General features: G+C 55.3%; 41 protein-coding genes (1 of these 41 cut by a window edge). 29 read left to right on the forward strand and 12 right to left on the reverse strand.

Annotation, left to right across the window (positions count from 1 at the left end; translation table 11 throughout):
• Positions 1-691: the 5' portion of a uroporphyrinogen-III synthase gene (locus tag G462_RS21880; protein ID WP_051326566.1), read on the reverse strand. The gene continues 38 nt to the left of window position 1, outside the view; the window shows 691 of its 729 coding nt (coding positions 1-691); its start codon is at positions 689-691; its stop codon lies beyond the left edge, outside the window.
• A complete protein-coding gene (hemC, locus tag G462_RS0106125; RefSeq protein ID WP_035476896.1) occupies positions 692-1,618 on the reverse strand; it encodes a hydroxymethylbilane synthase in 927 nt (308 codons plus the stop codon). It lies immediately after the preceding gene.
• 243 nt (positions 1,619-1,861) lie between these two features.
• Between hemC and G462_RS0106130 the strand changes: the two genes are divergently transcribed.
• On the forward strand, positions 1,862-4,354 hold the full coding sequence (locus G462_RS0106130) for a class I adenylate cyclase (protein WP_026958217.1): 2,493 nt from the start codon (positions 1,862-1,864) through the stop codon (positions 4,352-4,354).
• Positions 4,355-4,380: 26 nt separating this feature from the next.
• Here G462_RS0106130 and cyaY read toward each other — a convergent pair whose 3' ends face one another.
• The gene (cyaY, locus tag G462_RS0106135) at positions 4,381-4,707 is read right to left on the reverse strand and encodes an iron donor protein CyaY (RefSeq protein ID WP_342664364.1); all 327 of its coding nucleotides are present in this window, start codon (positions 4,705-4,707) and stop codon (positions 4,381-4,383) included.
• Between the two features lie 86 nt (positions 4,708-4,793).
• On the opposite strand from cyaY, the gene lptM reads away from it, so the two are divergent.
• The 6 genes from lptM to G462_RS0106165 are packed head-to-tail and all read left to right on the forward strand — an operon-like array spanning position 4,794 to position 9,359.
• Positions 4,794-4,922, forward strand: a complete 129-nt coding sequence (gene lptM / locus G462_RS24175; RefSeq protein WP_084404954.1) for an LPS translocon maturation chaperone LptM — start codon at positions 4,794-4,796, stop codon at positions 4,920-4,922.
• A 27-nt stretch (positions 4,923-4,949) separates the two neighbouring features.
• A complete protein-coding gene (lysA, locus tag G462_RS0106145) occupies positions 4,950-6,209 on the forward strand; it encodes a diaminopimelate decarboxylase (RefSeq protein ID WP_026958219.1) in 1,260 nt (419 codons plus the stop codon).
• A gap of 2 nt (positions 6,210-6,211) precedes the next feature.
• The gene (gene dapF, locus G462_RS0106150) at positions 6,212-7,042 is read left to right on the forward strand and encodes a diaminopimelate epimerase (RefSeq protein WP_026958220.1); all 831 of its coding nucleotides are present in this window, start codon (positions 6,212-6,214) and stop codon (positions 7,040-7,042) included.
• The gene (locus G462_RS0106155; protein WP_026958221.1) at positions 7,039-7,743 is read left to right on the forward strand and encodes a DUF484 family protein; all 705 of its coding nucleotides are present in this window, start codon (positions 7,039-7,041) and stop codon (positions 7,741-7,743) included. The genes dapF and G462_RS0106155 overlap by 4 nt, the downstream gene beginning before the upstream one ends.
• Complete coding sequence (gene xerC / locus G462_RS21885; RefSeq protein WP_035476899.1) at positions 7,740-8,651, forward strand: tyrosine recombinase XerC; 912 nt, start codon at positions 7,740-7,742, stop codon at positions 8,649-8,651. Before G462_RS0106155 ends, xerC begins: the two co-directional genes overlap by 4 nt.
• Positions 8,652-8,660: 9 nt before the next feature.
• Entirely contained in the window at positions 8,661-9,359 is a 699-nt protein-coding gene (locus G462_RS0106165; RefSeq protein ID WP_026958222.1) for an HAD-IA family hydrolase, read from the forward strand.
• 5 nt (positions 9,360-9,364) lie between these two features.
• Here G462_RS0106165 and G462_RS0106170 read toward each other — a convergent pair whose 3' ends face one another.
• Positions 9,365-10,135, reverse strand: coding sequence for a hypothetical protein (locus tag G462_RS0106170; RefSeq protein WP_026958223.1), 771 nt, complete (start codon positions 10,133-10,135; stop codon positions 9,365-9,367).
• A gap of 134 nt (positions 10,136-10,269) precedes the next feature.
• Complete coding sequence (locus G462_RS0106175) at positions 10,270-11,466, reverse strand: benzoate/H(+) symporter BenE family transporter (RefSeq protein ID WP_035476902.1); 1,197 nt, start codon at positions 11,464-11,466, stop codon at positions 10,270-10,272.
• Positions 11,467-11,644: 178 nt separating this feature from the next.
• Between G462_RS0106175 and G462_RS0106180 the strand changes: the two genes are divergently transcribed.
• Together G462_RS0106180 and G462_RS0106185 are read left to right on the forward strand one after the other, a co-directional pair.
• A complete protein-coding gene (locus tag G462_RS0106180; protein ID WP_026958225.1) occupies positions 11,645-12,187 on the forward strand; it encodes a helix-turn-helix domain-containing protein in 543 nt (180 codons plus the stop codon).
• Between the two features lie 173 nt (positions 12,188-12,360).
• Positions 12,361-12,651 carry a hypothetical protein gene (locus G462_RS0106185; RefSeq protein WP_026958226.1) on the forward strand — a complete coding sequence of 97 codons (291 nt, stop codon included), beginning with the start codon at positions 12,361-12,363 and terminating at the stop codon, positions 12,649-12,651.
• 49 nt (positions 12,652-12,700) lie between these two features.
• On the opposite strand, the gene G462_RS21890 is transcribed toward G462_RS0106185, so the two are convergent.
• Positions 12,701-14,386 carry a bifunctional metallophosphatase/5'-nucleotidase gene (locus G462_RS21890; protein ID WP_051326567.1) on the reverse strand — a complete coding sequence of 562 codons (1,686 nt, stop codon included), beginning with the start codon at positions 14,384-14,386 and terminating at the stop codon, positions 12,701-12,703.
• Positions 14,387-14,558: 172 nt separating this feature from the next.
• Between G462_RS21890 and uvrD the strand changes: the two genes are divergently transcribed.
• Positions 14,559-16,730, forward strand: a complete 2,172-nt coding sequence (uvrD, locus tag G462_RS0106195; RefSeq protein ID WP_026958227.1) for a DNA helicase II — start codon at positions 14,559-14,561, stop codon at positions 16,728-16,730.
• A 32-nt stretch (positions 16,731-16,762) separates the two neighbouring features.
• Here uvrD and rarD read toward each other — a convergent pair whose 3' ends face one another.
• Together rarD and G462_RS0106205 are read right to left on the reverse strand one after the other, a co-directional pair.
• Positions 16,763-17,644: an EamA family transporter RarD gene (gene rarD / locus G462_RS0106200; RefSeq protein ID WP_026958228.1), complete on the reverse strand. Its 882-nt coding sequence runs from the start codon at positions 17,642-17,644 to the stop codon at positions 16,763-16,765.
• An 86-nt stretch (positions 17,645-17,730) separates the two neighbouring features.
• Positions 17,731-18,306 carry an AbiTii domain-containing protein gene (locus tag G462_RS0106205; RefSeq protein ID WP_026958229.1) on the reverse strand — a complete coding sequence of 192 codons (576 nt, stop codon included), beginning with the start codon at positions 18,304-18,306 and terminating at the stop codon, positions 17,731-17,733.
• Between the two features lie 285 nt (positions 18,307-18,591).
• Between G462_RS0106205 and G462_RS0106210 the strand changes: the two genes are divergently transcribed.
• From G462_RS0106210 to polA, 6 genes are all read left to right on the forward strand, one after another.
• Positions 18,592-19,695, forward strand: coding sequence for an anhydro-N-acetylmuramic acid kinase (locus tag G462_RS0106210; RefSeq protein ID WP_026958230.1), 1,104 nt, complete (start codon positions 18,592-18,594; stop codon positions 19,693-19,695).
• Between the two features lie 15 nt (positions 19,696-19,710).
• A complete protein-coding gene (gene murQ / locus G462_RS0106215; protein WP_026958231.1) occupies positions 19,711-20,622 on the forward strand; it encodes an N-acetylmuramic acid 6-phosphate etherase in 912 nt (303 codons plus the stop codon).
• Between the two features lie 79 nt (positions 20,623-20,701).
• The gene (gene recQ / locus G462_RS0106220) at positions 20,702-22,534 is read left to right on the forward strand and encodes a DNA helicase RecQ (protein ID WP_051326568.1); all 1,833 of its coding nucleotides are present in this window, start codon (positions 20,702-20,704) and stop codon (positions 22,532-22,534) included.
• Between the two features lie 62 nt (positions 22,535-22,596).
• Positions 22,597-24,015: a protein adenylyltransferase SelO gene (locus G462_RS0106225; RefSeq protein WP_026958233.1), complete on the forward strand. Its 1,419-nt coding sequence runs from the start codon at positions 22,597-22,599 to the stop codon at positions 24,013-24,015.
• Positions 24,003-24,329 (forward strand): DUF3630 family protein, encoded by a 327-nt coding sequence (locus G462_RS0106230; RefSeq protein WP_026958234.1) that lies wholly within the window; start codon positions 24,003-24,005, stop codon positions 24,327-24,329. Before G462_RS0106225 ends, G462_RS0106230 begins: the two co-directional genes overlap by 13 nt.
• 345 nt (positions 24,330-24,674) lie before the next feature.
• A complete protein-coding gene (polA, locus tag G462_RS0106235; RefSeq protein WP_026958235.1) occupies positions 24,675-27,419 on the forward strand; it encodes a DNA polymerase I in 2,745 nt (914 codons plus the stop codon).
• 686 nt (positions 27,420-28,105) lie between these two features.
• On the opposite strand, the gene yihA is transcribed toward polA, so the two are convergent.
• Entirely contained in the window at positions 28,106-28,753 is a 648-nt protein-coding gene (gene yihA / locus G462_RS0106240; protein WP_026958236.1) for a ribosome biogenesis GTP-binding protein YihA/YsxC, read from the reverse strand.
• A gap of 138 nt (positions 28,754-28,891) precedes the next feature.
• Here yihA and G462_RS0106245 point away from each other — a divergent pair, with 138 nt between their 5' ends.
• From G462_RS0106245 to hemN, 6 genes are all read left to right on the forward strand, one after another.
• On the forward strand, positions 28,892-29,527 hold the full coding sequence (locus tag G462_RS0106245) for a c-type cytochrome (protein ID WP_035476906.1): 636 nt from the start codon (positions 28,892-28,894) through the stop codon (positions 29,525-29,527).
• A 275-nt stretch (positions 29,528-29,802) separates the two neighbouring features.
• A complete protein-coding gene (locus G462_RS0106250) occupies positions 29,803-30,300 on the forward strand; it encodes a carbohydrate binding domain-containing protein (RefSeq protein WP_026958238.1) in 498 nt (165 codons plus the stop codon).
• Positions 30,301-30,422: 122 nt separating this feature from the next.
• Positions 30,423-31,064, forward strand: coding sequence for a class I SAM-dependent methyltransferase (locus G462_RS0106255; RefSeq protein ID WP_051326569.1), 642 nt, complete (start codon positions 30,423-30,425; stop codon positions 31,062-31,064).
• A gap of 34 nt (positions 31,065-31,098) precedes the next feature.
• Positions 31,099-31,698 (forward strand): Der GTPase-activating protein YihI, encoded by a 600-nt coding sequence (gene yihI, locus G462_RS21895; RefSeq protein WP_051326570.1) that lies wholly within the window; start codon positions 31,099-31,101, stop codon positions 31,696-31,698.
• Entirely contained in the window at positions 31,698-32,156 is a 459-nt protein-coding gene (locus tag G462_RS0106265) for a DUF2489 domain-containing protein (RefSeq protein ID WP_026958240.1), read from the forward strand. The genes yihI and G462_RS0106265 overlap by 1 nt, the downstream gene beginning before the upstream one ends.
• On the forward strand, positions 32,156-33,529 hold the full coding sequence (hemN, locus tag G462_RS0106270; protein WP_026958241.1) for an oxygen-independent coproporphyrinogen III oxidase: 1,374 nt from the start codon (positions 32,156-32,158) through the stop codon (positions 33,527-33,529). Before G462_RS0106265 ends, hemN begins: the two co-directional genes overlap by 1 nt.
• 75 nt (positions 33,530-33,604) lie before the next feature.
• Here the strand turns inward: hemN and G462_RS0106275 are convergent, their stop codons facing one another.
• Positions 33,605-34,480, reverse strand: coding sequence for a zinc ABC transporter substrate-binding protein ZnuA (locus G462_RS0106275; RefSeq protein WP_026958242.1), 876 nt, complete (start codon positions 34,478-34,480; stop codon positions 33,605-33,607).
• A 103-nt stretch (positions 34,481-34,583) separates the two neighbouring features.
• On the opposite strand from G462_RS0106275, the gene znuC reads away from it, so the two are divergent.
• From znuC to aroE, 6 genes are all read left to right on the forward strand, one after another.
• The gene (gene znuC, locus G462_RS0106280) at positions 34,584-35,330 is read left to right on the forward strand and encodes a zinc ABC transporter ATP-binding protein ZnuC (protein WP_026958243.1); all 747 of its coding nucleotides are present in this window, start codon (positions 34,584-34,586) and stop codon (positions 35,328-35,330) included.
• Positions 35,323-36,114, forward strand: a complete 792-nt coding sequence (znuB, locus tag G462_RS0106285; RefSeq protein ID WP_035476911.1) for a zinc ABC transporter permease subunit ZnuB — start codon at positions 35,323-35,325, stop codon at positions 36,112-36,114. Before znuC ends, znuB begins: the two co-directional genes overlap by 8 nt.
• Positions 36,114-36,677, forward strand: a complete 564-nt coding sequence (gene tsaC / locus G462_RS0106290) for an L-threonylcarbamoyladenylate synthase type 1 TsaC (protein ID WP_051326571.1) — start codon at positions 36,114-36,116, stop codon at positions 36,675-36,677. The genes znuB and tsaC overlap by 1 nt, the downstream gene beginning before the upstream one ends.
• 22 nt (positions 36,678-36,699) lie before the next feature.
• Positions 36,700-37,635, forward strand: a complete 936-nt coding sequence (gene hemF / locus G462_RS0106295; RefSeq protein WP_026958246.1) for an oxygen-dependent coproporphyrinogen oxidase — start codon at positions 36,700-36,702, stop codon at positions 37,633-37,635.
• Between the two features lie 150 nt (positions 37,636-37,785).
• A complete protein-coding gene (locus G462_RS21900; RefSeq protein ID WP_035476914.1) occupies positions 37,786-38,166 on the forward strand; it encodes a MaoP family protein in 381 nt (126 codons plus the stop codon).
• Between the two features lie 91 nt (positions 38,167-38,257).
• Positions 38,258-39,076, forward strand: coding sequence for a shikimate dehydrogenase (aroE, locus tag G462_RS0106305; RefSeq protein ID WP_026958247.1), 819 nt, complete (start codon positions 38,258-38,260; stop codon positions 39,074-39,076).
• Between the two features lie 45 nt (positions 39,077-39,121).
• Here the strand turns inward: aroE and G462_RS0106310 are convergent, their stop codons facing one another.
• Complete coding sequence (locus tag G462_RS0106310) at positions 39,122-39,598, reverse strand: GNAT family N-acetyltransferase (protein ID WP_342664471.1); 477 nt, start codon at positions 39,596-39,598, stop codon at positions 39,122-39,124.
• Between the two features lie 120 nt (positions 39,599-39,718).
• On the opposite strand from G462_RS0106310, the gene G462_RS0106315 reads away from it, so the two are divergent.
• Positions 39,719-39,979 carry a DUF1488 family protein gene (locus G462_RS0106315; protein WP_026958249.1) on the forward strand — a complete coding sequence of 87 codons (261 nt, stop codon included), beginning with the start codon at positions 39,719-39,721 and terminating at the stop codon, positions 39,977-39,979.
• A 34-nt stretch (positions 39,980-40,013) separates the two neighbouring features.
• On the opposite strand, the gene G462_RS0106320 is transcribed toward G462_RS0106315, so the two are convergent.
• Positions 40,014-40,550: a gamma carbonic anhydrase family protein gene (locus G462_RS0106320; RefSeq protein WP_026958250.1), complete on the reverse strand. Its 537-nt coding sequence runs from the start codon at positions 40,548-40,550 to the stop codon at positions 40,014-40,016.
• Between the last annotated feature and the right edge of the window lie 641 nt (positions 40,551-41,191).

Below are 41,191 nucleotides of genomic sequence, written 5' to 3' on the forward strand. Positions count from 1 at the left end.
TGGAGGCGCCTTCACTGAGCACTAAATGATTAAAGCCCAATGACTTGGCGAAGTCTACTAGACGTTGGCTGGGTACCAGCAAGTGGCAGGCTCGCAACCAGCTTTGAAAATCGGCGTTGTCGGACTGTGCGACAAGTTGTTTTAACAGCTCGCCGCTACTGACCACCAAGGTATCGATGTTTTGTTGCCATTGTAGTCGCTGCGCTGGGGAGTAGCGTAGCCCTTGCCGCTGGTAGCATTCCACATAGCTCACTTGGGCGCCTTTGGCCCCTAGCTGCTCTGCCAGCCACTCGCGCCCGGTGTCGCCGCGTAAGATAATCGCCCGCTCAATCTGCTGGGTCGCCAGCAATGCCAACATCCCCTCGCTGTTTTGCTGTGCGGGATAAACGGCGTCCACCCCCCACGCTTTCCAACGCTGGGCACTGGCTTGGCCAACCGCTAAAAAGTTGAGGGCCTCGGGCCAGTCGAACTTAGCTTGCTCGCGCCACTGCTCCACCGCATCGACCGCATATTGGCTGACGGCTATTAACCAAGTGTTGCTAGAGGTGTCGATGCTATGTAGCTGGGGGAAGCTATCATGGGGATGGATCGCTTGCATTGGCGCAAAGGTCACCGCGTAGCCCAGCTCACGCAGCAGCGCACTGCACTGCTCGCCGTGGTGCTGAGGGCGGGTGACCAACACGCCGCGCATCTAGCCGTAGACCTCAGCCAAGATCTTATCGGCTCCCGCGCTAAGTAAGCGCTCGGCGAGGGTTACGCCCAGTTGCTCCGCCTGTTCGGTGGGGCCGTGGATCTCATCTTCAATCACCCTGGAACCGTCGACGGCGCCGACGAGGGCGCGCAGGCGAAGCTGGCTGCCATCGAGCTCGGCAAAGCAGGCAATCGGTACCTGACAGCCGCCTTGCAGGCGATGGTTTAAGGCGCGCTCAGCTTTAACTCGAATTGCGGTGTTGGCATCGTTTAGCGGCGCCAGCAATGCGTGAAGGCGCGCATCATCGCTGCGGCACTCAATCCCAACCGCGCCTTGGCCACCCGCGGGTAGTAAGGTGTCGGGCGAGAGGTAGTCGGCGATACGCTGTTGCATCTCTAAGCGCAGCAGGCCGGCACTGGCCAAGATAATGGCGTGATACTCGCCAGCATCAAGCTTGGCCAGGCGGGTGTTCACATTGCCGCGCAGATCTTTGATTTGTAGGTCAGGATGCAGCTTAAGCAGTTGGCACTGGCGGCGCAGGCTGCTGGTGCCGACGACCGCGCCTTGCGGTAGTGCATCGAGGCTGGCGTAGTCGTTGCTAACAAAGGCGTCGCGCGGGTCTTCGCGCTCGCAGATGCAGTACAGGCCCAAACCATCGGGAAACTCCATCGGCACATCTTTCATGGAGTGCACTGCAATGTCTGCTCGGCCATCGAGCATGGCGTTTTCCAACTCTTTGAGAAACAGGCCTTTACCGCCGATCTTGGCCAGTGGGGTGTCGAGGATCTTGTCGCCCTTGGTGCTCATCGGCAGCAGTTCGACGCTGAGACCGCTGTGTTCGGCTTCCAATCGGGCTTTAACAAACTCGGCCTGCCACATGGCCAAGGGGCTTTTACGGGTGGCAATACGCAGGGGGTTCACAAACACGCGTCTCCATTTAATGCATGTTTTACAATGCCTTCAGGGTATCACTGGCGAGCCGCTGGCCCAACCGTCTTACCCGGATTCCCGTGCAAAATTGGCGGCTGGCTTAGGCGATTTTTACTCGCCAGGCACAGCCCTGCTTGGAGTAGGGTTTTAGTTTACCGGTGATGCGTAGAAGTGTTAACATGCTCACATTTCATACGTTATATAGACTTGCCCAACACTCTGGGCGGGTTAAAGAGTACCTTGCAGGAAACCATAGCAGCCCTTCTAGATAAGGCACGTCGCACTCAACAACATCGCAAACAGCTGGCATTACAAACTATGTCGGCGGAGGTGCAGCAGGTGTTTGAGTTGCTGCCTTCGATGTTGCATTACCATCACCCGAGTATCCCGGGCTTTGTCGATGGTGAGGTGCCACAAGGTATTTGCCGTTTTGAACCGACCACTCGTCACTCCATCTTCCTGCAGCAGCACTTCTTGTGTACCCCCGAGCAGCCGCAAAGCCGCGAGATCTTGGGTATCTATTCCATGGGCAGTACCGCAACCATTGGCCAGTCGCAGACCAGCGACTTGGATATTTGGGTGTGTCACGACGCCGAGATGGACGCCGAACGGGTGGAGCTGCTGCGCAGCAAGTGTGACAAAATCTCGGTGTGGGCCGACCACCAAGGGGTTGAGCTTAACTTCTTTATGGTGGCGGAGAATCAGTTCAAAACCGGCGCGATCAGTGAGCTATCTAAAGACAACTGTGGTAGCGCCCAGCACTTGCTGTTACTCGATGAGTTCTACCGCACCGCTCTGCCTTTAGCGGGTAAGAAGCTGGTGTGGTACGCGGTGCCGGCTGAGCTAGACCAAAGCTACGACAGCTTTGTGGCCGAGCAGTTTGCCGCCGGCCACTTCAACCACGAACGCTGGCTCGACCTCGGTGGCCTGGATGTGATTCCTGCCGAGGAATACTTTGGCTCTGCCCTGTGGCAGCTCTATAAAGGTATCGACTCACCTTACAAAGCGGTGCTGAAAACCCTGCTGATGGAAGCCTACTCCTCGGAGTACCCCAACACCGCGCTGTTGGCGGTCGAGGCCAAGCGCATCGCTCAGGAAGGCCGTGAGTTTGAACTCACCCAAGATGCCTACTACCTGATGCTGGCCAAGGTAACCGACTATCTGGAGTCTATCGAAGACTACCCGCGTCTCGATTTAGTGCGCCGCTGTTTTTACCTGAAGAACTCCGATAACAACCCACTGCCCAGTGACCTGCTAGAGGTACGCGCGCTTAACTGGCAGCAGCGTTTTATGGCCAAGTTGGTCAAACAGTGGGGCTGGTCGCAGAAGAAGATTGAACATCTTAACCAGCGCAGTAGCTGGAAGGTTAAAGACGTTAAAGAGGCGCACGCCGAGCTACTCGACGCCTTGATGCTCAGCTATCGCAACCTGATCCGCTTCGCCCGTCGCAATAACATCAGCGAATCGATCAACCCGGAAGACATTGGCATCCTATCGCGTAAGCTCTACGCTGCCTTTGAAAGCCTTCCCGGTAAGGTGACCCAGATTAACCCGCAGATCTCACCGGATTTGTCGGAGCCCCACCTGAGCTTTATCCACTCACCGACAGGCAGCCAATGTGGCGAAGGCTGGTATTTGTACCGCGCCCCTCTCGATGGCCATGCCCTGCGCGGCCATGTGGCCTTGGAGCACTCCAGCTATCTGGCTAAACTGGTGTCGTGGGGCTACTTCAATGAGCTCAGCACCAACCAGACCCAGCTGCATGTCTATCAGCGCGAAGGGGCGATGTGCGAGCAAAAGGTGTTGGAGTTTGACCGTGACCTACGCCGCGCCTTTCCTGTACATATCGAGGCCGCCAGCAACCTGGCCTTAACCCGTCCCTGTGAGATCCGCCACTTGGGGGTGTTCATTAACCTCGAGCAAGATCCTACGGCGCGCTGGGCCGGCAAGGTGATCGAGTTCGATGGCAATGCCACCAATATCTTCTCTTTCGGCCGCAGCGAAACCTGTCTGGTTGCCTCGGTGGACCTGGTTTATCGCAACACCTGGAATGAAATTCGTACTCTGCATTTTTCTGGCGATACCGCCGTGGTGGATGCCCTGACCACCGTGCTGGGCAAGATGCACCGCGACGCCAAAAAGCCTGAACATATCGATGTGTTCTGCTATAGCGCCCACTTTCGAGAAGAGATCTGCAGTAACTTCCAGGCGCTACTGGAAGAGTGTATCGAGAGCCGCCTGAAAGCGCGTCAGCAAAAGGCGGTGAAAACCGTGCTGCTGGGCAAAGAGAAATACGGCTTGTTTATCGAAGACCGTGGCGTATCGGTGAAGAAGCTGGATAACAGCGTGCGTTTTTACAGCGAGCTGTCGAACAACAAGCTGGAGCGCATGCCGCTGCAGCTCAACACCGGTGACAAGAAAACCGTACCCAACGTGGTTGAAGCCCACGCCAGTGAAGGCTTAGTGCAGTACTTCTTCGAGAATCTGGCGGATGGCTTCAATATCTACATCGTCGATGAGACCAACCAGATCGAGATGTACCATGAGTTTGCGGGTAGTAAGGATGAGCTGGTGCAGGGGATCAACCGCTTCTATACCACCTCATCGCGCGAGCAAGTGGGCGGTAGTGGTAATAGCCAAGCGATTAACTTCAACCTCCCTCAGTTTTACGACATCGTGGTGCGTGAAGGCCACTGGCAGGTAGAGCCGTTCCGCAGTGGTGAAGGCCGCTAACCGTCGCGGCCAAATCAACAGGCAGATTAAGCGAAGCTTAGCTCTACGCCACTTTGATCTTTGATTGACTGGCTCAGGAAGGACCAGAACTCGTTGCCGCTGCGGTTACAGATCCACTGGCTGTCGTCGCGCCACTCGAAGTGATAACCACCAAACTTGGTGGCCAGCCATAGCTGATGTAGTGGTTCTTGCTTGTTGATCACGATCTGTGAGCCGTTCTCAAACTCCAGGGTGAGCACTCCACCATTCACGTCGCATTCGATATCGAAGTCGTCACTGTCAGTGGCCAGTTCGATTTTGGCAAATGCGTCATCAATAAGTTGGTGGTAGTAGCTATCGTTCATGGCTTGCATCCTTGGTTGATCTGTAGCGATTCTGTTGCAATTCGTTGGGCGAATGCGGATTATAAGGGCATTCTAGCAATATTCATGGTTTATTCATGACAAAACAACTGATTGTGGTGTTGGCTCTGTGTTGCGGCATTATCGCCTGCGGCCAGAAGGGACCACTCTATCATCCTCCGGCGGATCAGGAAGCCCCCACCGCGCCGGACGAGCAACAACAGTAATCGACGGATTAGATACAAGGACAGCACTTGGACTTTTTTAACTACCGCCAGCAGCAACTCATGGCCGAGGATTGCTCTGTTACCGAACTGGCCGAGCGTTTTGGAACGCCTCTTTTTGTATACTCGCGCGCGACTATTGAGCGTCACTGGCGCGCCTTTGACCTGGCGGCGGCTGATCGCGAACACTTGGTGTGCTATGCGGTGAAGGCCAACTCTAACTTGGCCGTATTGAACCTGATGGCACGCATGGGCAGCGGTTTTGACATCGTCTCCGGCGGTGAGCTAGCGCGGGTGCTGGAAGCTGGTGGCGATCCGGCGAAGGTGGTGTTCTCGGGCGTGGGTAAAACCTCGCAAGAGATCGAGTATGCCCTTGAGTCCGGTATCTATTGCTTCAATGTAGAGTCTGAGCCGGAGTTAGAGCGGATCTCTGCGGTGGCTGCGCGGGTAGGCAAAACCGCCCCAATTTCGCTGCGGATCAACCCAGACATCGATGCCGGTACCCACCCTTATATCTCCACCGGTCTGAAAGAGAACAAGTTCGGCATTCCCATCGAGCGTGCGCCCGAGGTGTATCGCTTTGCGGCGAGCTTGCCCAACCTGAAGATCACTGGCCTCGATTGCCACATTGGCTCACAGCTCACCGAGCTAGAGCCCTTTGTGGAAGCCATCGATAAGCTATTGGCCTTGATTGACCGTTTGGCCGAGCAAGGCATTGTAATCGAGCACTTAGACGTCGGTGGCGGTCTTGGCGTGAGCTATGATGACGAGCAACCGCCGCAGCCAGCCGAGTATGCACAGGCCTTGGCCGAGCGTTTGGGCGAGCGACCCCTCAAGCTTATCTTCGAGCCGGGCCGCGCGATTATGGCCAACGCTGGCATCATGCTGACTCAGGTAGAGTTCCTCAAGCCCACCGAAACCAAAAACTTCGCCATTGTTGATGCGGCGATGAACGATCTGATCCGTCCATCGCTGTATTCGGCCTGGCAGGCGATTGTGCCAGTGCTGCAGCGCCCGGAACTCACTAGCGCGGAGTACGATGTGGTGGGGCCGGTCTGTGAGACTGGTGACTTTTTAGGCAAACAGCGTGAATTGGCCATCGAGCAAGGCGATTATCTGGCAGTGCGCTCCGCTGGTGCCTATGGTTTTAGCATGAGCTCTAACTACAACTCGCGCCCACGCGCTGCCGAAGTCATGGTGGATGGCGACCAAGCCCATCTGATCCGAGCTCGGGAAAGCTTGCAGCAACTTTGGCAAGGAGAAGCCTGCTTACCTGAGGACCAAGGCTAACGATGCTGGTTAATTTTTCGAAAATGCACGGTTTAGGCAACGACTTTATGGTGATCGATAACGTCACCCAGAACCTGTTTTTCAACAACGATGCGATCGCCCGCTTGGCCGATCGCAACCGTGGTATCGGCTTTGACCAAATGCTAGTGGTCGAGCCGCCCTACGACCCGGATCTGGACTTTCACTACCGTATCTTCAATGCCGATGGCAGCGAGGTGGAACAGTGTGGCAACGGCGCCCGCTGTTTTGCTCGGTTTGTGCAACACCAAGGGCTGACCAACAAGAAACGCATCGCGGTTAGCACCAAGTCGGGCAACATCGTGCTGCATGTTGAGCAAGACGGTCAGGTGTCGGTCAATATGGGGATCCCCGAGTTTGAACCCTCGCGGGTACCGTTTAAGGCAAAAAAAGCCGAGGGCACCTATATCCTGCGCACCCAAGAGCAGACTGTGATGTGCGGAGTGGTGTCGATGGGGAATCCCCACTGCGTTATCGATGTCGACAATATCAAGCAAGCGCCGCTGGAGACGCTGGGTAAAACCCTGGAGAGCCACGAACGCTTCCCTAAGCGGGTGAACGTCGGCTTTATGCAGGTGTTGGATCGCCACAATATCAAGCTGCGGGTGTATGAGCGCGGCGTGGGGGAAACCCAGGCCTGCGGTACCGGTGCCTGTGCAGCCATGGTGATTGGCCGCCAACAAGGTAAACTGGCCGACAAAGTGACCGTTGAGCTGCCCGGTGGCAAGCTCAAGATCTTCTGGCAGGGTCCCGGCAAGCCGGTCAAGATGACCGGTCCCGCAGAGCACGTCTTCGATGGACAAGTGAAGTTATGAGCGATTTCGATCTCAGTCAGCCGCTGCTGACCAACGAAACCCTGATTGGCGAGTATCTCCAGGATAACCCGGACTTCTTTGCTCGCCATCCGCATCTGGTTAAACAGCTGCGGGTACCGCATAGCGAGCGCGGTGCGGTGTCGTTGGTGGAGCTGCAAGTTCAACAGCTGCGCAGCAAGGTAGCCAATCTCGAACAAGAGATTACCGATCTGATGACGGTAGCCAGCCACAACGAACGCATCTTTAAGGCCTATGTCGACTTATTGCCGCCGCTGCTGGCCTGCGATTCTTTCGCCGAGCTGCAGCATCGGCTGCGCCGGGCGATTGTTGATGGCTTGGGAGTTAGCCAAGTCAGTCTGAGATTGAATCAGGATTACTTCGATTTAAGTGAAAACGCTAGCGAATGCGCCCTCGACGAAGAGCGTCTGCAGCGCTTTCGGGTGACTCGTCTAGGCGAGGAACCGCACTACTTTGGCCGCCTTAGCAAAGGTGAGATCGAGCTAATGTTCGACTCTCACGACCAAGTCTCCTCCGTGGCGGTGGTGCCACTGGGCTCACAGGCTGAGCAGGGCTTTTTCCTGGCTGCCAGTAAAGATGCCGATCATTACGTGGAAGGGATGGACAGCCTGCTGCTGACCCAACTCTGCCAAGTGGTGAGCGGCTTGCTGCTGCGCCTGCTGCCATTGCGTGACGAGCTGTGAGCGAGGCCTTCGAGCTCCCACTAGAGCGCTATTTGCGCCACCTGGAAGTCGAGCGCCGCTATAGCCCGGCCACTCTCAACAACTATCATCGCGCCCTTCACCAACTCAAAGACTATCTTCTCGCTGCTGGCTACCAAGGCTGGACCGAGTTAGATACCGACGCCGTCCGGCTGCTATTGCTGCGGCTCAAGTCCCGTGGGCTAGCGCCGCGTTCAATGGGGCATCGCTTGTCTTGCCTGCGCAGTTTTTGCGAGTACATGGTGCTGCGTGGTGAGCTGGCCTATAACCCGGCTAAGGCAGTCGCCTCCCCCAAGCTGGATAAGCCGCTGCCGAAGAATTTGGATGTGGACTCGGTTACCCAGTTGGTCAATCACGAGGGCGATGAGCTGTTAACCAGTCGCGATCTGGCGATGATAGAGCTGTTCTATGCCAGCGGGCTGCGTTTGGCGGAGCTGGTGTCTTTGAATGTCAGTGATGTCGATTTCAGTCAAAGCATGCTCAAGGTAACGGGTAAGGGTAATAAGCAGCGATTGGTGCCTTTTGGCAGCAAGGCGGCACAGGCGCTGAAGAACTGGCTGGCGATGCGTAAGGCCTTGATCTTTGACGATAGCAGCGAGCCGGCGTTGTTTGTCAGCAAACGACAGCGGCGGATCAGCCCGCGCAATGTCCAACAACGTCTCAAGCGTTGGGCGCTGCAGCAGGGGCTGGGGCAGAACCTGCACCCGCATAAACTGCGTCACTCCTTTGCAACCCATATGCTGGAAAGCTCGGGCGATCTGCGAGCGGTACAAGAGCTGCTGGGTCATGCCGATCTCTCCACCACTCAGGTCTATACCCATCTGGATTTTGCTCACTTGGCCAAGATCTACGACAGCGCCCACCCTCGCGCTAAACGCAAACCCGATTAAGGTGAAGTTATGAGATTCTATCGCGCCTGGCAGCGCCCTCTGGCATTGTCGTTTGACCTGGACGACACGCTGTACGATAACGGGCCCTACATTGAGCGCGCCGAAGCATGGCTGATGGCGCAGCTCAAACAACGCCCTGAGACGGCCAACCTTACCGCTCATCATTGGCGCAGCTACAAGCAACGGGTGACCCGCGCCGAGCCGATCCTCAAACACGATGTCACCGCCTGTCGCGAAGCGTGGGTGAGTCTGGCGTTTGAAGAGCTGGGGGTGAGCAATCATGCCAGCGAAGCCAAGGCGCTGGTTGAGCGCTTTGTTGCAGTGCGCAGCGACTTTCAAGTGCCAGCAGAGAGCTTGGCATTACTACAGCAGCTGGCTGAGCGCTATCGGCTGGTGGCGATCACCAATGGCAATGTGGATCTGCAGCAAATAGGCCTTGGCGATATCTTCGAGTTCAGTCTGCGGGCGGGAGAAGGTGGCTACAAAGCCAAGCCGGCAGGCGATTTGTTCCAGTTGGCCGCTGAACGCTTAGCGCTGGCGCCCAATGAGATCGCCCATATTGGCGACCATCCGGTGAGTGACGTGAGTGGCGCGGTGCGGGCAGGCTTTAAAACCGTGTGGCTCAACCCACAGCCACACCAACCAGCGACTAGACACCTGCCAGATGTGGAAATCCACCATCTGCAGGCGCTAGCTGAGATTCTCTAACGAGATTACTTGCTGCGGCGTAGCTGGCGAGTGCGCAGTGCCAGTAGTAGCAACACCGAACCGAACAAGCCAAGGCGAAGTGGCTCATTGACGCTGTAGTAGACGTTGTCGATGGCCGCTGAGCCGCCAAACACAAAGTCCACTTGGGTCACCGAACCAAAGCCTGCAAGGTCGATGGGGGCGATGCGGTTCACCGAGTTATTACCGAACACGGCATTGTTGATGCCATCGCCGACCAGGCTGCCAAAGCCGATGCGGCCCAGCTCATTACCCACCTCATCGAACAGCAAGGCAACGTAGCCAGCATCGTCGTTGTACTCTTCCGGGCCTTCCACGTCGATAAGGTCGAAGCCAAGCTCGCTGATGGCATTATCGAAGCTGAAGCTCAGGATGCCTGCCGGGCGGGTGCCCTCGTCGTCTGGGCTAGAGCAGATGCCGCTGGCGCAATCGCGGTTGTTCTCTTGGATAATCAGCACGCCACCCATAAATAGCTCACTGGTGTCGCCTAGATTGCCAGCGCCCCAGTTAGGGCCGATCAGGTCCGGGTCTTCATTGCTTATGCCCGCAGCATCGCCGACCCGCGGTTGGGTATCGTAGACCACGGCATGGTCGTCGGCGTTGGGGTCATAGTTATCCGCCGAGATGGTGACACCGGCGTACTGGTCGGTGATTACCTGGCCATGGGCAAACTCGTCAAAAGTAAGCAGGTTGGCGGTTGCGGTGTAGCTGAGTCCGGCCATGCCGGCGGCAAGTAGTAGGCGTCGATATCCAAGCATATTTTTCATTAGGTCATTAGCTCTAAAAAGTCTCCACTGACTAAAGCAAAAGTCACGCCATTATAAAATGCCTTTATTATCAACATCTTAAATATGCAGTTATTCTTGGTTGTAAATTTATCTGACAAAAATACCTAGTTGGGGTCAGCTTGGACGGCTTTGATCTGCTGCAGTCGCAGGTTGAGCAAGCGGTCTACCAGCACACCTAGCAGTAGCCCCCAGAACGGAGCGCCGACTCCCCACCAGCCAAAGCCCGCCGCGGTCACTAAGAAGCAAACCAATGCCCCTTCCCGACCTTTCGGCTCAGCTAAGGCGCTGTGCAGGCTATTGGCAATGGTCGATAGTAAGCCAAATGCGGCCAGCGCGATGATCAAGGCCTGCGGGCAGATCGCCACCAATGCGATCAGCAGGCTGCCCATGAGTCCGGCGATGAGGTAGATCACCCCTGCCCAGATGGTGACCTGGTAGCGCTTATCCTTATTGGCCTCCACCTGCGGGTTCATGCAAATGGCGGCCGTGATGGAAGACAAGCCAAACGAAAAGCAGCCAAAGGGGGCGGTTAGCAAGTTAACCCAAGCGCAGTGGCCCAGTAAGCGCGACACCGGAGCCTTGAAGCCATGGGCCTGCATCACTGCCAGACCTGCAATGTTTTGAGAGCTGAGGGTGACTAAGAACAGTGGAAAGCCAACCCCGAGCAGCAAATCAAAAGAGAACTCCGGCGACTGCCAGTACAGCGTGGGCGCTGACCAGCTAAGCGGCTGGCTTTGGTACAAGTCGAGCTGAAAGCTAAGCAGCAGGCCACAGAGCAGCACCAAGGGCATGGTATAGGTAGCTAACCAGCGCTTGGCCACGATGTAGGTCACGAGCATCCCACCCAGTAGCAGCGGGGTTTGCTCCACATAGCCGGTTATCTTGATGGTAATGGATACCAGCACGCCGGCGAGCATGCCGGCGGCAATGTGCTTAGGGATCCAGCGTTGCACCTTGGCCATACCGCCACTAACCGCCAGCAACAGCGACAAGGCAGCAGCAAACAAGAAGCAGCCCACCGTTTGGGCAGGCGTTGCATCGCCAAGGCTGCTGGCTAGCAAGGCGGCACCGGGCGTCGACCACGCGGTAAGTACCGGCATCTTGTAGCGCCACGATAGGCCGATACTGGTCAGCCCCATCACCAAGCCCAGACTCACTAACCAGGAACCGAGCCACTGAGAGTCTGCGCCCGCAGCTTCGGCAGCCTGTATCACAATGGCAATCGCGCTGGCATAGCCGACCAAGGCGGCGATAAATCCGGTGCTCAGATGAGCGAGACGAAATCGTGGCAGACTGAACATAGTACTTCCTTGTTATCCGGCTATCGGCTAATGTGCGTTATAGCGCACGAATAAACACAGCTTAGCACCTGTGCGTTATAGCGCACAAGCCGAAGATGCAGTGAAAAAAGCAGCAGAGAGCAGCAGCAAAGTGCAAAGGCGCAACTAAGCGATGTAGAGCGAAACGGGTAGAGTAGTGATGCAAGAGTTTGATAGTCAGCTGGGTGAGAAGCTGCGGGCGATCCGCCGCGAGCTGGGTTGGAGTTTGGATACTGCCGCCAAGCACACCGGCGTGTCGAAGGCCATGCTGGGGCAGATCGAACGGGGCGAATCTAGCCCGACGGTGGCGCGAATGTGGAAGATTGCCACCGGCATGCAGCGCCCGCTCACCGCGTTTCTGGATATGTCGGCCACCTTGCCAGAAGACCCGGCATTGCTTAGTCAGGACGTGCGCCCCGGCGATCTGAGCTACCAGGTTCTGCTGCCCTTCGACCCGACGTTTGGCTTTGAGTTGTTTGCTATTGGTATGACCCCCGGGCAGCAACACTTGTCCGAAGCCCACGACCACGGTGTGACCGAACACGTGACCGTGATCCAAGGAGAACTGGAGATCTTGATTGATCAACAGTGGCTTACTTTAAAGCAAGGGGAGGTGTACCGTTTTGCTGCCAACCGCCCCCATGGCTATCGAAACACAAGTGAGAATTCGTTGCTGTTTCATAACCTTATTCACTATCAATAAAAAACTGTATAAGTGGCGTGACAGCCTAAACAAAATAAGAGAGATAAAATAAATTTGCTCTCAGTTAGCCCTATTGAGTCTTTCCTATAATTGTCCGGAAGGTCTCTCGACCTCGCTAAACGGTAATCGGTCTACATGGCCGGGTGACAACTTTAATTAGCTAGGAGGGCAATATGTTAGTCACATACAAGCACTACACCTTGCCGCAAGATCATGTACATGCACACGTGGCATTTACCCCGCTGGGCGAGCTGGATGTGTTGCTGGAAGAGCAGCAGCAAGTGCTACACGCCGAATTTGAGCTGCTTACCTTTACCAGCGACGCCAAGCTGCAATGCTTTGATTCAACCCAGCATCAGCATGTTGAGTGGCAGGTGCAACTCAACCCCAATGATGCCAAAGAACTGATGTTCGCGATTCAGGATGCTCAAGAGGAGTTTGAAATACTAATGCGTGATCTTTAGTACCACCAAAACCCAGCCCATACCCCCAGAACCAACCCATCAGCCACCGTTATGCGGTGGCTGATTGATTACCAAAGATCTCAAAGGCGAACTCAGCGAAGGCATCGCTCATGGTATAACCCAGCTCGTGGTGCTGCCCACTGCGTGTCAGCATGGAGTAGCCTTCTTTGCCTGCCAGGGTATAAGCCGATGAAACGCCGCGATATTGACTGTCGCTGCAAACCGCTTGCCACTCTCCATCGCGATAGAGCTGAAGCCTTTGGACCCGCTCACCTGCGAGATTATCTGGCTCATAGTGAAAACGCAGGCGATAGCAGTAAGGGTAGCTACCATCGCCGCTGCCAATGACGCCGTTATTAAAGGCGTTGTTGAGCGCGCCTTCCAAGGCCTGGCGCAAGTCCTTGCCTTTGATGTTGTAGGCCACAATTGGGATCTGGAAGGGCAGCAAACGCCCATGAACTTCGGCCAGAGTCAGCGGTCCGGCTTTCAGCGATACCCGAACACCCCCTGCGTTATGCAGGGCGAAGTCGATCTCACCTTGGGTCTGGGCCGCCAGATAGAACGCTTTGCACACCAGCGGGGCGATCTCACTGCCCGCTGGGAACTGTTCATTGGGCAGGCGGGTGTGGATCAGCGGCCAAGGCAGCTCGGCGATCTGCTGGCTGTGCATCGCTTCGATGGCTGGGCGATATTCCCGGGCAATCAGGGTTTCCATGGCCGCTTGCCGTGGCACGCGCAGCAGCTGTGGGTGGTCGACGATGGCTTGCTTAAGCTGGCTACGCTCTACGCCACTGATAGTTGCGGGAACGCCGAGGTTATCGCTATCGACCAGAAATTTTACCCCGCCCTCAAGCTGTTGAACCTGACCGTCTTGGTCAAAACGCAGCTGGAACAGCCCAATGGATTCGGCGTGCTGGCCGGCATGTAGGATCAAGCTGCCGTTGGGGCGATGGTTGATATCTTCGGCCTTGGCCACGTTCAGGCCTGCAAAGTCGCCGCTGATGCTATGGGTATGCCCACCAACAATGAGGCTGATGCCGGGGACGGCTTCGGCCAGTGCAACATCGCCGGCGTAGCCCAAATGACTCAACACGATAATGCGGTGTATGCCCTGCTGTTTAAGGTGCTTGACCGTGGTGCGAGTGGTCTCGATGGCATCGACGAACAGGCAGTCCGGATCCGGGCTGCCAATGCTGGGCATGCTATCCAGGGTGATACCGAAGATCGCCAATGGTGCCTCACCCATGGACTTAAGCAGGTATTGGGCGATGCCCTTCTCGCTGTTGTAGCTGTAGAGATTCTCCAGCGGGCGCATCGGGTGAGATTTACTTTGGTTCTCTTGGCTGAGATCCATATTGCCTGCCAGCAAGGGAAAATCGGCTTCGGCGATAAACTCCTGCAGAGGATCGTTGCCCAGATCAAACTCGTGATTGCCAATGGTCATGGCATCTGGGCGCAGCATATTCAGCAGGCGCGAGTTAGCGCGCCCTTTGTAGCAGCTAAAATAGAGACTCCCCTGAAAGCTGTCGCCAGCATGCAATAGCAGATGTGGGCTGTGCTGCTCGGCGGCATTCTCGCGGTGCTCGGCTACCGCGCTGGCGATCTGCGCATAGCCACCACAATCGATGGTGTAAGGCTTGCTTTGCTGGTCAATATCGAAACTCAGGTTTACCGGGCTGGGATCAAAGTGCGAATGGGTGTCATTGATGTGGGCCAGATGAAGGGTATCGCTCATAGATTCTCCGAAAAGCGCTTAACGCCAACATATTATAGTGAGATTGATCACATAGAGCTGCAAGTTTTGCTCGTGAGCCAGTAACAGAGGGTGTAGAAACTTTGCCCGTGACCCCATCGGGTACCTGTTATAATATACAGTCTTTTCCTGAACACCTGCCGAAGAGACTTTGATGGATATTTCACTGCTGTTAGATGGGCTGAACGATAAGCAGCGCGAAGCTGTTGCAGCTCCGCCTTCCAACATACTGGTACTGGCCGGTGCCGGCAGTGGTAAGACTCGGGTGTTAGTTCATCGAATCGCCTGGTTGATGCAGGTTGAGCACAACTCGCCCCTTTCGGTACTGGCGGTAACCTTTACCAACAAGGCCGCGGCCGAGATGCGCTCGCGGGTCGAGCGTTTGTTAGGTGGGCGCTTTCAGGGCATGTGGCTGGGCACCTTCCACTCCTTGGCGCACCGTTTGCTGCGTGCCCACCACCGTGATGCAGGCTTGCCAGAGGATTTTCAGATCCTCGACTCCGACGATCAATACCGCTTGCTACGCCGCATCATCAAGGCGATGAATCTTGATGAAAAGCAGTGGCCACCCAAGCAGATCCAGTGGTACATCAATGCCCGCAAAGACGAAGGACTGCGCCCGGATCATGTGGATTACAGCCATAACCCGGTAGAGCGCACCTATGTGGAAGTGTATAAGGCCTATCAGGAAGCCTGCGACCGGGCTGGGCTGGTGGATTTTGCCGAGCTGTTGCTGCGCGCCCACGAGCTGTGGCTAAAGCAGCCGCATATCCTGCAGCACTACCAGCGTCGCTTCCGCCATATCTTGGTGGACGAATTCCAGGATACCAATACCATCCAATACGCTTGGCTTCGGATGCTGGTCACCGATGAAAACAACATCATGATCGTGGGCGACGACGACCAGAGTATCTACGGCTGGCGTGGGGCTAAGATCGAGAACATTCAACGCTTTGAAGAAGATGTACCCAAGGTGAGCACCATCCGCTTGGAGCAGAACTACCGCTCCAGCGCGACCATCCTTAAGGCCTCCAACCAGTTAATCGAGAATAACCAAGGGCGCATGGGCAAGAGCCTGTGGACTGAAGGGCAAGAGGGCGAGAAGATCTCGGTCTACACCGCCTTCAACGATATTGACGAGGCGCGCTTTGTGGTGGCGCGGATCCAGCAGCGTCTCGAGCAAGGCACTGGGCTGTCGGATTGCGCCATTCTGTATCGGAACAACGCCCAGTCGCGGGTCTTGGAAGAAGCTTTAATGCAAGAGCGCATGGCCTATCGCATCTACGGTGGCCTGCGCTTCTTCGAGCGCCAAGAGATTAAAGATGCGCTGGCCTATATGCGTCTGGTCAGCAATGCCCACGACGACACCTCGTTTGAGCGGGTGGTCAACACCCCGGCGCGGGGCATTGGTCAGCGCACCATCGAGCTGTTGCGCCAAAGTGCGCGCGAGATGCAGCTGAGTATGTGGCAGGCGGCCCATCACTGTGTCGAGCACAAGATTCTGCCCGGGCGCGCGGCGAACGCGGTGGGGCTGTTCCTCCAGCTTATCCATAACCTGGCGGAGTCGACCCGCGATCTCGACTTGCATGAGCTGTGCGACCAAGTGATTAAAGGCTCTGGCCTACTGGCCATGTACCAAGCCGAAAAGGGCGAGAAGGCGCAGGCGCGGGTGGAGAACCTCGAGGAGCTGGTCAATGCGACGCAGCAGTTCTCGCCGTCGGAAGAAGACGAAGATATGTCGCCACTGCTGGCATTCTTGTCGCACGCTGCGCTGGAGGCAGGCGACAATCAAGCCGAGGCCGATCAGGATGCGGTGCAACTGATGACCCTGCACAGTGCCAAAGGTCTGGAGTTCCCGGTGGTGTTTATGGTCGGTCTGGAAGAGGGCATGTTCCCCAGCCAGCAGTCCAGCGAAGAGAGTGGCCGCCTCGAGGAAGAACGCCGCTTATGCTACGTGGGCATGACCCGGGCGATGGAGAAGCTGTTCCTCTGTCATGCCGAGAGTCGCCGTTTATACGGCAAAGAGGCGCTGCATCCGCCGTCGCGTTTCCTGCGCGAACTGCCGGCCGATTGCCTGGATGAAATCCGCCTCAATACCAATATCAGCCGTCCGATGCAGCAAGGGCGCTTTTCGCCGCAGCTGCAGCAAGCCGCCTTCGCCGATAGTGGCTTTAGCTTGGGTCAGCGGGTGATGCATCCGAAATTTGGTGAGGGGATCGTGCTTAACTTTGAAGGCAGCGGTGCCCAAAGTCGGGTACAGGTGCAGTTTGAGCAGGCGGGCAGTAAGTGGCTGGTGGTCGCTTATGCCCGGCTGGAGGCGCTTTAGCGCCCCTCTTTTCTCGCTAAGCGCCTGCTTAGTTATGCCTTGCGTTGGTGTTGGTAGGCATCCCAGCTAAACACCACCAAGGCGCACCAGATAAAGCCGAAGGTAATCATCTTACTCAGCACCAGTGGCTCGTCGTAGATCCCAACCGCCAAGGCGAACATCATCGATGGGCCGATGTACTGGAAGAAGCCGATAGTCGACAGCCTTAGGCGGGTTGCTGCGGCGGCAAAGGCCAGCAGCGGCAAGGTAGTCACCACCCCAGCGCTCAGCAGCAAGCCGTTCAGCTGCCAAGGGTTGTTGCTAAGTGTGGTACTGGGGCTATCGCTCATCAGCAGGAAACCCACCGCGACCGGAAATAACCACAAGGTCTCTATAAACAGACCGGGCAGCGCCCCCAGATTCACCTTCTTACGTAGCAGACCATACAAGCCAAAGCTGCTGGCCAGTGATAGCGCAATCCAAGGCAGTGAGCCAAAGGCGATGATCTGAATCGCCACGCCAGCCCCTGCCAAGCCAATCGCCAGCCACTGACGGCGGCGGAAGCGCTCGCCCAAGAACAGCATCCCCAGCACGATGTTAAACAGCGGATTGATGTAATAGCCGAGGCTGGCGTCGAGCATCCGATTATTGGCCACCGACCAGATAAATATCAGCCAGTTACAGGCAACTAGCAGTGAAGTCGCTATCAGAATAAGCCGCTGCTTGGGGTGCTTGAGTACCGCCACCACCGCATGCCACTGGCGACTGATAAACAGCAATACCACCAATAACACGCAGGACCAGAGCACCCGATGCGCCAAGATCTCCAGCGGCGGAACCACGGAGACAGACTTAAAATAGATCGGGGCGATACCCCAAATGATGTAGGCCGCCAGGGCGTACAACACCCCTTGGCGAGTGGCATTTTCAGGCATGGGAATAGGTCTTGGTCAACAAGGCCTTAGTTTATCAGTCTGTGAGCTGGCTCACTAGATGATCACCACTGGGTTAGGCAATAAACTCAGTGATTATGGCTTTGGTGGTGCCAAGCATCGATAAGATAGGGCAGCGGTTTGGCGCGCAGATCCAGTAAGCGTTCCATCTTGTCACAAAACTCGTGGTGCCCTCGGGCCAAGTGCCACAGATGGCCTAAGGCGCCGTCGACCAAACGCTTGCCTATCGGTGCTTGATGGCTTTGCCACGCTTGAATACAGCGATAGCCGGGGATCAGCTCGCGTGAGTAGCTGGCCAGTATTGAAGTGGGCCAGTTGCGTTTGATCTCGCGGGGTTTCTCCAGATAGTAGGCCATGGGGCGGCGCAGGTAGAGGTGGCATAGCCGTCCGCGGTCCCGTTCGCTCAGGCAGTCGCTGTGGATCTCTTCGAAATGCTGCTGATCACTGCCGTCTTTGAGGAAGATGCCGAACAGCTGGCAATCCAGCAGGCGGTAGTCAGGGTAGTCTGCAAAATCGCCGTAGCCGCCGAGTTCATGTTTAAGCCAGCTAGCGATATCGTCTAGTTGATACTGCTCCGCCAGATGAATAGCTTGGCTGAGGATAGGTTCGACATGGCGAGGGGCCAACTCCATGGTCTGATTCACGGTATCCTTCCTTGCGGGTAAGCGGATAGTAATTATACGCCCTAAATTGAATAAATATTAGTCAGGATTTCGATTAAGTGAACTCGCTAAGCTATTGATGATATTGGGAAGATTAAATTCCACCCAAGAAATAAATCTTCCATGTATTCAGTGTAAACCCTCGGTAAAATGGTTTATTCACCGCCTGATTTTGCCTAAGCTAGCCCAGCAGCCTGCTCGGACTGCGTCCTTCACGTTGCCTGGCGAGCGGCAGGCAATCGGAAGACTAACAACGAGGAGTTACGCGTGGAGCACTATATCGGCTTAATGTCTGGCACCAGTATGGATGGCGTGGATGCGGTGTTGGTCGCCATCGACGCCCAGCACTGTCAGCTGCTGCAGCAACGCGCCCACCCTATGCCACCCTCCTTGAAAGCCGATCTACTGGCGGTGAATCAGGGCCAGCCCACCAGTTTAAAAGCGATTGGCGAACTGGATCATCGGCTCGGTCTGCTGTTTGCCGAGGCCGTTAACGCTCTGCTCGATGAATCAGCCATAGCCGCCAAGGATGTCCGCGCCATTGGCAGCCATGGGCAAACGGTGTTTCACCAGCCCACCGGCGAGTACCCGTTCACCCTGCAACTGGGCGATGCCAACCTGATTGCAGCGCACACCGGGGTGGCCACGGTGGCCGATTTTCGGCGCTTGGATATGGCCTTTGGTGGTCAAGGCGCGCCGCTGGTTCCCGCCTTCCATCAACAGATGTTTCCGGTAAGTAGTTCAACGCGGGTGATCGTCAACCTTGGCGGCATTGCCAACATCACGGTGCTGCAAGCCGATGGTAGCTGTATTGGCTACGATACCGGCCCGGCCAATATGCTGCTGGATGCGTGGATCGCTGAGCAGCGAGGTCTTCGCTTTGATCGCGATGGCGCATGGGCAGCACAAGGCCAAGCGCTGCCGGAGTTACTGGCCAAGATGCTGGCCGAACCCTACTTTAAACAGCCTGCGCCCAAAAGTACCGGGCGAGAGCTGTTCAACCTATCGTGGCTAGCATCGCTAATCGGCGATGCGCACCATGCCCCCGAAGATGTACAAGCAACACTGCTGGAACTGACGGTTACCAGCTTGGCCGAGCAACTACGCATGCACGGCCAAGGAGAGCAGCCTGAGCTGGTGGTCTGCGGCGGCGGCGCGCAAAACGCGTATCTGCAGCAGCAGCTCGGCCAAGCGCTGCCTGACTGGCAGCTTCGCAGCAGCGCCGATTATGGTATCGACCCCGATAACCTGGAGGCGATTGCATTTGCCTGGCTGGCTTATCGGCGCATTCATAATCTACCCAGCAACCTACCGGCGGTGACCGGCGCGAGCCGAACAGTCAGCTTGGGTGCCATCTACCCTGCCCCTTAATCTGGATATCAAGCAATGAGTGAACTACTAAACCAACTGGCCAGCCTGGTCTCGGAAGGCCGCAACCCAGAGACCATGGATATCGACCAGCTTGATAGCTTGGCCTTGGTGAGCAAACTGAATCAGCAGGATCGCGGCGTGGCCGATGCGGTGGCCCAGTGCCTGCCAGCCATCGCTGAGGCGGTGGATAAAATCACCGAGGCTTTTCGCTGTGGTGGTCGCCTGATCTATATCGGCGCGGGAACCTCGGGGCGGCTGGGGGTGTTGGATGCATCAGAATGTCCGCCTACTTTTGGGGTGGATGAAAACACCGTGATTGGCCTGATAGCCGGTGGCGAACAGGCGATGTTTCGTGCTCAGGAAGGGGCCGAAGATAGCCTAACTTTGGCACAGTCCGATCTGCAGGCTATCGCTTTGACTGGCGATGACGTGCTTGTGGGGATCGCCGCCAGCGGGCGTACTCCCTATGTGTTGGGCGGTCTGGCCTACGCTGAATCACTCGGCGCCACCACCGTGGCACTGAGCTGTAACCCTGACTCGGCGATTGCCGATGCGGCCGCTATCAGTATTGCGCCAGTGGTCGGCCCCGAGGCGCTCACCGGCTCTACCCGCCTAAAAGCTGGCACCGCCCAAAAGCTGGTTCTGAACATGTTGAGCACCGCCAGCATGATCCGCTGGGGCAAGAGCTATCAAAACCTGATGGTCGATCTCAAGGCCACCAACGAGAAGCTGCAAGCGCGCGCCCAGCGCATTGTGATGCAGGCGTGCCAGTGCCCCGAGGGGCAAGCTTACGTGCTGCTTGAGCAAGCACAGTTTGATACCAAGCTGGCAATTATGATTGGTCTCAGTGGCTTAGCGCCGAGTGAAGCGAAAGTACTACTGGCGAACAATCACGGCGTGATCCGTCAGGCGCTGAGATCGAACTAAGCGGGGCCAAAACCGCCTAAATAAAAATTATTCCACATCGCCCCAGCGCGCCTAGGCAAGCGGCTGGGCAGTGGGTAAAATGGCCCACCTTTTGAGTGATGTCCGAGATAACCTGACCGTGAGTTCCCCCGCTGCTGCCTTGCAAATCCTGCGCGAAGTGTTCGGCTACGAACAGTTTCGTCGTGGTCAGGAGGCAGTGATCAGCGCCATCCTGCAAGGCCAAGACTCACTGGTGATTATGCCCACCGGTGGTGGCAAGTCGCTGTGTTATCAGGTGCCGGCATTACTACAACCTGGGCTGACCGTAGTCGTCTCACCACTGATATCGCTGATGAAGGATCAGGTCGATAGCATGCTCGCCAACGGCGTTAGTGCCGCCTACCTAAACTCCAGCCTCACCCGCGAGCAGCAAAGTGCGGTGTATAGCCAGCTCTATCATGGCCAGCTCAAGCTGCTGTATATCTCGCCAGAGCGGCTGCTAGGTGGTGACTTTCTTGAGTACCTAAGCAGCTGGCAGCCAAGCCTGTTTGCCATCGATGAAGCCCACTGTATCTCCCAATGGGGCCACGATTTTCGCCCTGAATATGCCGATTTGGGTGGGCTGAAACAGCGCTTCCCCAATGTGCCGGTGGTCGCCTTGACCGCCACCGCTGATGAAGCGACGCGCCAAGACATCCTGCAGCGTTTGCAGCTAAATCAACCGTTTATCCAGCTATCCAGCTTTGACCGGCCGAATATTCGTTACACCCTGCAAGAGAAGTATCGCCCCTGGCAGCAGCTGCTTGGCTATGTACGCTGTCAGGAAGAAAACGCCGGCATCGTCTATTGCGGCAGCCGTAAACGGGTGGAAGAGCTGGCAGAAAAGCTACAGCAAGAGGGCTTTCGCGCCGCCGCCTACCATGCCGGGCTGCCGCTAGAGCTGCGCCGCTCGGTGCAAGAGCAGTTTCAGGCCGATGAGCTGCAGCTGGTGGTGGCCACGGTTGCCTTTGGTATGGGCATCGACAAGCCTAATGTACGCTATGTCTTTCACTACGACCTGCCGCGCAATATCGAAGCCTACTATCAGGAAACCGGCCGCGCCGGTCGTGACGGCTTAGAGGCCGAAGCTGTGTTGCTGTATGGCTCCGACAGCACCGGCTGGGTGCGCCGGATGATCGACGAGCAGGAAAACGAGCAACAGCGGCAAGTCGAGAGCCACAAGTTTAACGCCATGGTGGCCTTTGCTGAGGCACTTACCTGTCGCCGCCAGGTGTTGCTCAACTACTTTGACGAGTACCACTCCAAGCCCTGTGGAAACTGCGATGTCTGCCTCGACCCACCCAAGCGCTACGACGGATTGGAAGATGCGCAAAAGGCGCTGTCCTGTGTTTATCGCCTTGGCCAGCGCTTTGGCATTGGTTATGTGGTCGAGGTGCTGCGCGGCAGCCAAGGTCAGCGGGTACTAGAGCAGGGCCACCACAAGCTGAGCACTCACGGCATTGGCAAGGATAAGAGTCATGACCATTGGGTGAGTGTATTGCGCCAGCTTATTCACCTTGGCCTGCTCAATCAGAATATTGTGCAAAGCTCAACCTTGCAGCTCACCGAGGCGGCGCGGCCAATCCTCAAGGCCGAAGACGCCCTCGAGCTGGCGGTGCCGCGTTTGAACATCACCAGCAAACGCAGCTCACCAGCGCTGTCGATGAACTACGATAAACGTTTGATGGCGATGCTGCGTAACCTCAGAAAGCGCTTGGCCGAAGAAGAAGAGCTCAAGCCGTTTATGGTGTTCAATGACAAGAGCTTGATAGAGATGGCCGAGCTACAGCCGCAAACCCGCCATGAGTTCTTGGCCATCAGCGGTGTCGGCCTGAAAAAGCTAGAGCGCTATGGCGATGAATTTATGGCGCTGATTAGCCGTTACAACCAATAACCGAATGATTGGCTAAGCCCGTTACGCGCTAGCCCATCCTTCGGCCAGCTTAAGGATAAGCGATGCCCTATACCAACCGATATGCTCAAGCCTTTCCCCAGTTGTGTCATGCACAGCAGGCGACTCCGCTAAGCGATCCGCGCTTGGTGATCGCCAGTGAGTCGGCAGCCAAGCTGGTGGACTTGTCCCTGCCTGAGCTTGACCAAGCGCCGTGGCAGCAGGTACTGGCGGGGCAGGCCACTATCGATGGTATGCAACCAGTTGCCACGGTATATGCCGGTCATCAGTTTGGCGGCTACAGCCCACAACTTGGCGATGGGCGCGCGCTGATGCTGGGGGAATACCGAAACCAGCTAGGTGAGCATTGGGAGCTGCAACTCAAAGGCTCTGGCCTCACCCCCTTCTCCCGCCACGGCGATGGCAAGGCGGTGCTGCGTTCGACGATCCGCGAGTTTCTCGCCAGTGAAGCAATGGCAGCATTGGGGATCCCCACCACCCGCGCTCTGGCTATGACCATGGGCAGCGGCGCGGTGCAGCGCGAGCGCCCAGAGCCGGAAGCCATGTTATTGCGAATGGCCCCCTCGCATATCCGTTTCGGTCACTTTGAGTACCTGTTTCATCAGCAGCGTAAAGATGACCTGAGAACCTTGGTGGACTTTTGTTTAGAGCATTACTTCCCCGAGCAGGCCAACGCAGAAGATCCGGTGTTGGCGATGCTCGAAGAGGTCACCATCCGCACCGCCTATATGATTGCCCACTGGTTAGCGGTGGGCTTCTGTCATGGGGTGATGAATACCGACAATATGTCGCTGCTCGGCTTAACCATCGACTATGGCCCCTATGGCTTTCTCGATGACTACGACCCTCGGCATATCTGCAATCATAGCGACAGCTACGGGCGCTATGCCTTCGACCAACAAGCCGGTGTCGGGCTATGGAATCTGCAGTGCCTGGCCTATGCCCTGTCTGACTTGGTGAGCAGCGAGCAATGCGACGCGCTGTGGGAGCGCTATAAAACCCACATCAATGCTCGTTATCTATGGCATTGGCAGCGCAAGTTGGGGCTGAGCCAGTGGCAGGCAAACGATGAGGCTCTGCTAGGTGGCTTGCTAGAGCTGTTGCAGACTGAGCGGCTCGACCTCACTGTGAGCTTGCGTCAACTTAGCGAGGGGGAACCATCGCTACTTACACAAAGCAGCGCAGGCAAGCGTTGGCTGGGCGAGTATCGCGCACGACTTGCTGATGACGACCAAACCGAGCAACAGCGACTGGCCAGTCAACAGCAGCACAATCCTTGCTATATACTGCGCAACTATTTGGCGCAGCAGGCCATCGATCACGCCGAGCAAGGCGACTTTCGGACAGTACGGAAGTTACATAAGGTGCTCAACACGCCTTATCAGCAGCAAGCCGGTTGTGAAGAGTATGCCCAAGCCGCGCCCGACTGGGGTAAGCATTTGGAGATTTCATGCAGCAGTTGATCCCTGCTATTACCGTTGATCATCAGCATCAATGCCTGCAGATCCAGCATCAGTTTAGCGAGTCGCAGATTGATGCTCTGTTTGCACGTTGCGTCACCGAACTGCAATGCCAGCCGACTAGTCTTGAACAAGGTGCTGATTGGTTGGCGCTGAGCTTTTACTACCAAGAGGAGCTGTGCTGGCTGCGCTACGAGGCACTGGCTGGCAGCTTGTGGGCAGAGTGTGCAAATTCTGCGCATTTTCAAGCACTTTGCGAAAAGTTGAAGAAGGATCTCGGTTTGATCATTTTCCAAGGACAGGAAAACAAAATGTGATCTAGCTCAAAGTTATACCTAGTCGATTGGCATATAGTTCTTCACCCCGTCAAAGCGAAAGGCGATTTTTTGCTCAATAACGGCGGTGTTCGGTTACAAGGACAAGTAAATATCCACATTTTGGAAAACTCGCAGTCACTCCTGTCGTAGCCCCTTCAGTAAGTTGTAAATTGCTGTTTTAAAAGGAATATTCTTCTTTTGCTTATCTTGTGCATAACTAATGTTCGAGAGGCTTTGCCACATCTGTAAACAGACTTATCCACAGATTTTGAGCGTTGTACCCAGCTGGAGGATCCCGGCTGCATGTGGCATCATCTGCGCAAACTAATCGTTGATGGAAAGCCCATGTCTCGCCTGCCTGAGAACCCACTGATCCTAGTCGATGGATCCTCTTATTTATACCGTGCCTACTACGCGCCACCGCATCTGACCAACTCCAAAGGAGAAGCCACAGGGGCTGTTTACGGGGTGGTGAATATGTTGCGCAGTTTGCTGCGTCAGTTCTCGCCAGAGCGCATCGTGGTGGTATTCGATGCCAAGGGTCCAACCTTCCGCGATGAGATCTACCCAGAGTACAAGGCAAACCGTCCGTCCATGCCTGACGACTTGCGCTCGCAGATCGCGCCCTTGCATGCGGTGATTGAAGCCATGGGGCTGCCCATGATCGCATTGCCCGGCGTGGAAGCCGATGATGTGATCGGTACCCTGGCAGTAGAGGCCTCCAAGCGCGGCGAGAAAGTGTTGATTAGTACTGGCGATAAAGATATGGCCCAGCTGGTGGATGACAATATCACCCTGATTAACACCATGACCGACACCGTGATGGACCGCGAAGGGGTGGTGGATAAGTTTGGCATTCCACCGGAGCTTATCATCGACTATCTGGCACTGATGGGCGACAAGGTGGATAACATCCCGGGCCTGCCTGGCGTGGGTGAGAAGACTGCACTGGCTCTTCTACAAGGCATTGGCGGCGTAGAAAAGCTACTGGCCGACCCTGATGCCACTGTCGAGCTGGGCTTCCGTGGCTCTAAGTCGATGCCCAAGAAGCTGCGAGAGCACGCCGAAGAGGCGCGCTTGTCCTACGAGCTGGCGACCATCAAATTGGATGTGGAGCACCAGATCAGCGAAGACGATCTTAAGCTCAAGACACAGGATCGTGACGGCCTGATCAAGCTGTTTGGCGAGCTTGAGTTTAAGCGTTGGTTGAGCGAGGCGATGGACAGCAGCACTGCGGCTAGTGGTAGTTCAGCCTCCGAGAGCGTAGCGCCAGCGGTTAAAGGCGAGTATGAGTGCATTCTCGATCAAGCAAGCTTTGATGCATGGCTGGAAAAACTCCAACAGGCAGAGCTGATCGCCTTTGATACCGAAACCACCTCACTTAACTATATGCAGGCAGAAGTGGTGGGTGTGAGCTTCGCGGTGGAGGCCGGCATAGCGGCTTACTTGCCGTTTGGTCACGATTATCTGGATGCGCCCGCGCAACTCGAGCGCGATGCGGTGCTGGCTCAGCTTAAGCCTCTGCTGGAAGATGCTAACAAAGCCAAGGTGGGCCAAAACCTTAAGTACGATGCCAGCGTATTGGCACGTCATGGCATTGAGCTGCGTGGTATTGCCTTCGACACCATGCTTGAGTCGTACGTGCTAAACAGCACCCTGACTCGCCACGATATGGACTCACTGTCGCTGCAATACCTTCAGCACAAAACCATCAAGTTTGAAGAGATCGCCGGTAAAGGTGCCAAGCAGCTCACCTTTAACCAGATCCCGCTGGAGCAGGCGGCGCCTTACGCGGCCGAAGACGCCGATATCACCCTGCGATTGCATCAGTGCCTATGGCCAAAGCTGGAAGCCGAGCCGGGACTAAAGCAGCTGTTTGAAAAGGTCGAGCTGCCCTTGGTGAGCATCCTCTCCAAGGTCGAACGCACCGGCGTGCGCATCGACAGCTCACTGCTGTCGGCCCATAGCCTCTCTTTAAGTGAGCGGATTAGCGAGTTGGAAAAGCAAGCCCATGAGGTGGCTGGCGAAGCGTTTAACCTAAGCTCCACCAAGCAGCTCCAGCAGATCCTGTTCGAGCAGATGGAGCTGCCGGTTATCAAGAAAACGCCGAAAGGTGCGCCATCGACCGCTGAAGAAGTGCTACAAGAGCTGGCTCTGGATTACCCATTGCCGAAGCTGATTTTGGAGCACCGTGGCTTGGTGAGACTGAAATCCACCTATACCGACAAGCTTCCCAAGCTGGTGGAGCCGAGTACTGGGCGGGTGCATACCTCCTATCATCAGGCGGGCGCCGCAACCGGGCGGTTCTCCTCAACCGATCCCAACCTGCAGAACATTCCGATCCGTAATGAGGAAGGGCGCAAGGTGCGTCAGGCCTTCGTGCCGGAAGAGGGCTATAAGTTGGTGGCCATCGACTACTCGCAGATCGAGCTGCGTATTATGGCCCACCTAAGCGGTGACAAAGGCCTGCTAACCGCCTTTGCCGTAGGCGAAGATATCCACCGCGCTACCGCCTCCGAGGTGTTCGACCAGCCTTTGGATCAGGTGAGTAGCGAGCAACGCCGTAGCGCTAAGGCGATCAACTTCGGCCTTATCTATGGCATGAGCGCCTTTGGCTTGGCCAAGCAGCTGCATATTGGTCGTCAAGACGCCCAGCAGTATATGGATCGCTACTTCGAGCGTTACCCGGGTGTTCTTGATTATATGGAGCGCACCCGCGAGTTCGCGCAAGCACACGGCTATGTCGAGACCCTGTTTGGCCGACGCCTGCACTTGGCTGATATCAACTCACGTAACGGCATGCGCAAGAAGGCCGCTGAGCGCGCCGCGGTGAATGCGCCAATGCAGGGGACTGCCGCCGATATCATCAAGAAAGCAATGATTGCGGTGGCTGAGTGGATCGATCAACGAGACAACGATGATGTGCGTATGTTGATGCAGGTACACGATGAATTGGTGTTTGAGATCAAGCAAGAGCAAGTTGATGCCTTGGTACCAAAACTAGTGGAACTGATGGAATCAGCGGTCACCTTGGACCTGCCATTGGTCGCTGAAGCTGGGGTCGGAGATAACTGGGACCAAGCTCACTAAAATTAACAAAGTATTTACTAAAAAGCCGACAGTGGTCGGCTTTTTTTGTGCCTCCCGCCTAATTCTGTATGTTTTTTAATCGCGAAACGCTGACTTTTTGTAATTTTTGAAAAGCTTTTCTTGTAACTTTAGATTCATAAATTGGCTAAAAATGAAATTAATATACATTTTAGGGTTTATTTTTCGTCCACTATGTACTATCTTTAATCGCGTAGGGTACAGAGGTAAGATGTTCTATCTTTCAGACCTTTATTTCACGTAGTTGAAACAGCTATGTAACCGCCTCCGCACTAATGTGCTGAGGCGTTTTTTTTGCCCTAAGCCCATCTAACCTTACAGCTTATTGAAAGTTTTCTCAGTAATTACTGATTAAGTTGAGCGTCCGCGTCATTTTTTATCTTATACGTAATTTAGCTACAGCTTTGTTGCCAAATTTCTATGTGGCCAGTGCGGGCGTAGAAAGGGGTTTTGATAAAAAAGTTGAAACTAATGTGAACTAAGCCAAAAGCAGGCGGTCCTATATTATGCAATTGGAATAGTGCTTTCAGTTTTTTAGAGTTTAGTTCTCGAGCCCCGCTTTTTAGTGGGGCTTTTTTTGAGCGCTTCGCAGAGACTCGATGGAGAGGCGGAGCAACCGGAGCCGCAGGGCGACTCTGGTTGATGCGAACACTTGCTCGCAGGGTTTACTACTCGGGGGCTTGCTCGGAGTCTTCGTCGATATCGTCGTCAGCCGCGTCGCCATCGAACCAGCCGGACAGCTTGATAACTAGCTTGTCCAAACCTTGGCGTTTCAGTGAAGAGAAGGTCTCTACTTGCACCAACTCGCCAAACTCCTCGGCCAGCTTACGCCCTTCCAGCAAGGCTTTTTTACGGGCACCTTGCTTGAGCTTATCGGCCTTGGTCAACAGCGCCAGTACCGGCAGCTCGCAATCCACCGCCCACTGAATCAGATGTTGGTCTAATTCTTTAAAGGGGTGGCGAATGTCCATCAGTACAACTAATCCCTGCAAGCTCTCGCGTTTCTGCAGGTACTCAGACAGCGATTTCTGCCACTCGATCTTCATAGCTTCCGGGACCTGAGCAAAGCCATAGCCTGGCAAATCGATCAGGCGGTAACCCGGTTGCACTTCAAACACGTTGATTAGCTGGGTGCGGCCCGGCGTTTTACTGGTTCGGGCTAAACTTTTTTGCTGGGTCAGGGTATTCAGCGCACTGGACTTTCCTGCGTTGGAGCGGCCGGCGAACGCAATCTCGATGCCCTCGTCGTCAGGCATGGCCCGGATGTTCGGCGCGCTGGTGATAAAATGAGTTTGTTGAAATGGATAGCGAGACATGGTGCTGAATACTCCCACAGGGAAAGAGTGATTACGTTTGTTGCGAATTTGTGTAGAATATTTGTTGCTGGGTTGCTAAGTGTATCACGGAGCGTGCCAGCGTGTGGATTGGAATAATACTAATAATGGACTGTTAAGATGAAACTAAGCCTAGTTTTCACGATTTTGGCGGGGATCGCCACTCCGGTTCTCGCGGCAAGCCCAACAGAAACCGCCGTTGGCGACATCGAAGCGGGTAAGCTAAAAGCAGCCTCCTGCGCCGCTTGTCACAATGAGCAAGGCGAAGCCGGTGGTTTCCCAAAACTCGAGGGGCAGCACGCCTCCTACCTGTACAAACAACTGCAAGACTTTAAGTTAGGCATGACCAGTGGTGGTTCAGAAGGCCGCGCCAATGCCGTGATGGGCGGTATGGCGATGCCGCTGAGCGATCAGGACATGCTAGACCTTTCTGCCTACTATGCATCGCTGACCATGAGCCCTAACACTACTCCGGAAGAAGTGGTCGAGCGAGGCCAAGCGCTCTATATGGGCGGTGACATCGAGCGCGGCATCGCTGCCTGTACTGCCTGTCACGGGCCGCGTGGTGTCGGGCAGAGCCTGGCTAAGTTCCCACGTGTCTCCTCGCAGTATGCGGGCTACATCGATAGCCAGCTGCGCGCGTTTCGCAGTGGCGAACGGGCCAACGACCCGAACGGCATGATGCGCGATGTCGCCATGAAGCTCAGCGATGAGGATATCGAGATCCTATCCAAGTACCTGGGTGGCCTGCACTAGTTCCTCTCTTGCTTACTGACTAAAACGGAGCCACTTGGCTCCGTTTTTTGTTGTGTCAGATTGATTTTTCTGACTAAAAAATGCACACGCATTACGTTTTTTGGTTAATCACGGATTTGCTGTGAGATGGCTCTCGTGGTTTCACCAGTTGCGTGGGCGATTGTTAACTTCCGCACCGATGACGTGCCTTCTGGCTTCTAGATTAGTCAGGCAGTGGATAAGCAAAAGGGATATCCCGCTTACCTGTAACTGTTCACATCGCTAAGGAGAGTATTATGAATCGGATCTATAAAGGTGCTATCAGCGCCGCTATCACGCTGTTGCTAAGCTGGAATGTTGCTGCACTGGAGGTAACTCTGGGGAGCGCCTGGCAAGGCGTCAGTGCCGGTAAAGATGGCTGGGGAAATGGCGAGGCCAGCTTTGCTATTTCATCCAGTGAGGCGACCGTTCGTATTGACAAGGCCGGTACCGAAAACTACCACATTCAGCTCAAGCGCCCCTCGCTTAAGCTTAAGAAGTCCCAAGAATATTTGGTTGAGTTTACGATTTCTGCTAATCAACCCACCACTGCGTTGGTGATCGTTCAGAAAGACTACGACGACTATGCGCCGTTCTTCATCGAAGAGTTTGAGGTGGGCATCGAGCCACAAAGCTTCAGCTACCGATTCAAGATGCCCAAGAAGGACAACAACAGCGCCTATTCACTGCTGCTGGGCGATGCCAAACCGGGGACCGAATTTACCGTTAGCGCGATCCGCTTGAGCGACCAGTAACGCTCGCTGCGCTGCGAGTTTCTGTGTAAACATCTCAAGGGGACGATTTGTCCCCTTGTTACTCCTTATTACCCACGTCCTGTGGTAAGCTTGCGCCTCTTTTTTGACCGTCTGTTGATATCGTGATTTGTAGCCTCTGCGCGAGCCCCGACTGCCAGCATTTTTTTCAAGACCGCCGCCGCGATTATTACCGCTGTGGTCTTTGTGATCTGGTATTTGTGCCTGCTGAGCAACACCTGTCATCGCGCGATGAGTTGGCTGAATATCAGCTCCACGAAAACGACCCAGACGATCAAGGCTACCTGCGCTTCCTAAACCGCTTGGCGGAGCCGATGCTGCAACGGCTCAGTGCCGACTCCCAAGGGCTGGACTTTGGCTGTGGCCCAGGCCCCGCCATGTCGTTGCTGTTTGGCGAAGCCGGGATCGCCATGGCTAACTACGATCCGCTATTTGCCAAACAGCCTGAGCTGTTAACGCAGCAGTATGATTGTGTCAGCTGCAGCGAGGTGGCCGAGCACTTTAACCAGCCAAGCCAGAGTTGGCCGCTCCTGTTGAGCTTGCTAAAGCCCGGTGGACTGCTGGGCGTGATGACTAAACGTCATCTCGGTTTGACGCGTTTTAAACAGTGGCACTATAAGAACGATCTCACCCATGTGGCGTTCTACAGCGATCAAACGATGGAATGGTTGGCGCACAACTTTCAGTTAGACTTGGAACTAGTGAGCGCAGATGTCGCGCTGTTCCGGTCACGACCAGCTTGTTAGTCAACAAGCGTTGATAATTTAAGAGAGTACAACGATGTCTAGAAAAAAGAGCCGCAAAGGCGGCTTGATCGGCATACGTAAGGACGCCGATTTTAAAAAGAACCGGGTTCTTCCAGACCAAACTGCCAACAAAGGCAAAGGTAAAGGCTCGGGCAGCCGCCAACAAGAGCATGTGGTAGCGGCCAAGAAGGCTTCCTGCACCGCAGGCAAGGCCGACCCGCGCCTGGGCAGCAAAAAGCCGATTGCTTTGGTTGCGGCGGCGAGTGCGGCGGCGAGTGCAGCGGCGAGTGCAGCGGCGAGCGCTGCGCCGGTGGTCGCCAAACCTAAACCTGAGAAAGTTGCCAAGCCGAAGGTGGAAGCGCTAAGCCCAGAGCAAGCTCTTAGCCCAGAACAAGAGCTGGAGCGTTTGGAGAATGATACTCGCTTGACCACACTGATCGATCGGGTCGATGAAGGCGAAACCTTGCAAGCGGCCGATCAGCAGTGGCTCGACACCCAGTTGGCACGCCACCGCGAACTGCTAGCAGAGCTTGGCCTGCTGGAAGAAGACGACGATCTCGATGGCGAACGCTCCGATGACGATCTGTGGGACTCGCTCGACGCTTCATCTCTGGACGATTTTAAGGATTCGTGATGCCAACGGTGATTTTGCTGATCGCAGCGTTGATTATCCTCGGGCTGGCCGCTTACGCTGCAGTATTAGTTGGGCGCTTAATTGCCCAGCGCCGGATGATTCAACAGGCGGTCGCCAAACGCAATCAGCGTTTGACCGATGATATTCGCTATATTGCCAAGGCTATCTTAGATGAGCGTTGCGGCCTGTCGGAAGGGGTTATCCGTTTGTGTAACCTGCTTCCGGTTATGCAGAGCCAGCAGGTGATAGACTGGCGTGGTCACTACCCTTCTCTGTTCGCGCTGTACGATAAGGTGAAAGACTTGCCGACCCATGAAGCGCGCAATGCCCTGCCGCTTAAACAGCGTCGCCAGCAAGACTTTAAGCGCTGGCAAGATGAGCAGGACATGGAACAAGGCATACTGGATGAAGCCAAACGCTTGCTGGACTTCGAACTGAGCCACTACCTGGAGAAATAATGGACAAGTTGGGGATTGCCTGGGATCAGGCCTTAATTGAGAAGTACAACTATTCTGGCCCGCGTTACACCTCGTACCCAACGGCGCTGGAGTTTAAAGACGGCTTCTCCGAGGGCGATCTGGCCAACGCGCTAGGCGCCTACCCCGAGCGACCCCTTTCTCTTTATGTGCATATCCCGTTCTGCCACAAGCTTTGCTATTACTGTGGCTGTAACAAGGTGATCACCCGCCATCAGCACAAGGCGGATATCTATCTGGATTACCTAGAGCGGGAAATTGCCCAACATGCCCAGCTAACTCGCAATCGTCAGGTTAGCCAGATGCACTGGGGCGGCGGTACCCCAACCTTCCTTGAACCCGCTCAGCTTACTCGCTTGTTTAGCAGCTTAACCGAGCAGTTTAACTTCGCAGAAGATGCCGAGATCAGCATCGAAGTGGACCCGCGCGAGATTGAGCTTGATACCATCGACCTGCTGGCCAAGTTAGGCTTTAACCGACTCAGCTTAGGGGTGCAAGATTTCAACCCTGAGGTGCAAGCCGCGGTCAACCGCACCCAAGACGAAGCGTTTATCTTTGCCCTGGTGGAGCGGGCGCGCAAGGTAGGCTTTAAGTCGGTAAATATCGACCTTATCTACGGCCTGCCCAAGCAAACCCAAGCCAGCTTTTTAACTACTCTTGAGCGGGTGCTAGACCTCGACCCGGATCGCCTGTCGGTGTTTAACTATGCCCACCTGCCCAGTCGGTTTGCTGCCCAGCGCAAGATCAAAGAGCAAGACATGCCATCGGCTAACGAACGTTTGGCGATACTGCGCTCCAGCATTGAGTTCTTGTGTGAGGCGGGCTACCAGTTCATCGGGATGGATCACTTTGCCAAGCCTGAGGATGAGCTGGCCAAGGCTCAGCGTGAGGGCGTGCTGCATCGTAACTTCCAGGGTTACACCACCCAAGGGGATGCCGATCTTCTCGGCATGGGCGTCAGCTCCATCTCCATGTTGGGTGACAGCTACTGCCAAAACCAGCGTGAGCTGAAAGACTACTACCAACAGATCGACGAGCAAGGCCACGCACTCACCAAGGGCCTCACCCTGAGCGATGACGACAAGCTGCGTCGCGAGGTGATCAAATCGCTCATCTGTAACTTTGAGCTGGAGTTTGCGGCCATTGAGCAGCCCTATGGACTTAGCTTTAGTGTGTACTTCAGTGAAGATCTGAAGCTGTTGCAGAGCTTTGCTGATGACCAGCTGGTGGAGCTGCTACCCCACGCTATCCGGGTGACCAACAAAGGGCGGCTGCTGATCCGCAACATTTGCATGTGCTTTGATGTGTATTTCCGTGATCAGGCACGTCGCCAGCAGTTCTCGCGGGTTATCTGATTAGCGATTGAGTGTTCGCCCGACTAGCTCTCTTTTGCCCTAGCCTTTTGCCCTCGCAGTGTGAGGGCGTGCTTGCTAGTTGAGCGCCAGGCAGGCCAGGTAGTCGTCCGCCATTGCTTCAAGAAAGGCGAAATAGCCATCGGCGTTGGCCTCAATCGCCAGGCCCATCGGGTCGAGCATGCCGATCTGAGCGCCTGTTTCTTCACTCACCCCTCGCAATATCGCCCCATCAAACTGAGGCTCGGCAAAGATACAGTGTGCCTGCTGCTGGCTGAGCTGCTGGCGGATCCGGCTCAAGGTGCGCGCCCCGGGGCGTTGCTGCGGGTTAATGGTAAATTCCCCTAAGCGGTTCATGCCAAAGTGGCTTTCGAAATAGCCATAGGCATCGTGGAACACAAAGTAGCCCTTCTCTTGATGCGGGCTGAGCTGTTGCTGTAGTCGCTGTTCGGTAGTGGCCAGGCGATCGGAGAACTCGGCCAGTTGGGCGCGACGTAGCTCGGCGTTCTCTGGCTCCAGCTGTATCACTTTCTCGGTGAGGCGCTCAGCTAAACGCTGCATTATCTCGATATCCAGCCATACATGCGGGTCAAGCTCGTGGTTATGCCCATCATCGTATTGCTGAGCGGCCGCCCGCAGCGTGATGTCGGAGAGTGCCATCACCTCCAATTGCGGGGTGGGAAAATGATCGAGCGGTTTACCGAGGTAGGGCTCTAACTCTTCACCCACCCAAATAATCAGATCGGCCCGGCGTAGCTTGCGAATATCGGAAGGACGCAAGGCGTAATCGTGGGGCGAGAAGCGTGGGTCCACCAGATAATCTGTGCTGACTTGCTCCTGATAAAGGCTTGTGACCAGTAACTGCAGTGGTTTTATCGAGGTCAAGATGACCGGTTCAGCACTGGATTGACAAGCAAAAGCGACCAGAAAACAAGTGAATAGCCGTTTTATCATGATGGTGGGGGCTTCCTCTGGGGTTAAATTTCGCGCTAGTGTAACATTTGATATAGAATAACGCGCTTTTTTGTAAACCATTCTCATTTAGAAAGGACCGGGATTGGCAACCTTACTCTCACTCTCTGAGGTCAGCCTCAGCTTTGATCAGCGGCGGGTGTTGGACAACATCTCGCTGGAACTGAATCAGGGCGAAATCACTACCTTAATTGGCCCTAATGGCGCAGGCAAGAGCACCTTGGTGAAGGTGATCTTAGGCTTACTGAACGCCGATTCTGGTGTGATTACCCGCGCGCCCAAGCTAAAGATAGGCTATGTCCCGCAGAAGATCGCATGGGACGAAGGCATGCCGTTAACTGCCGAGCGCTTCCTGCGACTGGCTAACAATGGCGCCAAAGCCAAGCTGCGCGAGGTGGTTAACCTACTGGCCATCGATGGCCTACTCAAGCGCCAGATGGCGCGGCTATCCGGCGGTGAGATGCAGCGGGTTCTGTTGGCGCGGGCACTGCTGCGCGAGCCGCAGCTCCTAGTGTTGGATGAGCCGGTTCAAGGGGTTGATATCAGTGGCCAGGTGGAGCTCTATCAGCTGATTACCGAGCTCACCGCCAAGATGAATTTTGCGGTACTGCTGGTTTCCCATGACTTGCACTTAGTGATGGCCGGTACCGACCAAGTGATCTGTTTGAATCATCATATCTGTTGTAAAGGCGCGCCAGAGAGTGTCGCCAAGCACCCCGAGTTCGCTCGCCTGTTCGCCCAAAATGAGCAGCAGCAGTTGGCGGTATACACCCATCACCATCAGTGCGATGACCACGATCATCGGGTAGACCAAGGCGAAGATGATGATTGATAGCTTTTTGATCAATGCACTGTTGGCCGGGCTTGGTATTGCGGTGGTCGCTGGCCCGCTGGGTTCATTTGTGGTGTGGCGCCGCTTGGCCTATTTTGGCGATACCTTGGCCCACGCCTCACTGCTCGGCATTGCCCTTGGCCTGTGGTGGCAGATTAACCTGACCTTGGCGGTGGTTCTCAGTGGCGCCTTGCTCTCCTTGGTGTTGCTGAGCCTGCAGCGCCACAAACAGCTGGCCAGTGATACCTTGCTGGGGATTATGGCCCACTCGGCCCTCTCCTTTGGCTTGGTGGTAGTGGCGCTGATGGACAACGTTCGGGTCGACCTGATGGCCTACCTGTTTGGCGATCTGTTATCGGTGACCCATGCCGATCTGTGGTGGATCTGGGGCGGCGGCGCGGTGGTGCTCGCCATCTTGGCCAGTCAATGGAACAACTTGTTATCGGCGACGGTGAACGAGCAGTTAGCGGCAGCCGAAGGGGTTAAGGTCGAGGCCTTGCGCGCCTTGCTGTTGTTGCTATTGGCGCTGGTGATTGCCATCGCCATGAAGATTGTGGGCGTGTTGATTATCAGCTCGCTGTTGTTGATTCCCGCAGCTACCGCTCGCCGCTTGGCCCACTCGCCCGAGCAGATGGCCGGTTTGGCAGTACTGTTTGGCGGTTTTGCTGTGTTACTTGGCTTAAGCCTGTCTTGGTACCAAGACACGCCGGCCGGGCCGTCGGTTGTGGTTGCCGCTGCGACACAATTCATCTTGGTGCACACACTTATCAGAGGGAAAGCATAGTGGTAGCAAAAGTAACTCAAGACCTAAGCGCGATTGCTGCTGCCGTTGAGCAGGGCGAAGTTATCGCCTATCCCACCGAGGCGGTATTCGGCCTTGGCTGCGACCCGCGCGATCAGCAAGCAGTGGAGACCATCCTCGCCATCAAATCTCGCCCGGTGGAAAAAGGCATGATCCTGATTGCCGGTAACACCAAGCAGCTAGAAGGCTTGGTGGATTTCTCTAAGCTTGATGCCCAAGCGATGCGCCGTTTGACCAGTAAACCGGAGCAACCCACCACCTGGGTGGTGCCGGCAGGGCCTGAGCTACCTAAATGGATCTGTGGCCAGTTTGATACGGTGGCGGTGCGTCTGACTCGCCATCCCGGGGTTTGCCAGTTGTGTGGCATCTTGGAGACGGCCATTGTTTCGACATCGGCTAACTACAGCGGTGAAGAGCCCGCCAGAACCGCCAGCGAAGCGGCCTGTTTGGATGGGGTGCACTGGGTATGGGATGCGCCACTGGGAGGCGCCAACCAACCTAGCCAGATCAAAGATATCTTCTCCGGGAAACTTTTTCGGGCCTAAGCGTTAACAGGATTTGATACACATGGAACACGTCGACAAACATCAGGTAAAACAGTACCTGCTTGCCCTGCAACAACAGATCTGTGAGGCCTTGGAACAAGCCGACGGCCAGCAGCGCTTTTTTCATGATGATTGGTTGCGCGACCCTGCAGAGCATCGCGGTTTGAGCGGCGAAGGGCATACCCGTGTGCTAACCGGTGGTGCGGTGTTTGAGCAGGCCGGAGTCAACTTCTCCCATGTAACCGGCGAGCAGATGCCCGCCTCTGCCACCGCCCAGCGCCCTGAATTGGCCGGGCGCAGCTTTGAGGCGATGGGGGTATCGCTGGTCATTCATCCGAACAACCCTTATGTACCAACCTCCCACGCTAACGTACGCTTCTTTATCGCCGAGAAGCCCGGTGAAGAGGCTATCTGGTGGTTTGGTGGCGGCTTCGACCTTACCCCTTACTACCCCTTCGAAGAAGATTGCGTGCACTGGCACCAAGTCGCTGCCGATCTATGCCAGCCCTTTGGCGAGCAACGCTATGCGGAGTTCAAGCGCTGGTGCGATGATTACTTCTATCTCAAGCACCGCAACGAAACGCGCGGGGTGGGCGGGCTATTCTTTGACGACCTGAACCAAGATGGCTTTGCGCAGTGCTTTGCGTTTACCCAGGCTGTGGGGAATGGCTTTCTGCCAGCCTACTTGCCCATTGTCGAGCGGCGCAAAGCACTGAGTTATGGCGAGCGCGAGCGTGATTTTCAGCTCTACCGTCGCGGGCGCTATGTGGAATTTAACTTGGTGTACGACCGTGGCACCTTGTTTGGCCTGCAATCGGGTGGGCGCACCGAGTCGATTCTGATGTCGATGCCGCCGCTGGTGAAGTGGCGCTACGACTGGAACCCAGAGCCCAACTCGCCCGAGGCCCGGCTTTACAGCGATTACTTACGCCCGCGTGATTGGCTCACTATTGACTAGCTCACTGAATTGTAACAAAAAATTCTAAAAACAACGGCTTGGATACTGGCCAAAGATTTTTTAAGTTATCAACTTGCCGAGTGGCAATCTTTGGATTAAATATTTACTAGTCACTGGCTAGCCCTGTATTCAACCGTTGAGCTAAACACTATGAGCACATCGTTTATTGCTAAGCGCCGTTTCTATGATGATAAGCATTTTCGTCGTGGGTTCTCCCGCAGCGGTGCCTTTACCATCAAAGAAGCCGATATCTTGGAACGTAGCGGATATGCCTTCAAAGAGCTGGATGAAGCCCAGCGCGATCCCATCGATGAGATTGAGCAGATCTTTATTAGCGTCTGTCGTGGCGAGCGAGAGCCTAGTTCTACCGAAGAAAAGGTTTGGCTGAAGTATAAAAAGCTAACCGGCAGGAAAAGCTTCCATGGCCTGGTGTCCACGCCGAAGAATGCGCCCGCGGCCGACGACACCAGCACCAGCGACGATAGTGCGGACGATGTCGACAGCAACGATCTGGTGGTTGACGACGACTAGCTACCTACATGGGTAGGCTTTCGATAACGTAGCAGCGCTGCCCGTGGCTTGGTAAGCTAGGGGCCCTTTTAAACGTGTCATTAGGTTTGTGATGGATCGCTACGCTGTTTTCGGAAATCCGGTTACCCACTCAAAATCCCCATTTATTCATACCCTGTTTGCTCGGCAAACGCAGCAGCAGCTGGAGTACAGCGCGATTGAAGCGCCAGTAGATGGCTTTGAGCAGGCACTCAGCGAGTTCTTAGAAAACGGTGGTAAAGGCTGCAATATCACCGCCCCATTTAAAGAAGACGCTTACCGTATGGCGCAGCAACATAGCGAGCGCGCCAAACTCGCCGGGGCCGTGAACACCCTAAAGCTGACCGATGACGGTGTGTTGTTTGGAGATACCACCGATGGCGCGGGCTTGGTCAGTGACCTGCAATCGCAGTTTGGGTGTCTTGAAGGCAAGCGTCTTTTGTTGCTAGGAGCAGGTGGCGCGGCACGTGGTGCGATCCAATCGCTGTTGGAGTGTGGCCCAGAGAGCCTGACCATTGCTAATCGCACCGTGTCCAAGGCTGAGCAACTGGCGGAGATCTTTGCCCCGTTCGGCGCAGTCAAGGCCTGCGGCTTCGCTGAGGCACAAGACGATTACCAGCTGATCATTAACTCAACCTCGGCTGGCTTTAGTGGCCAGTTACCAGCCATCTCCCCTGAGTTAATAAAAGCCGACACTTGGGTATACGACATGATGTATGCCAACCAAACCACCCCGTTTAATGCCTGGGCCAAACAGCAAGGTGCTAATCAGGTCGTTGATGGTTTGGGGATGCTGGTGGGTCAGGCTGCCGAGAGCTTTGCCATCTGGCGCGGGATCCGCCCCGGTGCCCGTCAGGTTCTGCGCGAGTTGCGTCGTAACCTTAGCGCTTAGGATTGATACCCGAACAAGCATCTTGAGGTTGTTTGGGTAGATCGCTCAGGCACCACTTGCCGGGCGTCGCATCCCGTGGTGAGGGATACCGTCTTCCAGGTAGCCTTCCCCAAAGGCGACAAAGCCAAAGCGCTGGTAGAAGCCTTGTAGGTGCGACTGGGCTGAGATGACGATGGCGCTATCTGGCCATTGCTGATCGCAGTAATCCACCGCCTGTTGCATCAGTTGGCTACCCAAGCGCAAGCGGCGCTGGCTACTATCGGTTACCACCCGGCCTATCTTTACCGCGCCCTGCTGCTCCCCATTTTGGGAGGGGGCGAAGATCCGCGCATAGGCGAGCAGCTGTTGCTGTTGCCAGCCGCTAAGGTGAATGGCGTGTAGGTCCTGTCCATCGGCATCTTGGTAGGGGCAGTCCTGCTCGACCACAAACACCGCCTCCCTGAGCATCATTATCTGATACAGCTCATGGGTAGAGAGTTCATCAAAACCTTGTTGTTGCCACTCAATCTGTTGCTGGTCCACTTGCACTCCTTATTAAAGCCGCACACAATTTGCCTGTACCTGAGTGGATAACTCAGGGTTTTTCTCAGCCTCATGTTAGAGGCCGCGCAGTTCAGTTCAAGTAAAAAGGCGGAAGCGAGTATGAATCAAGGGATTATCATCAGCGATGACCAACATTGGCAGCCAGTTGAACAGCGAATTGAATTCAGCGCGCAGGTGGGCGGAGCCAAGGTCCAATGTGCTGTGCGCAAGGCAACCCTGGAACATATGGTTGGCCTACCGCTTAATGATGAGGCAACCCTGCTCGAGGCATACCACAGTGTACAGTTCGATATTGAGGACTTGATCGAGCAGCGTATCGACGCCGAAGATTACGATACCTCCGGCGCGGTGGTGCTGTAGGCTAAGCACCAACAGTCACGCTTAGCGCGGCAGGTTAACCGTGCTCTTGTTTATACTCATTCTTGTGTTTTACGTAGTTGGCGGCAGATGCGGGTAGAAAGGCGCGCTCTTTATCACTGAGTGGGCGCGCGGCCTTTACCGGGCTACCTATATAGAGAAAGCCTGATTGCAGAACCTTGTTGGGCGGCACTAAGCTACCAGCGCCAATGATCACATCGTCTTCAACGACCGCGCCATCGAGAATGATGGCACCCATACCGACTAATACCCGATTGCCGATCTGGCAGCCATGCAGCATCGCCTTATGACCCACGGTGACGTCTTCACCAATAATAAGCGGATAACCCTCGGGGTTGCCTTCGCTGGTACGGGTGACGTGCAGCACTGAACCGTCTTGGATATTAGTGCGGGCACCGATACGGATACGGTTTACATCACCGCGCGCGGCAACTAATGGCCAAATGCTAACGTCGTCGGCTAGTTTAACGTCGCCGTAGAGTACGGCGCTGTCATCGGCCCACGCGCTGTCGGCCAGTTCGGGTAAGATTCCTTGATAAGTCTTGATGCTCATGCATGCTCCCTGATTACTATGAGGCATAGCTGTAATAGCTAGAGTCTCTATTTATCGCACAACTAGATTGTCGCTCAATTATTGCGCGGCTGGGCGGAAAAGTATATTGAGCGCGACCAAAGTCGCATGATAAATAGCCACTTTTAGGGTGTTTCGCCTGAATAGTGTACGAACGGATTCTTTTTTCATATTTTCTTCAAAAAAGCCTTGCGCAAAATCCTCGGCTCCCTATAATGCGCCACCACTGACACGGCACGGCGCAACAGGGTTTGCGGTGGAAGCGGGTCAGGGTTGAGAGGCTGGAAACAGCGCTCGCAACCACCGGTCAAAAACTTCAAAAAAGGGCTTGACTGGGAATGAGGAAAGCGTAGAATGCGCACCTCGCTTCGGTAACGAAGCAACGTTCTTTAACAAGTTATCAAGCAATCTGTGTGGGCACTCACGAGATGTGAAGCGACAAAAAATTCGCTTCAAATTGTCCTGAGTGAACACTACGTTAATTCAGTGATTTATTTGAGCAAACAACTTTTATTTGAAGAGTTTGATCATGGCTCAGATTGAACGCTGGCGGCAGGCTTAACACATGCAAGTCGAGCGGAAACGACAGTAACAATCCTTCGGGTGCGTTATTGGGCGTCGAG

It is taken from the genome of Aliagarivorans taiwanensis DSM 22990, assembly GCF_000429505.1.
Lineage (GTDB): Bacteria > Pseudomonadota > Gammaproteobacteria > Enterobacterales > Celerinatantimonadaceae > Aliagarivorans > Aliagarivorans taiwanensis.

Coding starts and splice junctions, on each gene's coding strand:
- cyaY (WP_342664364.1), bottom strand. CDS start 4,707: ATGCAAGCCATGAACGATAGCTACTACCACCAACTTATTGATGACGCA.
- lptM (WP_084404954.1), top strand. CDS start 4,794: ATGACAAAACAACTGATTGTGGTGTTGGCTCTGTGTTGCGGCATTATC.
- dapF (WP_026958220.1), top strand. CDS start 6,212: ATGCTGGTTAATTTTTCGAAAATGCACGGTTTAGGCAACGACTTTATG.
- G462_RS0106155 (WP_026958221.1), top strand. CDS start 7,039: ATGAGCGATTTCGATCTCAGTCAGCCGCTGCTGACCAACGAAACCCTG.
- G462_RS0106165 (WP_026958222.1), top strand. CDS start 8,661: ATGAGATTCTATCGCGCCTGGCAGCGCCCTCTGGCATTGTCGTTTGAC.
- G462_RS0106170 (WP_026958223.1), bottom strand. CDS start 10,135: ATGCTTGGATATCGACGCCTACTACTTGCCGCCGGCATGGCCGGACTC.
- G462_RS0106175 (WP_035476902.1), bottom strand. CDS start 11,466: ATGTTCAGTCTGCCACGATTTCGTCTCGCTCATCTGAGCACCGGATTT.
- G462_RS0106180 (WP_026958225.1), top strand. CDS start 11,645: ATGCAAGAGTTTGATAGTCAGCTGGGTGAGAAGCTGCGGGCGATCCGC.
- G462_RS0106185 (WP_026958226.1), top strand. CDS start 12,361: ATGTTAGTCACATACAAGCACTACACCTTGCCGCAAGATCATGTACAT.
- G462_RS21890 (WP_051326567.1), bottom strand. CDS start 14,386: ATGAGCGATACCCTTCATCTGGCCCACATCAATGACACCCATTCGCAC.
- uvrD (WP_026958227.1), top strand. CDS start 14,559: ATGGATATTTCACTGCTGTTAGATGGGCTGAACGATAAGCAGCGCGAA.
- rarD (WP_026958228.1), bottom strand. CDS start 17,644: ATGCCTGAAAATGCCACTCGCCAAGGGGTGTTGTACGCCCTGGCGGCC.
- murQ (WP_026958231.1), top strand. CDS start 19,711: ATGAGTGAACTACTAAACCAACTGGCCAGCCTGGTCTCGGAAGGCCGC.
- recQ (WP_051326568.1), top strand. CDS start 20,702: ATGGCCCACCTTTTGAGTGATGTCCGAGATAACCTGACCGTGAGTTCC.
- G462_RS0106225 (WP_026958233.1), top strand. CDS start 22,597: ATGCCCTATACCAACCGATATGCTCAAGCCTTTCCCCAGTTGTGTCAT.
- G462_RS0106230 (WP_026958234.1), top strand. CDS start 24,003: ATGCAGCAGTTGATCCCTGCTATTACCGTTGATCATCAGCATCAATGC.
- polA (WP_026958235.1), top strand. CDS start 24,675: ATGTCTCGCCTGCCTGAGAACCCACTGATCCTAGTCGATGGATCCTCT.
- yihA (WP_026958236.1), bottom strand. CDS start 28,753: ATGTCTCGCTATCCATTTCAACAAACTCATTTTATCACCAGCGCGCCG.
- G462_RS0106245 (WP_035476906.1), top strand. CDS start 28,892: ATGAAACTAAGCCTAGTTTTCACGATTTTGGCGGGGATCGCCACTCCG.
- G462_RS0106250 (WP_026958238.1), top strand. CDS start 29,803: ATGAATCGGATCTATAAAGGTGCTATCAGCGCCGCTATCACGCTGTTG.
- yihI (WP_051326570.1), top strand. CDS start 31,099: ATGTCTAGAAAAAAGAGCCGCAAAGGCGGCTTGATCGGCATACGTAAG.
- G462_RS0106265 (WP_026958240.1), top strand. CDS start 31,698: ATGCCAACGGTGATTTTGCTGATCGCAGCGTTGATTATCCTCGGGCTG.
- hemN (WP_026958241.1), top strand. CDS start 32,156: ATGGACAAGTTGGGGATTGCCTGGGATCAGGCCTTAATTGAGAAGTAC.
- G462_RS0106275 (WP_026958242.1), bottom strand. CDS start 34,480: ATGATAAAACGGCTATTCACTTGTTTTCTGGTCGCTTTTGCTTGTCAA.
- znuB (WP_035476911.1), top strand. CDS start 35,323: ATGATTGATAGCTTTTTGATCAATGCACTGTTGGCCGGGCTTGGTATT.
- hemF (WP_026958246.1), top strand. CDS start 36,700: ATGGAACACGTCGACAAACATCAGGTAAAACAGTACCTGCTTGCCCTG.
- G462_RS21900 (WP_035476914.1), top strand. CDS start 37,786: ATGAGCACATCGTTTATTGCTAAGCGCCGTTTCTATGATGATAAGCAT.
- aroE (WP_026958247.1), top strand. CDS start 38,258: ATGGATCGCTACGCTGTTTTCGGAAATCCGGTTACCCACTCAAAATCC.
- G462_RS0106315 (WP_026958249.1), top strand. CDS start 39,719: ATGAATCAAGGGATTATCATCAGCGATGACCAACATTGGCAGCCAGTT.
- G462_RS0106320 (WP_026958250.1), bottom strand. CDS start 40,550: ATGAGCATCAAGACTTATCAAGGAATCTTACCCGAACTGGCCGACAGC.